At 68.8% G+C, this 56,040-nt stretch carries 50 protein-coding genes (1 of these 50 only partly in view); 29 read left to right on the forward strand and 21 right to left on the reverse strand.

The window, feature by feature from the left end; translation table 11 throughout:
• Positions 1 to 141 precede the first annotated feature (141 nt).
• The 3 genes from EV683_RS07500 to EV683_RS07510 form a co-directional block, all read right to left on the reverse strand.
• A complete protein-coding gene (locus EV683_RS07500) occupies positions 142 to 1,482 on the reverse strand; it encodes a nucleobase:cation symporter-2 family protein (RefSeq protein ID WP_066609850.1) in 1,341 nt (446 codons plus the stop codon).
• Positions 1,483 to 1,819: 337 nt separating this feature from the next.
• The gene (locus EV683_RS07505; RefSeq protein WP_131862371.1) at positions 1,820 to 3,166 is read right to left on the reverse strand and encodes a nucleobase:cation symporter-2 family protein; all 1,347 of its coding nucleotides are present in this window, start codon (positions 3,164 to 3,166) and stop codon (positions 1,820 to 1,822) included.
• Between the two features lie 251 nt (positions 3,167 to 3,417).
• Complete coding sequence (locus EV683_RS07510; RefSeq protein ID WP_131862372.1) at positions 3,418 to 3,657, reverse strand: hypothetical protein; 240 nt, start codon at positions 3,655 to 3,657, stop codon at positions 3,418 to 3,420.
• A gap of 44 nt (positions 3,658 to 3,701) precedes the next feature.
• Between EV683_RS07510 and EV683_RS14705 the strand changes: the two genes are divergently transcribed.
• Together EV683_RS14705 and EV683_RS07515 are read left to right on the forward strand one after the other, a co-directional pair.
• Positions 3,702 to 3,836, forward strand: a complete 135-nt coding sequence (locus EV683_RS14705) for a hypothetical protein (RefSeq protein ID WP_279432278.1) — start codon at positions 3,702 to 3,704, stop codon at positions 3,834 to 3,836.
• Between the two features lie 29 nt (positions 3,837 to 3,865).
• Positions 3,866 to 5,062, forward strand: a complete 1,197-nt coding sequence (locus tag EV683_RS07515; protein ID WP_131862373.1) for an amino acid aminotransferase — start codon at positions 3,866 to 3,868, stop codon at positions 5,060 to 5,062.
• Between the two features lie 105 nt (positions 5,063 to 5,167).
• On the opposite strand, the gene EV683_RS07520 is transcribed toward EV683_RS07515, so the two are convergent.
• Positions 5,168 to 5,674, reverse strand: a complete 507-nt coding sequence (locus tag EV683_RS07520; RefSeq protein ID WP_066609844.1) for a C40 family peptidase — start codon at positions 5,672 to 5,674, stop codon at positions 5,168 to 5,170.
• Positions 5,671 to 7,581 carry an ATP-binding cassette domain-containing protein gene (locus EV683_RS07525; RefSeq protein WP_131862374.1) on the reverse strand — a complete coding sequence of 637 codons (1,911 nt, stop codon included), beginning with the start codon at positions 7,579 to 7,581 and terminating at the stop codon, positions 5,671 to 5,673. The genes EV683_RS07520 and EV683_RS07525 overlap by 4 nt, the downstream gene beginning before the upstream one ends.
• 169 nt (positions 7,582 to 7,750) lie before the next feature.
• On the opposite strand from EV683_RS07525, the gene EV683_RS07530 reads away from it, so the two are divergent.
• The 12 genes from EV683_RS07530 (at position 7,751) to EV683_RS07585 (ending at position 22,931) form a co-directional block, all read left to right on the forward strand.
• A complete protein-coding gene (locus EV683_RS07530) occupies positions 7,751 to 8,104 on the forward strand; it encodes a hypothetical protein (protein WP_066609838.1) in 354 nt (117 codons plus the stop codon).
• A 9-nt stretch (positions 8,105 to 8,113) separates the two neighbouring features.
• Positions 8,114 to 8,575 (forward strand): protein YgfX, encoded by a 462-nt coding sequence (locus EV683_RS07535; protein ID WP_131862375.1) that lies wholly within the window; start codon positions 8,114 to 8,116, stop codon positions 8,573 to 8,575.
• Positions 8,568 to 9,839, forward strand: a complete 1,272-nt coding sequence (gene folC, locus EV683_RS07540; RefSeq protein WP_131862376.1) for a bifunctional tetrahydrofolate synthase/dihydrofolate synthase — start codon at positions 8,568 to 8,570, stop codon at positions 9,837 to 9,839. Before EV683_RS07535 ends, folC begins: the two co-directional genes overlap by 8 nt.
• A 7-nt stretch (positions 9,840 to 9,846) precedes the next feature.
• A complete protein-coding gene (locus EV683_RS07545) occupies positions 9,847 to 10,725 on the forward strand; it encodes an SPOR domain-containing protein (RefSeq protein ID WP_131862377.1) in 879 nt (292 codons plus the stop codon).
• A gap of 7 nt (positions 10,726 to 10,732) precedes the next feature.
• A complete protein-coding gene (locus EV683_RS07550) occupies positions 10,733 to 11,224 on the forward strand; it encodes a CvpA family protein (protein WP_066609832.1) in 492 nt (163 codons plus the stop codon).
• A 76-nt stretch (positions 11,225 to 11,300) separates the two neighbouring features.
• A complete protein-coding gene (purF, locus tag EV683_RS07555; protein WP_066609830.1) occupies positions 11,301 to 12,824 on the forward strand; it encodes an amidophosphoribosyltransferase in 1,524 nt (507 codons plus the stop codon).
• A 68-nt stretch (positions 12,825 to 12,892) separates the two neighbouring features.
• Complete coding sequence (locus EV683_RS07560; RefSeq protein WP_131862378.1) at positions 12,893 to 14,080, forward strand: O-succinylhomoserine sulfhydrylase; 1,188 nt, start codon at positions 12,893 to 12,895, stop codon at positions 14,078 to 14,080.
• A gap of 253 nt (positions 14,081 to 14,333) precedes the next feature.
• Positions 14,334 to 14,975, forward strand: a complete 642-nt coding sequence (locus EV683_RS07565) for a TetR/AcrR family transcriptional regulator (RefSeq protein WP_131862379.1) — start codon at positions 14,334 to 14,336, stop codon at positions 14,973 to 14,975.
• Positions 14,976 to 15,084: 109 nt separating this feature from the next.
• On the forward strand, positions 15,085 to 17,538 hold the full coding sequence (locus EV683_RS07570; RefSeq protein ID WP_131862380.1) for an acyl-CoA dehydrogenase: 2,454 nt from the start codon (positions 15,085 to 15,087) through the stop codon (positions 17,536 to 17,538).
• A 264-nt stretch (positions 17,539 to 17,802) separates the two neighbouring features.
• Positions 17,803 to 19,182, forward strand: coding sequence for an OmpP1/FadL family transporter (locus tag EV683_RS07575; RefSeq protein WP_131862381.1), 1,380 nt, complete (start codon positions 17,803 to 17,805; stop codon positions 19,180 to 19,182).
• A gap of 109 nt (positions 19,183 to 19,291) precedes the next feature.
• On the forward strand, positions 19,292 to 21,667 hold the full coding sequence (locus tag EV683_RS07580; RefSeq protein ID WP_131862382.1) for a 3-hydroxyacyl-CoA dehydrogenase/enoyl-CoA hydratase family protein: 2,376 nt from the start codon (positions 19,292 to 19,294) through the stop codon (positions 21,665 to 21,667).
• A gap of 61 nt (positions 21,668 to 21,728) precedes the next feature.
• The gene (locus EV683_RS07585) at positions 21,729 to 22,931 is read left to right on the forward strand and encodes an acetyl-CoA C-acyltransferase (protein WP_131862383.1); all 1,203 of its coding nucleotides are present in this window, start codon (positions 21,729 to 21,731) and stop codon (positions 22,929 to 22,931) included.
• A gap of 155 nt (positions 22,932 to 23,086) precedes the next feature.
• Here the strand turns inward: EV683_RS07585 and EV683_RS07590 are convergent, their stop codons facing one another.
• Both EV683_RS07590 and EV683_RS07595 read right to left on the reverse strand, forming a co-directional pair.
• On the reverse strand, positions 23,087 to 24,607 hold the full coding sequence (locus EV683_RS07590) for a PilZ domain-containing protein (RefSeq protein ID WP_131862384.1): 1,521 nt from the start codon (positions 24,605 to 24,607) through the stop codon (positions 23,087 to 23,089).
• Positions 24,608 to 24,634: 27 nt separating this feature from the next.
• A complete protein-coding gene (locus tag EV683_RS07595; protein WP_131862385.1) occupies positions 24,635 to 25,567 on the reverse strand; it encodes a LysR family transcriptional regulator ArgP in 933 nt (310 codons plus the stop codon).
• Positions 25,568 to 25,676: 109 nt separating this feature from the next.
• On the opposite strand from EV683_RS07595, the gene EV683_RS07600 reads away from it, so the two are divergent.
• Positions 25,677 to 26,297: a LysE/ArgO family amino acid transporter gene (locus EV683_RS07600; protein WP_131862386.1), complete on the forward strand. Its 621-nt coding sequence runs from the start codon at positions 25,677 to 25,679 to the stop codon at positions 26,295 to 26,297.
• Positions 26,298 to 26,379: 82 nt separating this feature from the next.
• Here EV683_RS07600 and prmB read toward each other — a convergent pair whose 3' ends face one another.
• From prmB to EV683_RS07625, 5 genes are all read right to left on the reverse strand, one after another.
• Positions 26,380 to 27,324, reverse strand: coding sequence for a 50S ribosomal protein L3 N(5)-glutamine methyltransferase (gene prmB / locus EV683_RS07605; RefSeq protein ID WP_131862387.1), 945 nt, complete (start codon positions 27,322 to 27,324; stop codon positions 26,380 to 26,382).
• 72 nt (positions 27,325 to 27,396) lie between these two features.
• A complete protein-coding gene (locus EV683_RS07610; protein WP_131862388.1) occupies positions 27,397 to 28,773 on the reverse strand; it encodes a phosphomannomutase/phosphoglucomutase in 1,377 nt (458 codons plus the stop codon).
• 68 nt (positions 28,774 to 28,841) lie between these two features.
• Positions 28,842 to 29,867: an anthranilate phosphoribosyltransferase gene (gene trpD, locus EV683_RS07615; protein WP_066609805.1), complete on the reverse strand. Its 1,026-nt coding sequence runs from the start codon at positions 29,865 to 29,867 to the stop codon at positions 28,842 to 28,844.
• A 75-nt stretch (positions 29,868 to 29,942) separates the two neighbouring features.
• Positions 29,943 to 30,512, reverse strand: a complete 570-nt coding sequence (locus EV683_RS07620) for an aminodeoxychorismate/anthranilate synthase component II (protein WP_066609803.1) — start codon at positions 30,510 to 30,512, stop codon at positions 29,943 to 29,945.
• A 241-nt stretch (positions 30,513 to 30,753) separates the two neighbouring features.
• The gene (locus EV683_RS07625) at positions 30,754 to 32,094 is read right to left on the reverse strand and encodes a cache domain-containing protein (RefSeq protein ID WP_131862389.1); all 1,341 of its coding nucleotides are present in this window, start codon (positions 32,092 to 32,094) and stop codon (positions 30,754 to 30,756) included.
• A 476-nt stretch (positions 32,095 to 32,570) separates the two neighbouring features.
• Between EV683_RS07625 and EV683_RS07630 the strand changes: the two genes are divergently transcribed.
• From EV683_RS07630 to EV683_RS07675, 10 genes are all read left to right on the forward strand, one after another.
• The gene (locus EV683_RS07630; protein ID WP_066609797.1) at positions 32,571 to 33,341 is read left to right on the forward strand and encodes an ABC transporter substrate-binding protein; all 771 of its coding nucleotides are present in this window, start codon (positions 32,571 to 32,573) and stop codon (positions 33,339 to 33,341) included.
• Positions 33,342 to 33,488: 147 nt separating this feature from the next.
• Positions 33,489 to 34,178, forward strand: coding sequence for an ABC transporter permease (locus EV683_RS07635; protein ID WP_066609795.1), 690 nt, complete (start codon positions 33,489 to 33,491; stop codon positions 34,176 to 34,178).
• Positions 34,175 to 34,888, forward strand: coding sequence for an ABC transporter permease (locus EV683_RS07640; protein ID WP_131862390.1), 714 nt, complete (start codon positions 34,175 to 34,177; stop codon positions 34,886 to 34,888). Before EV683_RS07635 ends, EV683_RS07640 begins: the two co-directional genes overlap by 4 nt.
• Before the next feature lie 18 nt (positions 34,889 to 34,906).
• Positions 34,907 to 35,674: an ABC transporter ATP-binding protein gene (locus EV683_RS07645; protein WP_066609786.1), complete on the forward strand. Its 768-nt coding sequence runs from the start codon at positions 34,907 to 34,909 to the stop codon at positions 35,672 to 35,674.
• Positions 35,675 to 35,708: 34 nt separating this feature from the next.
• Complete coding sequence (locus tag EV683_RS07650; protein WP_131862391.1) at positions 35,709 to 36,680, forward strand: GlxA family transcriptional regulator; 972 nt, start codon at positions 35,709 to 35,711, stop codon at positions 36,678 to 36,680.
• Between the two features lie 114 nt (positions 36,681 to 36,794).
• A complete protein-coding gene (locus EV683_RS07655) occupies positions 36,795 to 38,018 on the forward strand; it encodes an aspartate aminotransferase family protein (protein WP_131862392.1) in 1,224 nt (407 codons plus the stop codon).
• A 104-nt stretch (positions 38,019 to 38,122) separates the two neighbouring features.
• On the forward strand, positions 38,123 to 39,175 hold the full coding sequence (locus EV683_RS07660) for an arginine N-succinyltransferase (RefSeq protein WP_131862393.1): 1,053 nt from the start codon (positions 38,123 to 38,125) through the stop codon (positions 39,173 to 39,175).
• On the forward strand, positions 39,172 to 40,200 hold the full coding sequence (astA, locus tag EV683_RS07665) for an arginine N-succinyltransferase (protein ID WP_131862394.1): 1,029 nt from the start codon (positions 39,172 to 39,174) through the stop codon (positions 40,198 to 40,200). Before EV683_RS07660 ends, astA begins: the two co-directional genes overlap by 4 nt.
• Before the next feature lie 3 nt (positions 40,201 to 40,203).
• Positions 40,204 to 41,670, forward strand: coding sequence for a succinylglutamate-semialdehyde dehydrogenase (gene astD / locus EV683_RS07670; protein WP_131862395.1), 1,467 nt, complete (start codon positions 40,204 to 40,206; stop codon positions 41,668 to 41,670).
• Between the two features lie 151 nt (positions 41,671 to 41,821).
• Positions 41,822 to 42,166: a hypothetical protein gene (locus EV683_RS07675; RefSeq protein ID WP_131862396.1), complete on the forward strand. Its 345-nt coding sequence runs from the start codon at positions 41,822 to 41,824 to the stop codon at positions 42,164 to 42,166.
• A gap of 63 nt (positions 42,167 to 42,229) precedes the next feature.
• Here the strand turns inward: EV683_RS07675 and gcvA are convergent, their stop codons facing one another.
• Positions 42,230 to 43,123: a transcriptional regulator GcvA gene (gcvA, locus tag EV683_RS07680; RefSeq protein ID WP_243694738.1), complete on the reverse strand. Its 894-nt coding sequence runs from the start codon at positions 43,121 to 43,123 to the stop codon at positions 42,230 to 42,232.
• A gap of 128 nt (positions 43,124 to 43,251) precedes the next feature.
• Between gcvA and EV683_RS07685 the strand changes: the two genes are divergently transcribed.
• The 3 genes from EV683_RS07685 to ydiJ all read left to right on the forward strand — a co-directional run bounded on the left by EV683_RS07685 (position 43,252) and on the right by ydiJ (position 48,686).
• The gene (locus tag EV683_RS07685; protein ID WP_131862397.1) at positions 43,252 to 44,286 is read left to right on the forward strand and encodes a DUF1338 domain-containing protein; all 1,035 of its coding nucleotides are present in this window, start codon (positions 43,252 to 43,254) and stop codon (positions 44,284 to 44,286) included.
• A 10-nt stretch (positions 44,287 to 44,296) separates the two neighbouring features.
• Positions 44,297 to 45,577: an aspartate aminotransferase family protein gene (locus tag EV683_RS07690; RefSeq protein ID WP_131862398.1), complete on the forward strand. Its 1,281-nt coding sequence runs from the start codon at positions 44,297 to 44,299 to the stop codon at positions 45,575 to 45,577.
• A gap of 85 nt (positions 45,578 to 45,662) precedes the next feature.
• Positions 45,663 to 48,686, forward strand: a complete 3,024-nt coding sequence (ydiJ, locus tag EV683_RS07695) for a D-2-hydroxyglutarate dehydrogenase YdiJ (protein WP_131862399.1) — start codon at positions 45,663 to 45,665, stop codon at positions 48,684 to 48,686.
• A gap of 78 nt (positions 48,687 to 48,764) precedes the next feature.
• On the opposite strand, the gene trpE is transcribed toward ydiJ, so the two are convergent.
• The 6 genes from trpE to EV683_RS07725 all read right to left on the reverse strand — a co-directional run bounded on the left by trpE (position 48,765) and on the right by EV683_RS07725 (position 53,958).
• Complete coding sequence (gene trpE / locus EV683_RS07700; RefSeq protein ID WP_131862400.1) at positions 48,765 to 50,228, reverse strand: anthranilate synthase component I; 1,464 nt, start codon at positions 50,226 to 50,228, stop codon at positions 48,765 to 48,767.
• 139 nt (positions 50,229 to 50,367) lie between these two features.
• Complete coding sequence (locus EV683_RS07705; protein ID WP_131862401.1) at positions 50,368 to 51,039, reverse strand: phosphoglycolate phosphatase; 672 nt, start codon at positions 51,037 to 51,039, stop codon at positions 50,368 to 50,370.
• Between the two features lie 31 nt (positions 51,040 to 51,070).
• Positions 51,071 to 51,739, reverse strand: coding sequence for an anti-sigma factor (locus tag EV683_RS07710; RefSeq protein WP_131862402.1), 669 nt, complete (start codon positions 51,737 to 51,739; stop codon positions 51,071 to 51,073).
• A complete protein-coding gene (locus EV683_RS07715; RefSeq protein WP_207910420.1) occupies positions 51,736 to 52,287 on the reverse strand; it encodes an RNA polymerase sigma factor in 552 nt (183 codons plus the stop codon). Before EV683_RS07715 ends, EV683_RS07710 begins: the two co-directional genes overlap by 4 nt.
• A 101-nt stretch (positions 52,288 to 52,388) precedes the next feature.
• Positions 52,389 to 52,940: a fasciclin domain-containing protein gene (locus tag EV683_RS07720; protein ID WP_131862404.1), complete on the reverse strand. Its 552-nt coding sequence runs from the start codon at positions 52,938 to 52,940 to the stop codon at positions 52,389 to 52,391.
• 91 nt (positions 52,941 to 53,031) lie between these two features.
• A complete protein-coding gene (locus EV683_RS07725) occupies positions 53,032 to 53,958 on the reverse strand; it encodes a LysR family transcriptional regulator (RefSeq protein ID WP_066609753.1) in 927 nt (308 codons plus the stop codon).
• 98 nt (positions 53,959 to 54,056) lie between these two features.
• Here EV683_RS07725 and EV683_RS07730 point away from each other — a divergent pair, with 98 nt between their 5' ends.
• Positions 54,057 to 54,833, forward strand: a complete 777-nt coding sequence (locus EV683_RS07730; RefSeq protein ID WP_131862405.1) for a ferredoxin--NADP reductase — start codon at positions 54,057 to 54,059, stop codon at positions 54,831 to 54,833.
• Between the two features lie 16 nt (positions 54,834 to 54,849).
• Here EV683_RS07730 and EV683_RS07735 read toward each other — a convergent pair whose 3' ends face one another.
• Both EV683_RS07735 and EV683_RS07740 read right to left on the reverse strand, forming a co-directional pair.
• Entirely contained in the window at positions 54,850 to 55,368 is a 519-nt protein-coding gene (locus EV683_RS07735; protein WP_131862406.1) for an XdhC family protein, read from the reverse strand.
• Positions 55,369 to 55,411: 43 nt separating this feature from the next.
• Positions 55,412 to 56,040, reverse strand: the 3' portion of a protein-coding gene (locus EV683_RS07740; protein WP_131862407.1) for an SDR family NAD(P)-dependent oxidoreductase. The gene runs 151 nt beyond the window's last position; the window shows 629 of its 780 coding nt (coding positions 152–780); its start codon lies off the right edge, out of view; it ends in the stop codon at positions 55,412 to 55,414.

Below are 56,040 nucleotides of genomic sequence, written 5' to 3' on the forward strand. Positions count from 1 at the left end.
TCAAGGTGATGAAGCGCATGGCCTATGGCTACCGGGACAGCGAGTACTTCTTCCTGAAGATCAGGGCCGCTTTCCCCGGGAATCCGTGAAGAACCAAAAAACACCCCGCCTGGGCGGGGTGTCGGTCTGGCATGGCTGGGATCACGCCGTTTCGCGGGCCAGCTGCGGAGCGGCCTCTTCTTCGTGTTCTTCCTCGTCGGCGATTTCGCGGCCCGGCAGCACCAGGTTCAGCACCACGGCGACCAGCGCGCCCATGGTGATGCCCGAATGGAAGACTTCCTGGATGAAGTGCGGCATCTTCGACAGCAGTTCCGGCTTGACGGTCACCGCCAGGCCGCAGCCGACGGCGACGGCGATGATCAGGCTGTTGCGCTTGGTCTGTTCGACGCGGCTCAGCATGCCGATGCCGGCGGAGATGATCATCGAGAACATCATCAGGCCCGCGCCGCCGAGCACCGGTTTCGGGATGGTGACGATCAGCGCGCCGACTTTCGGGAACAGGCCGGCCAGGATCAGCATCACGCCGGTGATCGCGACCACGAAGCGGCTGGCGATGCCGGTCAGCGACACCACGCCGACGTTCTGCGCGAAGGTGGACACCGGCGGCGCCGACACGACCGAGGCGAGCGCCGAGCCGACGCCGTCGCACAGGATGCCGGCGGACAGGCGCTTGCCGGTGATCTTGGTCTCGGTGGCCGCGCCCAGCGCCATGAAGGAGCCGGTGGTCTCGACGATGGTCACCATGAAGGCGATCGACATCGCGACGATGCCGGCGATCGGGAAGGTCATGCCGAAGTGGAACGGCTGCGGCAGCGCGAACACGCTGGCCTTCTCGACCTGCTCGAAGCTGATCATGCCGAGCGCCAGGCAGACGATGTAGCCGATCAGGATGCCGAGCACGACGGCGGACGCCGACACGATGCCCTTGCCGAACTGCACCAGCGCGATCACGGTCACCAGCACGAAGGCGGCGATCGCGAGGTTGCCCGGGTCGTTCGGGTTCGGGCCGAAGCTGTCGGCGGCCCAATTGAGCGCCACCGGCACCAGCGACAGGCCGATCATGGTCACCACGGTGCCGGTCACCGCGTGCGGGAACAGCTTGCGGATCTGCGGCATGAAGAAGCTGCCGACGATCATCACCAGCGAGCCGACCAGCGAGGAGCCGAGGATGGCCGGCACGCCGCCCGACAGGCCGACGCTGATCGCCGCGCCAACGAAGGCGAACGAGGTGCCCATCACGCAGGGCAGGCGGATGCCGATCGGACCGACGCCGCGGCACTGGATGAAGGTGACAATGCCGGAGCCCAACAGCGCCGCGTTGATCAGCGCGACGACCTGGTCGGCCGGCAGCTTGAGCGCGCCGCCGACCACTAGCGGCACGGCGATGATGCCACCCAGCGCAGCCAGAAGGTGCTGGGCGGCCAAAACGATGGAAGTGAGGACAGGCGGTTTGTCTTCGACGCCGTAAAGCAGTTTGCTCATTGCAGTGTTCTCCAGTGTGCCCATGGTTTTGTTGTCGGGCGTTGCCTTTGTCGCGCAAACGCCTCGGGTACCCGGTCGGCCCGTCGGTCTTCTTGTGGACCTTGGCCGCGTCCGGTCTGTCGACAGGATGTTTACCGTGGCTGAAAAGGTACTCCCGCCGTCATCGGGGTGAACATTCGTAGGAATACGCCGCCTGATCCGTAGTTCTACGGATGTCCGCTCGGGTTGCCCCTCGCTTTTCGCGGTGGAATCACGCGTTTTTCTGCAATGTAAAAAACGCCAATGACCGTCATAAAAAAAGCGCCCGCCAGGGCGCTTTTAGGCGGCGGGCGCGGCCTCAGGCGCGCTCCCCGGCGGGCGTGTCGAAGTCCTCGGCGGCGTGCGCGTCGTCGAATGCGGTCGGCCGGCCCGGCAGGATCAGGTTCAGCGCCAGCGCGACCAGCGAGCCGGCGGTGATGCCCGACGCGAAGACCTCCCTGACGAAGGCTGGCAGCCGGGCGAGCAGTTCCGGGCGTACCGTCACCGCCATGCCGCAGCCGATCGCGACGGCGATGATCACGCCGTTGCGCTTGTTGTGCTCGACGCGGCCGAGCATCTGCACGCCGGCGGCGACGATGGTCGCGAACATCATCAGCCCGGCACCGCCGAGCACCGGCAGCGGGATGGTGACGATCAGCGCGCCGAACACCGGAAACAGGCCGGCGAGCACCAGCAGCGCGCCGGTCAGCGCGACCACGTGGCGGCTGGCGACGCCGGTCAGCGACACCACGCCGATGTTCTGCGCGAACGACGAGAACGGCGTGGTCGACATCAGCGCCGCCAGCGCCGAGCCGACGCCGTCGCACAGGATGCCGCGCGCCATCCGCTCGCCGCTCATCGGCGTCCGGGTCGCGGCGCCCAGTGCGAGGAAGTTGCCGGTCGACTCGACGATGGTCACCAGGTAGGCGATGGCCATGCCGACGATGCCCGACACCGGGAAGGCGAGGCCGAAGTGCAGCGGCTGCGGCACCGCGAAGGTTTGCGCCGCGACGACCGGCGCGAAGTCGACCTTGCCCAGCGCCAGACAAACGAGGTAGCCGGCGATCATGCCGATCACGATCGCGGCGGCCGAAAAGATGCCGCGGCCCCACTGCACCAGGCCGATCACCAGCGCCAGCACGCCGAAGGCGACGCCGAGGTTGGCCGGGGCAGCGTAGCCCGGGCTGCCGACCTGGCCGCCGGCGAACCAGTCGACCGCGACCGGGATCAGCGACAGGCCGATCATGGTCACCACGGTGCCGGTGACGACCGGCGGGAACAGCGCGCGGATCTGCGGCATGAAGAAGCTGCCGATAATCATCACCATCGAGCCGGCCAGCGCCGAGCCCATGATGCCGGCGACGCCGTGCTCGAAGCCGACCGCGATCGCCGCGGCGACGAAGGTGAAGCTGGTGCCCATCACGCACGGCAGCTTGATGCCGATCGGGCCGGCGCCGCGGCACTGGACGATGGTGACGACGCCGGACACCAAGAGCGCGGCGTTCACCAGCGCGACGGTCTGGTCGGTCGGCAGCTTGAGTACGCCGCCGACCACCAGCGGCACCGCGATGATGCCGCCGAGCGCCGCCAAGAGGTGCTGGGCGGCCAGAAGCCAAGACAGCGCCGCCGGCGGCCGGTCTTCAACCTGGTAGAGCAGAGGGTCCATGAAAATCCTCGGGGAAGTGAAAGCGTGGCGTGCGGCGCGCGCGTCGTCGGCCGGCGGGTTCCGGATGGGGCGGCGCCGGGCGGGCGCAAGCGTCGGGGCAGGGGAAACGGCGGGGCGGACGAGCGCGCGCTCGGCACTTCGGTATCAGGCGGCCAGCTTAGCCGGCTGGCGCGGCGGCGAAAATTCGTAAGGCTACGGTGCGCTGTCCGTAGCCTTACGGATGGGATGGCGTGGGATTTTCGGCGGCGCGCTCAGATCTTGAGCAGCTTCATCGCGCGCGCGAGCGTGTCGACCGACTCCTGGTGCTTGCCGGCCTTGTGCAGCGCCTCGCCGTCGGCGCGCAGCTTCTTGACCTCGGCCAACTGCTCGGCGCTCAGCGGCGGGTTCTTCGCGAGCGCGGCGTCGATCTTGGCCATGTCGGCGGGGCAGTGGAAGGCGAACGCGCTCAAGGGGGCGGCCAGCAGCGCGAGCAGGGACAGGCGGGATTTCATGGCGGTTTCCTCGAATCGACCGGAGGGAGTCCCGGATATAGACGATGCGCGCGCCGCCGGCAAGCTCGTCGGCGCGCGCCGCGCCGGGAATGCTGGCCATCCCTGAGCACGGCGCGCGCAATGCGCGCTACAATCGGGTTTTGTTCGACGGCGCGCCCTCGTCCGGCGGCGTGCCCTGACCTGTTCCAAAAGACCAAAGAGACCCGAAATGACTCTGTTTGCTTCCGTTGAGCTCGCCCCGCGCGACCCGATCCTCGGCCTGAACGAGGCCTTCAACGCCGACACCCGTGCCACCAAGGTGAACCTGGGCGTGGGCGTGTACTTCACCGACGAAGGCAAAATCCCGCTGCTGCGCGCCGTGAAAGCCGCCGAGCAGGCTCGCCTGGAAGCGGCCGCGCCGCGCGGCTACCTGCCGATCGAGGGCATCGCCGCCTACGACAAGGCCGTGCAGGAGCTGCTGTTCGGCAAGGATTCCGCGCTGCTGGCCGACGGCCGCGTGGTCACCGCCCAGGCCCTGGGCGGCACCGGCGCGCTGAAGATCGGCGCCGACTTCATCAAGCGCCTGGTGCCGGACGCCACCGTCGCCATCAGCGACCCGAGCTGGGAAAACCACCGCGCGCTGTTCGAATCGGCCGGCTTCCCGGTCGTCAACTACCGCTACTACGACGCCGAGACCCACGGCGTGAACTTCGCCGGCATGCTGGCTGCGCTCGCCGCGCTGCCGGCCAAGTCGGTCGTCGTGCTGCACGCCTGCTGCCACAACCCGACCGGCGTCGACCTCACCACCGAGCAGTGGCAGCAGGTGGTCGCCGTGTGCAAAGAGAAGGACCTGATCCCCTTCCTCGACATGGCCTACCAGGGCTTCGCCGACGGCATCGAGGAGGACGGCGCGGCCGTGCGCCTGTTCGCCGACTCGGGCCTGTCCTTCTTCGTGTCCAGCTCGTTCTCGAAGTCGTTCTCGCTGTACGGCGAGCGCGTCGGCGCGATCTCCATCGTCACCCAGAACAAGGACGAGTCGGCCCGCGTGCTGTCGCAGGTCAAGCGCGTGATCCGCACCAACTACTCGAACCCGCCGACCCACGGCGGCACCGTCGTCGCCACCGTGCTGAACAGCCCGGAACTGCGCGCGATGTGGGAAGCGGAACTGGGCGAGATGCGCGATCGTATTAAATTGATGCGCACCCAGCTGGTCGACAAGCTGGCCGCCCTCGGCGCCGGCGACTTCGGCTTCGTGAAGGCGCAGCGCGGCATGTTCTCGTACTCGGGGCTGAGCGCAGCCCAGGTCGACGTGCTGCGCGAACAGCACGGCATCTACGCCGTGTCGACCGGCCGCATCTGCGTCGCCGCGCTGAATAGCCGCAACATCGACGCCGTCGCCAGCGCGGTGGCCGCCGTGCTGAAGTGAGCTCGGCCAACGTCGTCACGCAAAAAGCCGCCCTCGGGCGGCTTTTTCCTTGTCGGCGGGGTGTGCGCGACGCTTCGCTGGCCTCGCTCGGTTACGGCCAGACTTTCAGCCGAACAGCGTGCGCGCGCCCTCGTAGCGCGCGGCGAAGTAGGGGTTGGACAGGTACTCGGCGCGGATGGTGCTGTTGCTGCGCGGCGCGTGCACGAACTTGCCGTCGCCGATGAAAAGCCCCATGTGCGAGAACGGCCGCCCCAGCGTGTTGAAGAACACCAGGTCGCCGACCCGCAGTTCGTCGATGCCGACCGGTCGGCCGAGCCGGGCGATCTGCGCGGCGTTGTGCGGCAGTTTCACGCCGACCGCGTTCTGGTAGATGTAGGCGACCATGCCGCTGCAGTCGAGCCCCGCCTCGGGGTTGGCGCCGCCGAACTTGTAGTCGAGGTCGAGCAGGCCCAGCGTATACATCAGGATCTCGCGGCCGGCGCCGTCGGCGCTGAGGTTCGACAGCGCGACCGGCGCGCGCGGCCGCGGTCGCGCCGTCGGCTTGCGGACCGGGGCCGTGGTGCAGGCGGCCAGCGTCGCCGCCAGCGCGAACAGCGCGGCGCGGCGCTTCATTGCGTCTTGGCCTCGAGTTCCTCCCAGCGCGCGAGCTTGTCGAGCAGGAGCTCGTCGATCTGGTCGATGCGCGCCTGCCAGCCGCGCGCCTCCTGCGGCGTGTCGCGGTAGGCGTTCGGGTCGATCAGCTTCTCGGTCAGCTCGGCCTGTTCGGCCTCCAGCGCGGCGATCTCGTCCGGCAGGCGTTCGAGTTCGCGCTTCTCGTTGAACGACAGCTTGTTCGATTTGGGCTTTTCGCGCGCCGGCTTCTCGACGTTGGCCGAGGGCGCCTCCTTCTTCTTCTCGGCTGGCTTCATCGCCGCCATGCGCGCGCGGGTGTCGACCCAGTCCTGGTAGCCGCCCGGGTATTCGTTGAGCTGCCCGTCGCCCTCGAAGGCGATCACCTGGGTGACGACGTTGTCGAGGAAGGCGCGGTCGTGGCTGACGAGGAACACTGTGCCGCTGTACTGGCCGAGCACGTCCTCCAGCAATTCGAGCGTGTCGATGTCCAGGTCGTTGGTCGGCTCGTCGAGCACCAGCACGTTGGCCGGGCGGGTGAAGAGGCGCGCCAGCAACAGCCGGTTGCGCTCGCCGCCGGACAGGGACTTGACCGGGCTGCGCGCGCGCGCCGGGTCGAACAGGAAGTCCTCCAGGTAGCTCATCACATGCTTCTTCTGCCCGCCGATCTCGACGAAGTCGTTGCCCTGGCTGATCACGTCGGCGACGCTCATCTCCTCGTCGAGCTGTTCGCGGAACTGGTCGAAGTAGGCGATCTCGAGCTTGGTGCCGCGCTTGATGCTGCCGCTGTCCGGCTCGAGCTCGCCGAGGATCAGCTTCAACAGCGTGGTCTTGCCGGCGCCGTTCGGGCCGATCAGGCCGATCTTGTCGCCGCGCAGGATGCGGCTGGTGAAGTCGCGGATCAGCGTGCGGCCCTCGTAGCCCTTGCCGACGTGTTCGAGTTCGGCGACCAGCTTGCCCGAGCGCTCGCCCGGGTCGAGCTGGAAGTTGACCTGGCCGACGCGCTCGCGGCGCGCGGCGCGTTCGCGCCGGATCTGCTCGAGGCGGCGCACGCGGCCCTCGTTGCGGGTGCGGCGCGCCTCGATGCCCTTGCGGATCCACACCTCTTCCTGCGCGTGGAACTTGTCGAACACGCGGTTCTGCTCTTCCTCGACCGCCAACTCCTCGGCCTTGCGCGTCTGGTAGGCGGAGAAGCTGCCCGGATAGCTCCTGAGCACGCCGCGGTCGAGTTCGACGATGCGGGTCGCGACGTTGTCGAGGAAGCGCCGGTCGTGGGTGATCAGCAGCACGCTGCCGGAAAACGCCTTGAGCAGCGATTCGAGCCATTCGATCGCCGCGACGTCGAGGTGGTTGGTCGGCTCGTCCAAGAGCAGGATGTCCGGCTTGGCGGCCAGCGCGCGCGCCAGCGCGACGCGTTTTTTCCAGCCGCCGGACAGCTCGCCGACGCGCACGTCGGCGTCAAGGCCCAGGTGGGTGAGGGTGGCGGCGATCAGCGCGTCGAACTGCCAGCCGTTGGCGGCTTCGAGCGCGTGCTGCAGCCGCTCGATGTCGGCCAGCGCCGCCTCGTGGTCGGCGCCGGGCTCGGCCAACCTTTGCGTCGCCTTGTGGTAGTCGGTGAGCAGCGCCTTCACGTCGCCGAGGCCTTCGGCGACCGCCTCGAACACCGTGTGCTCGAGGTCGAACACCGGTTCCTGCGGCACGTAGGCGATCTTGACGTCGTTGCGCGCGACCACGCGGCCGTCGTCGAGTTTGACCGCGCCGGCGATCGCCTTCAGGAGCGACGACTTGCCCGCGCCGTTGCGGCCGATCAGGCCGACCACCTCGCCCGGCTCGAGCGCGAAATCCACATTGTCCAGCAACGGCACATGGCCGAATGCCAGAGCCGCCTTCTCAACCGTCAACAGCGCCATGCCGAAAATTCCGTCGTACTAATGCAAAGACCCGCATTCTACCATGAGGGGGTGGGGCGCCCGCCGCCTCGCCCGCCGCCGCCGCCGGCTGTTACAATCCGGTGCCCGACGCGGGCGGCCCGGCCGCCCCGTTCCGACCCACCGCGTGACCCTATATAAGGATGCCGCCATGTATTTCGTTGACCGTTCCGTCGCCGTCGTCAAGCCCAAGGAGCCGTTCATGGCCTGGCTGAACGCCGTGCCCGGCAACGACATGGATCTCAGCCTCGAGAGCCTGCGCGCCGACTGCACCGTGATCCTCCTGCCCGAGTTCGCCGAGCCCGAGGAGGCGGTGTCCTACATCGACGAAATCTACGAGCAATTGTTCAAGATGGAACTGGCCAGCTGGTACGAGGACGAAGCGCTGTGGCCGCAGGACCGCTCGCTGAAAACCTTCTGGGAGTGGTTCGACGTCGAGATCCACTCGACCGTCATCGACAGCGTCGACGACGACATCATGAACAGCCCGGCCGGCGAGCTGTAAGACCCCGCCGTGCGCGCGTCGCGCCGCGTCCCGCCCTTCGCCGTCGTGCCGCGGCCGTCGCGGCGCTGGCTCGCGGCGGCGCTGGCGCTGCACGGTTTCTGGCTGTTCGCGGTGCTGGCGGTCTGGCCGCAAGGTTGGCCGAGCCTCTTGCCCTTGCCGGCGAGCCTGTACTGGACCTTGCGCGCCGACGGCTGGCTGCCCGGCGCGCGCCGCGTCGCGCGGCTCGAGGTCGGGCCCCGAGGCGAGCTGACGGTCGTCGTCGCCGGCCGCGCGTTCGCGGCGCGGCTCGCGCCCGACACCGTGGTGTGGCCGTGGCTGATCGCGCTGCGCCTCGACAGCGAGGTCGGACCGCTCGGACTGATGCTGCTGCCCGACTCGGCCGATCCCGAGGCGCTGCGCGCGCTGGCCGTCTACGCGCGCTGGTTCGCCGACCCTCCCGACTCCCTTCCGATTCAGGATACGCATGACTGATACGCTCAAAACGCTGGACGACTGGCTCTCCCACCTCGAGGCGCTGCACGTCTCGGCCATCGACATGGGCCTGGCGCGCGTCGCGCGCGTGCGCGACGCGATGGCGCTCGCGCCGACCTTCCCCGTCATTACCGTCGGCGGCACCAACGGCAAGGGCTCGGTGTGCGCGATGCTGTCGACCATGCTGGTGCGCGCCGGCTACAAGGTCGGTACCTACACCTCGCCGCACATCAGCCGCTACAACGAACGCGTCGCGATCGACCTCGCGCCCGCCAGCGACGAGGCGATCGTCGAGAGTTTCGCCGCGATCGAGGCGGCGCGCGGCGACACCACGCTGACCTATTTCGAATTCGGCACGCTGGCCGCGATGAAGGCCTTCGTCGACGCCGGCGTCGACGTCGCGATCATGGAGGTCGGCCTCGGCGGCCGGCTCGACGCGGTCAATGTGTTCGAGCCGGACGTGGCGGTGGTGGTCAGCGTCGACATCGACCACCAGGCCTACCTCGGCGACACGCGCGAGGCGATCGGCTTCGAGAAGGCCGGCATCTTCCGCGCCGGCAAGCCGGCGATCTGCGCCGACCCGAACCCGCCGCAAAGCCTGATCGAGCACGCGCGCGCCATCGGCGCCGAGCTCAAGTGCATCGGCGCCGACTTCGGCTACACCCGGCTCGAGCAGCAGTGGTCGTTCTGGATCGGCGAGCAGCACCGCCATTCGCTGCCGTTCCCGGCGCTGCGCGGCGCCTACCAGCTTTCCAACGCGTCGGCGGCGCTGGCGGCGCTCGACTGCCTGAAGCTGCGCCTGCCGGTCGGGCAGGGCGCGGTCAAGCAGGGCTTGCTGGAGGTCGACTGGCCGGGCCGCTTCCAGGTGCTGCCGGGCCGCCCGCAGGTGGTGCTCGACGTCGGCCACAACCCGCACGCGGTACGCGCGATGGTCGACAGCCTGCGTCGCCTGCCGTTCGCGCAGAACCGCATCGCGGTGTTCTCGATGCTGTCGGACAAGGACGTCGACGCGGTGCTCGAGCTGGCGAAGGGCGACTTCGACGTCTGGTACGTCGGCGGGCTCGACATGCCGCGCGGCCAGAGCGGCGCGGCGATCGCCGCCAAGTTGGCCGAGCACGGCATCGCCGACGTCAAGGTGTATGACGATGTCGCAAGCGCATGGCGCGCGGCCTTATCGGTCGCCGGCGAGAATGATAGACTGACCGTATTCGGCTCATTCCATACCGTGGCCGCCGTGCTCGAAGCACGCGAGGCCGCCCGCTGAGGACAAGATGGCAGGACTGTCCAGTCACGAAGAACTCATCATGCTGCGCAAGCGCGCGCGGCGCCGTCTGGTCGGCGCGGTCGCGCTGGTGCTGGTGTCGACCGCCGTGCTGTGGAATGTGCTCGGCCACATCCCGAACGCGCCGATGCGGCCCGAGAAGGTCGAGATCGCCGGCCAGTTGGCGTCCGAGCCGGCCGTCGTGCCGCCGCCGGCCGAGGCGCTCGCCAGCGCGCCGGCCGCCGTCGTCCCCGCACCGGCCACCGAGCTCGTCGCCAGCCTGCCGCCGGAACCCGCAGCCGCACCGGCTGCCGTACCGCGGCCGGCGGCGCCGGCGCCCGCCATTGCGTCCAAGCCGGCGCCAGTGCCGGCTGCGCCGCCTGCCGCCGCACCGCCGGCCGATGCGTCGCCCAGAGCGGTCGCGCCGCCGCCGGCCAAGCCGATGCCCCAGGCGGAAGCCAAGCCCGCGCCCAAGCCCGAGGCTGCCGCCAAACCCGCTCCGGCCGTGAAGGCGGAACCCAGGGTCGAACCGACGCCGGCGCCGCGCGCCAAGGACCCTGCCGCCATCCTCGAGGGGCGTGCCGACGTCGCGCCGGCCAAGCCGGCGGCGCCGCGTGCCGAACGTCCCGAGCCCGCCGCTGTCGAACAAGGCAAGGGTGGCAACGGTTTCGCGATCCAGTTGGCCGCGCTGTCCGACCCGGCCAAGGCCGAGGCGCTCCGGAGCCGTCTGGCCGCCGCCGGCGTCGCGGCGCATTTCAGCAAGGTCACCACCAGCAAGGGTGAAGTCACGCGCGTGCGCGTCGGCCCGTTCGCGAGCCGCGCCGAGGCCGACGCGACGCTGAGAAAACTCGCCGGCGCCGGCGTGACCGGCATCGTCGTGCCGCGTTGATATCCGCATGACCGCTTTCGACTATATCGTGATCGCCGTCGTCGCCGGTTCGGTGATCGTCGCGCTGCTGCGCGGGCTGATCGCCGAGGTGCTGTCGCTGACCTCGTGGCTGTTGGCGCTGTGGTGCGCGAAGGAGTTCGCGCCCGAGGTGTCGCGCTTCCTGCCGGTCGACCTCGCCGGCGAGGGCCTGCGCCTCGTCGCCGCCTTCGTGCTGCTATTCTTCGTCGTGTGGCTGGCGACCGCGCTGCTGCGGGTGACGCTGACCGGGTTGATGGACAGCATGGGGCTCGGCGGCGTGAACCGCCTGCTCGGCGGCGTGTTCGGCCTGGCGCGCGGCCTGGTGCTGGTGACGGCGCTGGTGCTGGTCGGCGGCATGTCGGACCTGCCGCAGGCGCCGATGTGGCGGAACGCGCTGCTCGCGCCGCCGTTGCAGGACGCCGCGCTGTCCTTGCGGCCGTGGCTGCCGCCGATGCTGGCACAAAATGTGCGTTATCCCTGATGGGAGAACAGAAGACGGGGTGTTATGGTTCGCTCCGTCTTTTTTGTTATCCAAACTGGTGTAGAGGGCGCAAACCATGTGTGGGATTCTAGGTGTCGTCGGGCGGTCCCCGGTCAACCAATTGCTGTATGACGGGCTGCAACTGCTGCAACACCGTGGCCAGGACGCGGCGGGCATCGTCACCGCGAACGGCAAGAGCTTCCACATGCACAAGGGCGCGGGCCTGGTGCGCGACGTGTTCCGCACCCGCAACATGCGTTCGCTGTCCGGTTGCGCCGGCATCGCGCACGTGCGCTACCCGACAGCCGGCTCGGCCTCCAACCTGGCCGAGGCGCAGCCCTTCTACGTCAACTCGCCGTTCGGCATCGTGCTCGCGCACAACGGCAATCTGACCAACGCCGACGAGCTGAAGGCCGACATGTACCGCCGCGACCTTCGTCATATCAACACCAACTCCGATTCGGAAGTGCTGCTGAACGTGTTCGCGCACGAGATCGCGCAGCGCGTCGACGGCCAGGCGCTGCCGGTCGACGCCGTATTCGGTGCGGTCGAGGCGGTGCACCGTCGCGTGCGCGGCGCCTACGCGGTGGTCGCGATGATCGCCGGTTTCGGCCTGGTCGCGTTCCGCGACCCGAACGGCATCCGTCCGCTGGTGATCGGCACCAACGAGGTCGACGGCAAGCCCGAATACATGTTCGCGTCCGAGTCGGTCGCGCTCGACTGCTCGGGCTTCTCGCTGCTGCGCGACGTCGCGCCCGGCGAGGCGGTCTACGTGACCTTCGACGGCGACTTCCACGCGCGCCAGTGCGCCGAGAGCACGCGCCTTGCGCCGTGCCTGTTCGAGTACGTCTACTTCGCGCGCCCGGATTCGGTGATCGACGGCGCCTCGGTCTACCAGGCGCGCCTGAACATGGGCGAAACGTTGGCCGAGAAGGTGCGCCGCGTGCTGCCCGAGGTCGATATCGACGTCGTGATGCCGATTCCGGACACCAGCCGCGCCAGCGCGCTGCAACTGGCCAACGCGCTCGGCCTGCCGTACCGCGAGGGCTTCATCAAGAACCGCTACATCGGCCGCACCTTCATCATGCCGGGGCAGGGCGTGCGCAAGAAGTCGGTGCGCCAGAAGCTCAACCCGGTCGCCTTCGAATTCAAGGGCCGCAACGTGCTCCTGGTCGACGACTCGATCGTGCGCGGCACCACCAGCCGCGAGATCGTGCAGATGGCGCGCGACGCCGGCGCCAAGAAGGTCTACTTCGCGTCGGCCGCGCCGGCGGTGCGCTTCCCGAACGTGTACGGCATCGACATGCCGACGCGCGAGGAACTGCTGGCTACCGGCCGCAGCGAGGCCGACGTGACGAAAGAAATCGGCGCCGATCTGGTGATCTACCAGGAACTGGACGCGCTGGTGTCGGCGGTCAAGGCCGCCAACCCGAAGCTGGCCGAGTTCGAATCGTCGTGCTTCAACGGCCGTTACGTGACCGGCGACATCGACGAAGCCTACCTCGACGCGCTCGAAGTGGCGCGCAACGCCGCGCGCCAGGAGGCCGGTTCCGGCATGGTCGACCTGAACCTCAACGTTGCCGAGCAAAACCTGATGTGAGCACAATAGGGGCTCCGCTCCTATTAGAAGCGCCGCCGGCGCCAAGCCGGCGGCGACGACACATCGCCATGACTCAGCACACAGACCCTTCGGCCAAGCTTAGGCCCGAAACGCTGGCCATCCGCGCCGGCCGCGAAATTTCCGACTACCGCGAACACAGCCAGGCGCTGTTCCTCACCTCCAGCTTCACCTACGACACCGCCGCCGAGGCGGCGGCGATGTTCATCGGCGAGCAGGACGGCTACATCTATTCGCGCTTCACCAATCCGACCGTCGCGGCCTTCCAGCAGCGTCTGGCGGCGCTCGAGGGCGGCGAGCGCGCGATCGCGACCGCCAGCGGCATGGCGGCGATCCAGGCGACCATGCTGACCTTGCTCAAGGCCGGCGACCACATCGTGTCGTCGCAGAGCCTGTTCGGCTCGACGATCAATCTGTTCAACGGCATCCTCGCCAAGTTCGGCGTCGAGGTCAGCTACGTCGACGCGACCGACCTCGACGCCTGGCGCGCCGCGACCCGCCCGAATACCCGGGTGTTCTTCCTCGAGACGCCGTCCAACCCGCTGACCGAGCTGTCCGATATCGCCGCTGTCGCCGACATCGCGCACGCCGCCGGCGCCTTGCTGGTGGTCGACAACTGCTTCTGCACGCCGGTGCTGCAGCAGCCCTTGAAGCTGGGCGCCGACCTCGTCGTCCATTCGGCGACCAAGTCGCTCGACGGCCACGGCCGCGTGCTCGGCGGCGCGGTGGTCGGTTCCGACAAGCTGATCGAACCGATCTACCTGCACGTGCGCACCGCCGGACCCAGCCTGTCGGCGTTCAACGCGTGGACGCTGCTGTCCGGGCTGGAGACGCTGTTCGTGCGCGTCGAGCGCCAGTGCGAAACCGCGCTAGAGATCGCGCGCTGGCTCGAGGCGCAGCCGCAGGTCGAGCGCGTGTTCTACCCGGGGCTCGAGAGCCATCCGCAGCACGCGCTGGCGCAGCGCCAGCAGAAGGCCGGCGGCACCGTGGTCAGCTTCGTGCTTAAGGGCGGGCGCGACGCGGCGTGGCGCCTGATCGACGGCGTCGAGGTGTTCTCGCGCACGTCCAACCTCGGCGACGTGAAGTCGACCGTCACCCACCCGGCGTCGACCACCCATGCGCGGATCACGCCGGAGGCGCGCGCGAGGGCCGGCATCGTCGAGGGACTGGTGCGCCTCGCGATCGGCCTCGAGCATGTCGAAGACCTGAAGGCCGACCTGGCCGCCCGTTTCGCCTGAACCGCCTGGCGCCAGGTAGTCATGGCGGACGCAAAAACCCTGGAGTAAAAGCTCGGTTTAGCGTTCGCTTCATTCAAACGGCAGTCTAAAATGGGACTGCCGTTTTTTTTGTGCGGTATTTCGCGGTTTCGACCCCGGTCAGAGGTCAAATTCCCTTGACACTCCCGTTGTCAAAACGTAAGTTTAAAACGCTTGTTCGAAGGTCAGTATGGATCAGGCAAATCAAACCGAGCAACCCAAGGCAAACCAGAGCATGGAAGCGAATCGCTCCGATACCTCAACCCGCATCCTCGACGTGGCCGAGCGGCTGTTCGTCGAGCATGGCTTCGAGGCGACCTCGCTGCGCATGATCACCCAGCAGGCCGGCGTCAACCTCGCCGCGGTGAACTACCACTTCGGCTCCAAGGACGCCTTGTTCGAGTCGGTGTTCACCCGTCGGCTCGGTCCGCTTCTGGCCGGCTGCATCGCCGAGCTCGACGCCGAAGAAGCCGGCGGCAGGGCGCTGTCGATCGAGGCGCTGGTGATGACCTTCATTCGTCCGGCGCTCGCGCTGTCGAAGGACCCCAACAAGGGCGGCGCGATGTTCGTGCGGCTGCTGTCGCGCACGCTGGTGGAAAACCACCGCCTGCTGCGCGAAACGTTGTCGCAGCAGTACAGCGAGTTCGTACAGCGCTACAGCCGCGCCTTCGAGCGCGCGCTGCCGGCGCTCGGCGGCGAGGAACTGGCCTGGCGCATGCATTTCGCCTTCAGCCTGATGTTCAACGCCTTCGCCGGCAACGACGTGCTGAAGATCTTCGTGCGCAGCCAGGTCGTGTCCGCGCGCGACCCGGACATGATCGTCAAGCATCTGGTCCCCTTCGTGGTGGCGGGCTTGAACACGCCTTCCAGCAGTTAGGGAACGAAGGAGTCTGCCGGCGAGACACGCGCAAAGCGGCCACCAGCGGACTCCGGCGGGATCCATACCCTTTTCGGCTAACAAAGGGTCAACACGAGGAAAACACACAATGCAATCCGCCATCATCCTTTTAGTCCTGATCGGCGCGCTGGCCTACTTTCGCGCGCCCGTCGTCGTCTGGACGCTGGGCGTCGCCGCCTGGTTGCTGGGCTTGCAGTTCGGCTTCGGCGTCGCCGTGCCGGTCGCGGTCTGGGCAGCGTTCGCCGTCGTCGCCGCGGTGCTGAACCTGCCGCCCTTGCGCCGCGCCGTGTTCACCGGCCCGGTGTTCGGCGTGTTCAGAAAGATCACCCCGCCGATGTCGCAGACCGAGCAGGAGGCGATCAACGCCGGTACCGTCTGGTGGGACCGCGACCTGTTCTCCGGCAAGCCCGACTGGAACAAGCTCCTGTCCTTCCCCGACCCGAAGCTTAGCGCCGAGGAGCAGGCCTTTCTCGACGGCCCGACCGAGGAGCTGTGTAAGCTCATCGACGACTGGAAGATCACCCACGAGGACAAAGACCTGCCGGAAGAGGTGTGGAACTTCATCAAGGACCACGGCTTTCTCGGCATGATCGTCAAGAAGCAGTACGGTGGTCTCGAATTCTCCAACTACGCGCACGCCAAGGTCGTCACCAAGATCGCCACCCGCGGCGGCTCGGCGGCGGTGACGGTGATGGTGCCCAACTCGCTCGGCCCGGGCGAGCTGTTGCAGCACTACGGCACCGAAGAACAGAAAAACTACTACCTGCCGCGTCTGGCGAAGGGGCTGGAGATCCCGTGCTTCGCGCTGACCAGCCCCTACGCCGGTTCCGACGCCGGCGCGATCCCCGACTACGGTTACGTCTGCCGCGGCTCCTATACCGACCCGCGCAGCGGCCAGCGCCACGAGGACGTGCTCGGCATCCGCGTCAGCTGGGAAAAGCGCTGGATCACGCTGGCGCCGGTGGCGACCATCCTCGGCCTCGCGTTCAAGCTCTACGACCCGGAACGCCTTCTGGGCGACAAGGAAGACATCGGCATTACCTGCGCGCTGGTGCCGACCGAGCACGGCGGCGTCGAGATCGGTCGCCGTCATTTTCCGGGCGGCTCGGCCTTCATGAACGGCCCGACCTGGGGCCGCGACGTGTTCATCCCGATGGAGTGGGTGATCGGCGGCCAGGAGTACGTCGGCCAGGGCTGGCGCATGCTGGTCGAGTGTCTGTCGGTCGGCCGCTGCATCTCTCTGCCGGCGATGTCGGTCGCCTCGGGCAAGGTCGCCAGCTTCACCACCGGCGCCTACGCGCGCATCCGCGACCAGTTCGGCCTGCCGATCGGCAAGTTCGAGGGCGTCGACGAGGCGATGGCGCGCATCGGCGGCTTCACCTACCAGATGGAAGCGTCGCAGGACCTCGCGCTGACCGGCCTCGACATGGGCGAAAAGCCGTCGGTGTTGTCGGCGGTGCTCAAGTACCACAACACCGAGCGCATGCGCAAAGCGCTGAACGACGCGATGGACGTGCACGGCGGCCGCGCGGTGGTGCTCGGTCCGCGCAACTACCTGGCACGCGCCTACCAGGCGATCCCGATCGCGATCACCGTCGAGGGCGCCAACATCCTGACCCGTTCGATGATCATCTACGGCCAGGGCGCGATCCGCTGCCATCCGTTCGTGCTGCGCGAGATGAAGGCCGCGATGGCCGGCGACGGCCGCGAGTTCGACGACGCGATCACCGGCCACATCGGCTTCGTCGTCTCCAACTTCGTCCGCTCGCTGTGGATGGGCCTCACCGGCGCGCGCCTCGTCGGCGCGCCGCGTGGCGGCGAGACCGCCCGCTACTACAAACAGCTGACGCGTTTTTCCAGCGCCTTCGCGCTGTTGTCCGACATGGCGATGTTCAGCCTCGGCGGCTCGCTGAAATTCCGCGAGAAGCTGTCGGCGCGCCTGGGCGATATGCTGTCCAACCTCTACATCGCGTCGGCGTGCCTGAAGCGCTTCGAGCGCGAGGGCGCGCAGAAAGAAGACCTCGCCGTACTCCAGTGGTCGGTCGAGTCGGCGCTGTACGACCTGCAGCAGGCGATGGACGGCTTCCTCGCCAACCTGCCGAACCGTCCGCTCGCCTTCCTGTTGCGCCGCGTGATTTTCCCCTGGGGTCTGACGCTCAAGCAGCCGTCCGACCGTACCGGTACCCGCGTCGCCCGTGCGCTGATGGAAGAGGGCGGCACCCGCGAACGGCTGACGCGCGGCATGTTCGTCCCCGACGACGAGCGCGACCCGGTCGGCGTGTTGCAGCCGGCGCTCAAGGCCGTCGTCGCGACCGAGCCGGTCGAGCAGAAGCTGCGCAAACTGACGCGCGACGGCAAGTTCCGGTCGCTGACCAGCCGCGAAAGGTTGGCCGAGGCGCTGGCCGCCGGCCAGATCAGCCAGGCCGAATTCGACGCGGTGGCGCGCGCGCGCAAGCTCAAGCGCGACGTGATCATGGTCGACGACTTCGACAAGTCGCTGACCCACCACGACGACGGTCTGCTGGAAAGGCTGGTGTTCTGACGCGGGCCGCCGTGACCGCAGGCACGGCGTGAGCCGTGCCTGCGCTGTTTCTGCCTTGCTCTTTAAAACGATTACTGCAGAAGTGGGCGAATTACTGCCGATATTTTCAAGGAAATACTTTCGTGTTGTAATTAAACGAATGTTTGGAACAATAGCTTGAAAATGCTGGCAAAGGGCCCGGGCTGTCGCTAGTATCGATTGCAGTCGATGACACAATCGACTTCGCGAACAACATGCAACGAGCAATGCAGAGAGGGATAACACATGAAGTTGAAGCAGCTCAGCCTGTCGGTCATGTTGCTGGGATCGGCCGCCAGCCTGTTCTCCGCCCAAGCCGTCGCGTCCGGTTACCACTTCGGCACCCAGTCGGTCAGCGCGCAAGCCACCGCCAACGCCAGCGCGGCGGAGGCGGCCGACGCCAGCACCATCTTCTACAACGCCGCCGGGATGTCCAAGCTATCCGGCACGCAAGTCTCGGGTGCGCTGAACCTGGTCGCGCCGAGCGTCAAATACCGTAATGCCCAAGGCTTCTACCCCGGCGCGCCGGGCGCGCAGCAGGCCATCCAGGGGCGTGACAGCGGCAAGCTGACCGACGACCTGGTCGCGGTGCCCCATCTTTACCTGACGCACAAGATCGACGAGCGCTTCGCGGTCGGCGTCGGCGTCTACGTGCCCTACGCGTCCGAGACCGAGTACCAGCGCGATTCGGTGCTGCGCTACAACGTCAACCAGACCGGGCTGAAAACGCTAGACGTCAACCCGGCGCTGTCGATCAAGCTGAACGAACAGCACGCCTTCGGCGTCGGCCTGCTGGCGCAGTATGCGAAGGCGACGCTGCGCCAGTTCGCGAACTTCGGCGCCTTCCCGGGAGGCGGCGGCAACGGCGCCAACGACGGCTACGCGGAGGTCGAGGGCGACGACTGGGGCTTCGGCTTCACCGCCGGCTGGCTGTGGGACGTGAGCGACCGCAGCCGCGTCGGCCTGAGCTACCGCTCGAAGGTCAAGCACACGCTGGACGGCACCGCGAAGTGGAGCAAGAGCGCCGCCTACTCCACGACGCCGAACGCGTTGGGCTACAAGGACAACGAAGGCGCCAAGGTCGACGTCGTGACCCCCGAGTCGCTGTCGCTGCACGGCATGCACAGGCTCGATCCGCGGTGGAACCTGTTCGGCGACGTGACCTGGACCCGCCACTCGCGCTTCGACCGCGTCCAAATCGAGTACGAGAACACCAAGGTCGTCAACGGCAGCACGAGCAACAAGACCATCCTGGTGCCCGACTGGAAGGACACCTACAAGGTGTCGCTCGGCGCGTCCTACCAGGTCACCGACCCGCTGCAGTTGCGCTTCGGCGTCGCCTACGACCAGTCGCCGGTGCCGGACGACGCGCACCGCCTGTCGACGCTGCCGGACAACGACCGCATCTGGCTGTCGCTCGGCGGCAAGTACGAGTTGAGCAAGCAAAGCTCGGTCAACCTGGCGTACAGCTATATCCATATCAAGGATGCCAAGGCCAACGTCAACGGCTATTGCGGCGGCGCGAACGCGGCGGCGGTCGCTTGCGTGTCGAGCAAGACCAACGGCTCGGCCGAATACAGGAGCCACGCGCAGATCGTGGGTGTCCAGTACAACCACAGTTTCTGAACCGCATAGGCGGTAAGGCGAGGGCGGGGCGTCGCGTCCCGCCCGACAATAACAAGGCAGGCACGAGGGGCGCTGCCGTCTGATGTCCATAGACACCATCGAGGAAACCATGTCTGAATCCAAGTTCATCGTACGCAAGGTCGCCGTGCTCGGCGCCGGCGTGATGGGGGCGCAGATCGCCGCCCATCTGGTCAACGCCAAGGTGCCGACGATCCTGTTCGATCTGCCGGCCCGCGAGGGCGACAAGAACGGCATCGTCAAGAAAGCGATCGACGGTCTGAAGAAACAGAAGCCGTCGCCGCTGGCGGGCAAGGGCCTCGAGCAGTACATCCAGCCGGCCAACTACGAGGAGCATCTGCATCTTCTGAAGGAGTGCGACCTGGTGATCGAGGCGATCGCCGAGCGCATCGACTGGAAGGCCGACCTCTACCACAAGGTCGCGCCGCACCTGGGCGAGCGCACCATCTTCGCGACCAACACCTCCGGCCTGTCGATCAACACCTTGGCCGAGGCCTGCCCGGAGGGCGTGCGTCCGCGCTTCTGCGGCGTGCACTTCTTCAACCCGCCGCGCTACATGCACCTGGTCGAGATCATCCCGTGCGCGAGCTCGGACGCGGCCATGCTCGACCACCTCGAGCGCTTCCTCGTCTCGACGCTCGGCAAGGGCGTGATCCGCGCCAAGGACACGCCGAACTTCGTCGCCAACCGCATCGGCGTGTTCTCGATGCTGGCGACCATCGCCAACGCCGAGAAATTCGGCATCCGCTTCGACGTGGTCGACGACCTGACCGGCCCGCGCCTCGGCCGCCCGAAGTCGGCGACCTTCCGCACCGCCGACGTCGTCGGCCTCGACACCTTCGCCCACGTGGTGAAAACCATGCAGGACACGCTGCCCGACGACCCGTGGCACGGCCTGTTCAAGTCGCCCGAATGGTTGCAAAAGCTGATCGCCGCCGGCGCCCTGGGCGCCAAGACGAAGGCCGGCATCTACAAGAAGGACGGCAAGCAGATGTTCGTCGTCGACCCGGCCAAGGGCGACTACGTCGGCGCCGGCGAGAAGGGCGACGACGCGGTCAAGGACATCCTGAAAATCGCCGACCCGGCGGAGAAATTCCGCAAACTGCGCGAAAGCGAACATCCGCAGGCGCAGTTCCTGTGGGCATGCTTCCGCGACGTGTTTCATTACATCGGCTACCACCTGGCCGACATCGCCAACTCGGCGCGCGACGTCGACTTCGCGATCCGCTGGGGCTTCGGCTGGAGCGTCGGCCCGTTCGAGACCTGGCAGGCCGCCGGCTGGCAGCAGGTCGCCCGCTGGGTCGACGAGGATGTGAAGGCCGGCAAGGCGCTGGCCTCGGCCAACCTTCCGGCCTGGGTGCTCGAAGCCGACCGCGTCGGCGTGCATTTCGCCGACGGCTCCTTTGACGCCGCCAGCGGCAAGCGCGTCGGCCGCTCGACGCTCGACGTCTACGCGCGCCAGCTCGCGCCGGCCAGGGTGCTCGGCGAGGCGAGCGCGCCCCTGGGCGAGACCGTGTTCGAGAACGACGGCGTGCGCGCCTTCACCACCGGCGACGAGGTGCTGGTGGTGTCGTTCAAGTCCAAGGCGCACGCGATCGGCCCGGACGTGCTCGACGGCCTGAACACCGCGCTGGACATCGCCGAGGCGCGCTTCAAGGGCCTGGTGATCTGGCAGACCGAGGAGCCGTTCTCGGTCGGCGCCGACCTCGCGTCGATGATGCCGGCCTTCATGATGGGCGACTGGGACGCGATCGACGCCACCGTGCGCCGCTTCCAGCAGACGTCGATGCGGCTGCGCTACAGCCAGGTGCCGACCGTCGCCGCGACGCAGGGCTACGCCTTCGGCGGCGGCTGCGAGTTCGCGATGCACTGCGACAAGGTGGTCGCCGCGCTCGAATCCTACGTCGGCCTGGTCGAGGTCGGCGTCGGCCTGTTGCCGGGCGGCGGCGGCTGCAAGGAATTCGCGCTGCGCGCCGCACAAGAGGCGCGCGGCGACATCCTGCCGGCGCTGAAGGACTACTTCATGGCGGTCGCGACCGCCAAGGTCGCCACCAGCGCGGTCGAGGCGCAGGAGATCGGCTACTTCAGGAAGACCGACACGGTGGTGTTCAACGCCTACGAGCTTCTGTACGTCGCCAAACAACAGGCGCTCGCGATGGCCGAGGCCGGCTATCGCCCGCCGCTGAAGGTCAAGGGCTTCCCGGTCGCCGGCCGCGCCGGCGCCGCGTCGATCAAGGGCCAGTTGCTGAACATGTTCGAGGGCCGCTTCATCAGCGAGTACGACTTCACCATCGCCAGCCTGATCGCCGACGTGATGACCGGCGGCGACGTCGAAGCCGGCACCGAGGTCGACGAGCAGTGGATCCTCGACCTGGAGCGCAAGGGCTTCATGCAGCTGCTGAAAAACGGCAAGACGCAGGACCGCATCGCCAACATGCTGACCACCGGCAAGCCGCTGCGCAACTAACACCGAGACGATCAGACGCCCGGCCGGCCCCCGAGCCGACCGGGCCGCAGGAGAACACCACATGACCCAGCAAGTACAGGAAGCTTACATCGTCGCCGCCACCCGCACGCCGGTCGGCAAGGCGCCGCGCGGCATGATGCGCCACGTGCGCCCGGACGACATGCTCGCCCACGTCATCACCGGCGCCCTGGCGCAGGTGCCGGCGCTCGACCCGAAACTGATCGCCGACTGCGTGGTCGGCTGCGCCTTCCCCGAGGCGGAGCAGGGCCTCAACATGGCGCGCATCGGCGTGCTGCTGGCCGGCCTGCCCGATACCGTCGGCGGCGTGACGATCAACCGCTATTGCTCGTCCGGCATCAACGCGGTGCAGATGGCCGCCGACCGCATCCGCCTCGGCGAAGCGGACGTGGTGATCGCGGCCGGTTCCGAGTCGATGTCGCTGGTGCCGATGATGGGCAACAAGGTCGCGCTGAACCCGGAAATCTTCGCCCGCGACGAAAACTACGCCATCGCCTACGGCATGGGCCTGACCGCCGAGAAGGTCGCCCAGCAGTGGGGCGTGTCGCGCGAGGACCAGGACGCCTTCGCGGTCGAATCGCACCGCCGCGCGCTGGCCGCGATCGAGAGCGGCGCGTTCAAGGCGGAGATCAGCCCGCTCGACGTCACCTACCGCGTGCCCAACCTCGCGACCGGCGAGGTCGAGCATGTGCGAAAGACGCTGACCACCGACGAGGGCCCGCGCGCCGACACCTCGCTCGAGGGCCTCGCCAGGCTCAAGCCGGTGTTCGACGCCAAGGGCTCGGTGACCGCCGGCAACAGCTCGCAGATGTCCGACGGCGCCGGCGCGGTGATCCTGGTGTCGGAAAAGATCCTCAAGCAGTTCAACCTGACGCCGCTGGCGCGCTACGTCACCTTCTCGGTCAAGGGCGTGCCGCCGGCGATCATGGGCATCGGTCCGAAGGAGGCGATCCCGGCCGCGCTCGGGCAGGCGGGCCTCGCGCTGTCCGACATCAAGTGGATGGAGCTCAACGAGGCGTTCGCCGCGCAGGCGCTGGCGGTGATCCGCGACCTCGATCTGGACACGAACGTCGTCAACCCGCACGGCGGCGCGATCGCGCTGGGCCACCCGCTGGGCGCGACCGGTGCGATCCGCGCGGCGACGCTGATCCACGGCATGCGGGGCCGCGGCCAGAGCGGCTACGGCATGGTGACGATGTGCATCGGCACCGGCATGGGCGCCGCCGGCATCCTCGAAGTGCTGTAAAACCGGACGATCCGACCGGGACGGGGCGGCCGCACGCGGCAAGCCGGTTCCGGATGCTTGAACCCCGCCGCGCGTCGGCGGGTTTTTTTCGTCCCGGTGCGGCGCCATGAAAAACGCCCGGCGGAGCCGGGCGCGGGGGAGGGTTGGCCGAGGCCTTACAGCCGGGCGAGGGTGTCGAAGTCGCTGTGCGCGCAGTCGCCGAAGGGCGTGAGCGGCGCCTTCAGGCGGATCCGGTAGGACTGGCCCTGCACGGTCAGCACCAGTTCGCGCTGCGGCTCGGCCAGGCCCCGCGGCAGCAGGAACCAGCGCCGGCCGCCGACCGAGTTCGGCTGGGTGATGTAAAGGCCGTGCTGCGGGTCCATGTCCGGCAGCGCCGGGTCGGTCAACGACACCGCGATCGGCGAGTGGCCGAGCAGCTCGACGCCGACGCGCGCATTGCCCGAGCTTTCGCGCGCGATGCGGCGGATCACGCCCAGTTGCGGCGTCCCGCCGCTCTCGCGCACGCACAGCAGCCGACCCAGCGCGAGCGGCTCGATGTCGCGTCCGTAAAAGTTCAGGCCCATGCCGGTCTGGCTGACGTCCTGGATGCGCCAGTCCTCGTGGCTGCCGTCGGTCGCGTGCGCCGGCTGCTGCACCTTGGCGAGAAAGGCGATGCGCTCGAAACCGACGTCGACCTCGGCCTGCTTCAACTGGGGCGAGCGTTCGGACTTGCGCAGCGATACGCCGCCGTCGCGCGCCCAGCGCGTCGCGAGCTTGGCGCACAATTGCTCCCATTCGTGCTCGGACAGGCGCAGCCGCGTCTGCGTCAGCAGCGGCGGCAGGCCCTTGTCGAGGTCGAGCATGATGTCGGCCAGCCGGTTCGCGAACGGCTGGCCCGACCAGTAGCGCACGCCTGGGCCGAGCATGCCGCGCCGCATGGTTTGCGGCGGCGCGGCGGCCTCGAGGTCGAGCAGGAAGACCGGCTCGTCGACGAGGTTGGCCTGCCGCTCGAAGCGGGTGCAGCCGGCCAGACCGCCGAGCAGCCGCTCGACCGCGACGATCTCGACCGGGCGCAGGTTGTCGGTCTGCGCCAGCTTGAGCATCGCGCCGCGCAGCAGGATCTGCTCGCAGCTGGTTTCCTCGCGCTCGCTCTCGTAAAGCCGGATCGGCTGGCGTTCGCAGCCCTGTTCCTCGGCCGACAGGTAGAGCCGGTAGCCCTGCTGCCAGAGCTGGCCGTCGGAGTTCAGGTAATTCAGCGCGTTCCACAGCGTCAGCCGCATCTGGTGGTTGAGCGCGCGCGCGGTCGCCAGCCGGATGTCGGCCGCCAGCGCCGGCTGCGGGTTGCCCTGCTGCAGCTTCAGGCAGATCAGGTAGGCCTTGGAGAGCTGCTGCAGGTAGGCGAGGATGCTCGGCTGGAAGGACTTCACGCCGGCCTTGCCGGCGAGGAAGTCGTCGCACAGCTGGGTGTGGATGACGTGGGTACGCTCGTCGATATAGAGCAGGGTCTTGAGTCTCTCCTTCAGCGAGATCTCGGTGTCGGCGTTGATCTTGGCGATCGACTTGACGATCTCGACCAGCGCGCCGGCGTACTCGGCCTCGGGCAGCGCGTTGACCAGCGTCGTCGCGGACTGCGTGAGGCTCGACTGGGGGCCGTTGCGGCTGACCAGCGAGCTGACCAGTTTCTTGAAATCGAACATGAAGGTGCGTGCCTGTCTTGAAGGTTGTCATCTTATGACAGCGTCGGGACCGGGTAAATCCTCGTTTTCGATAGGGAGGAGCGCGGCGCGGCAGGCGTGCTCGAGCGCGGCGGCCAGCGTGCGCATCAGCCGCGATTCGCCGCGCCAGCGGTGCCAGTAGAGCGCCAGGTCGATGGTGTGACCGGGGGCGAGGTCGAGCAGTTCGCCGGCCGCGAGCGCCGGCTGCGCCATCGACGCCGGCACCATGCTCCAGCCCAGCCCCAGCCGCACCGCCTCGAGGATGCTCTGCGGCGACGGCAGCGTCAGCCTGGGGTAGTCGCCGCGGTAGCCGGCGACGCGCGCCAGGTACTCGGTCTGCATGTCGTCCTTCGCGCTGAACACGATGGCCGGCGCCGCGGCGAAGCGTTCGGCGCGCGGCCCGTCCGGGAAATGGCGGCGCGCGAAGTCGGGCGAGGCCATGCCGTGGTAGCGCATCACGCCCAGCGGCAGGCAGTCGCCGCCCTGTACCGGCCGCGGCCGGGTGCTGACGCAGGCGAGCACGTGGCCCTGGCGCATCAGCTCGAGCGTGTAGTCCTGGTCGTCGAGCACCACGTCGATCAGCACCCGCTCGGCGCGGCATACCGGCGCGATCGCGGCGACGAACCAGGTCGCCAGGCTGTCGTTGTTGACGCCGAGCGCCAGCCGCGTCCAGCCGGCGCCTTGCTGCGGCGTCTCGAGGCTGTCGAACAGCTCGGCCTCGAGCAGGTGGATCTGCCGGTAGTGCTGCAAAAGGCGGCGCCCGAGCGCGGTGGTGCCGACCGGCAGCGTGCGCGTCAGCACCGGTTGGCCGAGCCGCTCCTCGAGCTGGCGGATGCGCTGCGATACCGCCGACTGGGTGATGAACAGCCGTTCGGCGGCCTTGTCGAAGCCGCCGCTGTCGACCACGGCGGCGAGCGCTTCGAGGTGTTTGGGGTCGAGCATGAGCAATATTAGTTTTGCTGATATCTCATCATAACAATGAATTTAACTTAATTCCGGCTTCCGGCTACCTTGTCGGCATCGCTTCTGCCGCCCGCCACAGGATGCCGCCATGGATTTCGCCGTCTACCTTTCCGCCCTCGGGATCACCGCCAGCCAGATCGTCGGCATCGGCCCGCAAAACGCCTTCGTGATCCGCCAGGGCATAGGCCGCAGCCACGTGCTGCCCATCGTCGCGATCTGCATCGCTTGCGACATCCTGCTGATCTCGGCCGGCGTGCTCGGCGTCGGCGGCTGGGTCGCCGGCCATCCGGCGCTGATGCGCTGGGTGGTGTGGGGCGGTGCGGCCTTCATCGCGTGGCTGGGCGTCAAGTCCTTGCGCGCGGCCTTCACGCCCAGGGCGCTCGACGCAGCCGGCGACGTCGAGCGCGGCAAGCGTAACGCGATCCGCACCATCCTCGTCGTGACCTTGCTCAACCCCTACGTCTGGCTCGATACGGTGGTGCTGATCGGCAGCGTGTCGTCGGTGTACGGCGCGGCGGCCAAGCTGTCGTTCATCCTCGGCGCCAGCACCGCGTCCTGCCTGTGGTTCCTCGCGATCGGCGTCGGCGCCGGCCGGCTCGCGCCGTGGTTCGAGTCGCCCCGAAGCTGGCGTGTGCTCGACGGCGTGATCGCGGCGGTGATGTTCTTCACCGCGACGATGCTGGTGACGCAGTTCGGCTTCGGCCGCTGATGGGCGCGTGCTGCCAAACAAACAGCCCGGTTTTCATGCCGGGCTGTTTGTTTGGTCGCGGCGCCGCAAGGGCCGAGCGGGCTTATTCCGCGTCGGCACCGTCCTCGTCTGCGGGCCAGGGTTGGCCGAGGCCCGCCGCGACCAGGTCCTCGCGCGTCAGGAGGAACACGAAGCCGTCGCCGCCGCTGGTCTCGAGCCACACGAAGGGCAGCTGCGGGTAGGCCGCCTCGAGCACCTCGCGGTTGTGGCCGATCTCGACCAGCAGCACGCCCTTCGGGTTGAGGCGCGCGGCGGCTTCCGCGAGGATGGCGCGCGTGTGGTCGAGGCCGTCCTCGCCCGAACCGAGCGCCATTTCCGGCTCGTGGCGGTACTCGTCGGGCAGCTCGTCCATCGCGTCCTCGTCGACGTAGGGCGGGTTGGAGACGATCAGGTCGTAGCTTTCCTCTAGCCCAGCGAACAGGTCGGTGTGGATCAGCTGCACGCGCTCCTCGAGGCCGTAGTCCTGCACGTTGACGCTGGCGACCTCGAGCGCGTCGAGCGACAGGTCGACCGCGTCGACCTCGGCGTCCGGGTAGTGGTGCGCGATCTGGATCGCCAGGCAGCCCGAGCCGGTGCACAGGTCGAGCGCGCGGTGCACCAGTTCCGGGTGTTCGATCCACGGCGCGAGCGGCTCGCCGAGCAGTTCGTAGATGAAGGAGCGCGGCACCAGCACGCGCTCGTCGACGTAGAAGCTGAAGTCGCCCTGCCACGCCTCGTGCGTCAGGTAGGCGACCGGCACCTTCTCGACCGCGCGGCGCTCGACCAGCTCGAGCACGTCCTTCACCTCCTGCGGCAGCAGGCGCGCGTCGAGGAAGGGTTCGAGGCGGTCGATCGGCAGGTTCAGCGTCTTGAGGATCAGGTAGGCGGCCTCGTCGTAGGCGTTGCTGGTGCCGTGGCCGTAGAAGAGGCCGGCCTCGTTGAAGCGCGACACCGCGAAGCGCACGAGGTCGCGCACGGTGAAGAGGGTTTCGGCGGCTTGGCTGTACATGGATGTTTCCTTGAATGACAAAGGTTGGCCGAGCCTTGGGGGCTCGGCCAACCTCGATAGAAAAAACCGCGATCAGAACGGCAGCTTGGCCTTCGTCTCGGCGGCGAGCACGCGGCGGAAGTCGGCCTTGATGCGCTCGAGCGCGTCCTCGGTGTCGGCCTCGAAGCGCAGCACGATCACCGGCGTGGTGTTCGACGCGCGCGCCAGGCCGAAGCCGTCCGGGTACTCGACGCGTAGGCCGTCGAGGGTGATCACCTCGGCGGCGCCGTCGAAGCGCGCGCTCTGTTGCAGGCGGGCGATCAGCGCGTGGTTGTCGCCTTCCTTGGCCATCTTCAGGTTCAGCTCCGGCGTCGAGATCGCGTTCGGCAGCGCGTTCAGCAGCTCGCTCGGGTCGTCGACGCGCGACAGCACCTCCAGAAGGCGCGCGCCGGCGTACAGGCCGTCGTCGAAGCCGTACCAGCGCTCCTTGAAGAACACGTGGCCGCTCATCTCGCCGGCGACCAGCGCGCCGGTTTCCTTGATCGCCGCCTTGATGAAGCTGTGACCGGTGCGCGCCATCACCGGTTCGCCGCCGTTGTCGCGGATCCACGGCGCCAACAGGCGCGTCGATTTCACGTCGTAGATCACCTTGGCGCCCGGGTTGCGCTCGAGCACGTCGGCGGCGAACAGCATCAGCTGGCGGTCCGGCCAGATGATGTTGCCTTCCTTGGTGACCACGCCGAGGCGGTCGCCGTCGCCGTCGAAGGCGAGGCCGAGTTCGGCGTCGGTCTTGGCGAGCGCGTCGATCACGTCGGCGAGGTTCTCGGGCTTGGCCGGGTCCGGGTGGTGGTTCGGGAAGCTGCCGTCGACCTCGCAGAACAGCTCGCGCACGCGGCAGCCGAGGCGGCGGAACAGCAGCGGCGCGAAGGCGCCCGGCACGCCGTTGCCGCAGTCGATCACGATGTTCATCGGGCGTTCGAGCTTGACGTCGCCGACGATGCGCTTCAGGTAGGCCTCGACGATGTCGTGCGTGCGGTAGCCGCCTGCGCCGTCGACGAAATCCTTGTCGCGGATGCGCGCGTAGAGCGCCTGGATCGCGTCGCCGGCGAGCGTGTCGCCGGCCAGCATCATCTTGAAGCCGTTGTACTCGGGCGGGTTGTGGCTGCCGGTCACCATCACGCCGGACAGCGTGCCCAGTTCGTGCGCGGCGAAGTAGAGCATCGGCGTCGCGACGCGGCCGACGTCGATCACGTCGACGCCGGTGGCGCGGATCCCTTCGGCGAGCGCCTCGGCGAGGTCGGGCCCGGACAGCCGGCCGTCGCGGCCGATCACGATCGCCTTGACCGCGCGCGCGCGCGCCTCGCTGCCGATCGCGCGGCCGATCAGCCGTGCGGCGTCGAGCGTCAGCGTCTTGCCGACGATGCCGCGGATGTCGTAGGCCTTGAAGATGTCTTTGGATAGGGTCGCCATGTCGGATGGTGTCCTGGGTTTGAGCTGGATGCGGGGGGGCTCGGCCGACGTCGGCCGAGCGTCGGGGTTCACAGCGCCTGGCCGAATGCGACCAGCTCGGCGAGCTTGGCGCGCGCGGCGCCCGAGTCGATCGCGGCGCGCGCGCGCTCGATGCCCTCGCCGAAGTCGGCGGCGACGTCGGCGGCGTACAGCGCGGCGGCGGCGTTCAAGAGCACGATGTCGCGGTGCGGGCCCTCGTCGCCGTCGAGCACCGCCAGCACCATCGCGCGCGATTCGTCGGCGCCGGCGACGCGGATCGGCTTGAGGTCGTCGGTCAGCGTGAAGCCGTAGCGGGTCGGGTCGAGTTCGTATTCCTCGACGCGACCGTCCTTCAGCTCGGCGACCAGCGTCTTGTCGGCGATGGTGATCTCGTCCAGACCGTCGCGGCCGTGCACCACCAGCACGTGGCGGCTGCCGAGCTGCTTCAACACGCGCGCCTGGATGCCGACGAGGTCGGGGTGGAACACGCCCATCAGCTGGCACTCGGCGTTGGCCGGGTTGGTCAGCGGCCCGAGGATGTTGAAGATGGTGCGCACGCCGAGCTCTTTTCGGATCGGCGCGACGTGGCGCATCGCGCTGTGGTAGTTGGGCGCGAACATGAAGCCGGCGCCGACCGCGTCGATCGTCGCGCCGACCTGTTCCGGCGTCAGGTCGAGCCGCACGCCGAGCGATTCGAGCACGTCGGCGCTGCCGGAGCTCGACGACACCGCGCGGCCGCCGTGCTTGGCGACGCGCGCGCCGGCGGCAGCGGCGACGAACATCGTCGTCGTCGAGATGTTGAAGGTGTGCGCCTTGTCGCCGCCGGTGCCGACGATGTCCAGCAGGTGGCTACGGTCGGCCACCGGCACCGGGGTGGCGAATTCGCGCATGATGGTCGCCGCGGCGGCGATCTCGGATACCGATTCGGTCTTGACGCGCAAGCCGACCAGGATCGCCGCGGTCAGCACCGGCGACACCTCGCCGCTCATGATCTGCCGCATCAGGTCGAGCATTTCGTCGTAGAAGAGTTCGTTCTGATCGATCAGTCGGTTGAGGGCGGCCTGGGGGGTGATCATCGCAATCCTTGTCGGGTTCGGTTTCGGGGGAGGGCAGAGGGGCGACGGCCGGAGCCCGGCCGCCCGGCCGGCGCGTCAGGCGTGTTCCCTCAGGAAGTTCGACAGCATGTCGTGGCCGTGCTGGGTCAGGATCGACTCCGGGTGGAACTGCACGCCCTCGACCGGCAGCGTCTTGTGGCGCACGCCCATGATCTCGCCGTCGTCGGTCCACGCGGTGACCTCGAGGCAGTCGGGCAGGCTCGCGCGCTCGATCACCAGGCTGTGGTAGCGGGTGCAGGTCACCGGGTTGGGCAGGCCGCGGAACACGCCGGCGTCCAGATGGTGCACCGGCGAGGTCTTGCCGTGCATCAGTTGCTGGGCGTGCACCACCTTGCCGCCGAAGGCCTGGCCGATGCTCTGATGGCCGAGGCAGACGCCGAGGATGGGAATCTCGCCGGCGAAACGCTCGATCGCGGCGAGCGACACGCCGGCTTCGTTCGGCGTGCACGGGCCGGGCGAGACGACCAGGTACTGCGGCTTGAGCGCGGCGATCTCGTCGAGGCTGATCTCGTCGTTGCGGAACACCTTCACCTCCTGGCCGAGTTCGGCGAAGTACTGCACCAGGTTGTAGGTGAAGCTGTCGTAGTTGTCGATCATCAGAAGCATTTTGTGACCTAAGGCGCTGAATTTGTCATGTTTGCTTGCGTTGGGGCCAGGTCCGTTACTCACAGCCTTACTCACAATCGCATTTGATGGGCATGCCCGGAGCGGGTTGCTGCACTGCATTTTCATTCCAAACCCGGCCTGCCGCAACATCGTCTTGCCGGTGGGCGATGCGGGCCGCTTTCCATCGTGACAAGCGCGTGCATGACGGACGCGCCGTGCAGAGCGGCCCGCCGGCGCCCGGCTAGCGAGCTTCCGGCGCGGCGGTCCGGGGCGCCGTCGCCGGCAACCGGATGGCGATCGCGGCGCCGTCGCGCGACGCGGTCGACGCGACGCGGCCGCCGAGCGGCTCGGCCCGGTCGCGCAGCGCCTGCAGCAGCGCCTCGTCGCTACGCCCGCCGCGATTCGCGCCGCCGTGTCCGCGTACCGTGAGGCACAGCGTGCCGCCGTCCTCGTGCAGCTCGACGCTCGCGGCCCGCGTGCCTTCGCGAACGGCGACGAGGGCGAGCGCATCGCCGGCGAGGCGGGACAGCGCGAGCGCCTGAGGCGCCTGCGGCGCGAAGCGGCCGAGGCGGTTGTCGACCGTCACGCGGACGCCGTGGGCGGTCTCGGCGTCGCGGGCGGCGCGCGCGATCGCCTCCGCCAGCGTTTCGGCGTCGAGCGCCGCCGGCTGCAGCGTCTGCGCGAGGCGGAGGGTGTCGTCGAGCGCGGCGAGCAGGGCGGAGTGGCTGGCGGCCAGCGCGGCGCCGTCGTCGCGGGCGGCGGCGTGTTCGAGCGCGATCCGGGCCGCCTCCAGACGTTGGCCGAGGCCGTCGCGCAGCGCGGCCGCGATCCGGCTCCGTTCCGCCTCCTGCGCGTCGAGCAGCCGCCGTGCCCGCGCGCCGAGCCGGCTGGCGGTGCGGCGCCGCTCGGCGACGTTGAGCGCGACAGCGCTGGCCAGCACCAGCAGCAGGGCGCAAAGGCCCAGCGCGGCGACGCCGCCCAGCGTCGCGTCGATGCGGGCGCGCGTCTTTGCGCGCGAGGCGCTGATCTCGCGCTCGACGTCGTCGAGGTAGACGCCGGTGCCGATCATCCAGTCCCAGCGCGGCAGATGCACGACGTAGCCGAGCTTGCCGGTCAGCTTGCCGGTCGACGGCTTTTCCCATTCGTAGCGGGCAAAGCCGTCGCCGCGCCGCGCGGTGTGCAGCAGCGCCTGGATTACCTGACGGCCGTGCGGGTCGGTCAGCGCCCACAGATTGTGGCCGACCAGCTCGGGCTTGCGCGGGTGGACCAGGCTATTGCCGCCGGTGTCGTAGGCGAAAAAGTAGCCGTCGTCGCCGTAGTCGAGGCCGGCGAGGAGGGCCTTGGCCTGTTCGCGGGTCGCCGCGTCGTCGCGTCCCGATTCGTACAGCGGCCTGATCGCGGCCAGCGCGAGCTCGACGTAGTGCTTGAGCTCGGCGCGGTGCGCGGCGTAGAGGCGCTCCTCGAGCAGCGCGACCTGCTGCTCGGCCAACTGCCGCGACTGGTGGAGCAGCAGCGCGCCGACGGCGGCCAGCGACAGCAGCGACAACATGACGAGAAGGACGGTTTTCTGCTTGAGCGACATGCGAACTGGCGGCGCAAGGGGTAGGAAAGGCGGCAATGTACACCGAATGCCCGCGTCCGTCTCGTGGGCATGCCGGGAGCGGCCGGCGCGCCGTGGCGGCAGAAACGCCACCGCAGGGCGTCGTGTGTCGCGTTCCGGAATTTCGCAAAAGCGACAGCGGCCTACACATGTGGTCGCGGCCGCGCACGCCGGGAAGGGGCGGTGCGCGCGCGGCGAAAAGTTTCAGGGTCTTGATCGGAAAGGGGATTTTGGCTGTCCTGCGCGCGTTTGTTGCGCTGCAGCAGCTACGGGGCGAGGGTCGGACCCATGATTGTCCGCACGGGCAATTGCTGAAAACATCCACTCGCCAGCCCCTTGCCGTGCCCGTCGATGCGACCGGCGAGCGGCGCGCAGCACGGCCGCACGATAAAGGCCGGCTCGAGACAAGGCGTGCCCGACGCGCCGCCACCGTTACACCCGTCTACGGAGAAGTCCCCATGAAGAAGCTTGTCATCTCGGTTGCCCTCGCCCTCGCCTCCACCGGCGTCATGGCCAAGGAGTGGAACGTCGTCCGCTTCGGCGTCGACGCCAACTACGCGCCGTTCGAATCGAAGGCCGCCGACGGCAAACTGGTCGGTTTCGACATCGACCTGGGCAACGCGATCTGCGAAAAGATCAAGGCCAAGTGCGTGTGGGTCGAGAACGACTTCGACGGCATGATCCCGGCGCTCAAGGCCAAGAAGTTCGACGCCATCCTGTCGTCGCTGTCGGTGACCGACAAGCGCAAGGAGCAGATCGCCTTCTCCGACAAGCTGTTCAATACCCCGGTGCGTCTGGTCGCCAGGAAAGGCTCGTCGCTCCAGCCGACCGTCGAATCGCTCAAGGGCAAACGCATCGGCGTGCAGCAGGGTACGGTGATGGAGAGCTTCGCCAAGGCGCACTGGGGCGGCAAGGGCGTGACCGTCGTGCCGTACCAGAACAACGACCTGGTGCTCGCCGACCTGGTGTCCGGCCGCCTCGACGGCAGCGTGCAGGAGGTCGTGCTGGCCGATACCGCCTTCCTGAAAACCGCGCAGGGCCGCAACTTCGGCTTCGCCGGCGGCAACCTCAACGACGTGAAGATCCTCGGCGTCGGCACCGCGGTCGGCCTCAGGAAGGAGGACAACGACCTGCGCCTCCTGATCAACAAGGCGATCGCCGACATGCACAAGGACGGCACCTACCAGCGCCTCTCGAAGAAATACTTCTCCTTCGACATCTACCACTGAGCCCCCTCGGGCGCCGCCCCTTCATTGGGGCGCGGCGCCCGGCGCCGTCCCGTTCCGTCCCTGCCGGACGGGGCGCGGCCGCGGGCGTGAGCGGTCCCGAAGCCTCGCACGAGAGGACCGCCGCGTCGTCAACAGAAGGAGAAAGCAATGTTCCTGGAAGGCTACGGGCCGCTGATCGCCAGCGGCACCTGGGCGACGGTCAAGCTCGCGCTGCTGTCGCTCGCCGCCTCGGTGCTGATCGGCCTGGTCGGCGCCAGCGCCAAACTGTCGGCCAACCGTGCGCTGCGCGGGCTGGCCACCGGCTATACCACGCTGATCCGCAGCATTCCGGATCTGGTGATCATGCTGCTGTTGTTCTACAGCATCCAGATGCTGCTCAACGAGTTCACCGAGTATCTGCAGCTCGAGCAGATCGACATCGACCCCTTCGTCGCCGGCGTCGTCACGCTGGCCTTCATCTACGGCGCCTACTTCACCGAGACCTTCCGCGGCGCCTTCCAGTCGGTGCCGCGCGGCCAGCTCGAGGCGGCCGTCGCCTACGGCATGGGGCCGTGGAAGGTGTTCCGCCGCGTGCTGTTCCCGCAGATGATGCGCTTCGCGCTGCCGGGCATCGGCAATAACTGGCAGGTGCTGATCAAGGCGACCGCGCTGGTGTCGATCATCGGCCTGTCCGACGTCGTCAAGGCGACGCAGGATGCCGGCAAGGGCTCGATGCAGTTCTTCTATTTCACCGTGGTCGGCGCGCTGATCTATCTGGCGATCACCACCGTGTCCAACGTCGCGCTGATGCGGCTGGAGCGCCGCTATTCGGTGGGCGTCAGAAAGGCCGAACTATGATCGAAATCGTTCAGGAATACTGGCAGGCTTACCTGTGGAACGACGGCGGCCAGCTGTCGGGTTTGGCGATGACGCTGTGGCTGCTGGTGATCTCGGTCGCGATCGGCTTCGTGATGTCGGTGCCGCTCGCCGTCGCGCGCGTGTCGAAAAACCCCTGGGTTCGCGGGCCGGTGTGGTTCTACACCTATGTGTTCCGCGGCACGCCGCTCTACATCCAGCTCTTGCTGTTCTACACCGGCGTCTACAGCCTGTCGGTGGTGCAGTCGAGCGATTTGTTGAATACCTTCTTCCGCGAGGGCTTCAACTGCGCGGCGCTCGCCTTCGCGCTCAACACCTGTGCCTATACCACCGAGATCTTCGCCGGCGCGATCCGTTCGACGCCGCACGGCGAGATCGAGGCGGCGCGCGCCTACGGCATGTCGACCTTCACGATGTACCGCCGCGTGATCATCCCGTCGATGCTGCGCCGCGCGCTGCCTTTCTACGGCAACGAGGTGATCCTGATGCTGCACGCGACCACCGTCGCGTTCACCGCGACCGTGCCCGACATCCTCAAGGTCGCGCGCGACGTCAACTCGGCGACCTACGCGTCGTTCGAGGCCTTCGGCATCGCGGCCGCGCTGTACGCCGTGATCGCCTTCTTCCTCGTCTGGCTGTTCCGCCGCTGCGAAATGCACTGGCTGGCCTTCCTCAAGCCGCAATCGCACTGAGCTTACGGAGTCCTCGAAATGTACAAACTGGTGGTCGACGACCTGCACAAGAAATACGGCGAGCACGAAGTGCTCAAGGGCGTGTCGCTGAAGGCCCGCGCCGGCGACGTGATCAGCATCATCGGCTCGTCCGGCTCGGGCAAGAGCACCTTCCTGCGCTGCATCAACTTCCTCGAGCAGCCGTGCGCCGGCAGCATCACCGTCAACGCCGAGCAGATCCGCACCGTGCGCGACAAGAAGGGCGCGCTGCGCGTCGCCGACGCGCGGCAGCTGCAGGCGATGCGCACCAAGCTGTCGATGGTGTTCCAGCACTTCAACCTGTGGGCGCACATGACGGTGCTCGAGAACATCGTCGAGGCGCCGGTCAACGTGCTGGGCGTGCCGCGCGACGAGGCGGTCGCGCGCGCCAGGAAGTATCTGGCCAAGGTCGGCCTGCCCGAGAGCGTCGAGGGCAAGTACCCGTCGCACCTGTCCGGCGGCATGCAGCAGCGCGTCGCGATCGCGCGGGCGCTGGCGATGGAGCCGGAGGTGATGCTGTTCGACGAACCGACCTCGGCGCTCGACCCCGAGCTGGTCGGCGAGGTGCTCAAGGTGATGCAATCGTTGGCCGAGGAGGGGCGGACGATGGTCGTCGTCACGCACGAGATGGGCTTCGCGCGCCACGTGTCCAACCACGTCGTGTTCCTGCACCAGGGCCGCGTCGAGGAGGAGGGACACCCGGACGTGGTGCTGAACCAGCCCAAGAGCGAGCGCCTCAAGCAGTTCCTGACCGGCAGCCTGAAGTGATGCCGGCGCGATGCAGCCTGCGGCGGGAGGCGTGATGGAAGACCCCGTCCGCGTCGCCCTCGTGCTCGTGCCGCCGCTGTCGGCGCTCGCCGTCGGCAGCGTCGCCGAGCCGTTCGCGCTGGCCAACCGGCTCGCCGGCCGCCGACTCTACGAGGTCGGCTACTACTCGTGGGACGGTCAGCCGGTGGCGCTGGCGCCGGCGCTGGCGTGGCCGGTGCACGGCGCGCTGCGCGACGGCGTCGCCTGCGACGCGCTGCTGGTCGTCACCGAGGCGGTCGGCGGTTTCGCCGACGCGGTGTTCTTCCAGGCCGCCTTGGTGCGCCACGCGCAGCGCGCCGCGCTGGTCGGTGGCGTGCACGCCGGCGCGTGGTGGCTGGCGGCGTCCGGCCTGCTCGACGGCTACCGCGCGACGATACACTGGTCCGAGGGCGCCGCCTTCGCCGAGCGCTTCCGCAAGGTGATCGCCAGTCAGCACGTGTTCGAGATCGACCGCGACCGCTTCAGCTGCGGCGGCGGCCTCGCCGCGGTCGACGGCATGCTCGCGCTGATCGGCCGCCGCCACGGCGCCGAGTTGGCCGAGCGCGTCGCCGAGGCGCTGTGCGTCGAGCGCATCCGGCCGAGCGGCGAGCGCCAGCGCGTGCCGCTGGCGAGCCGGCTCGGCGAGCGCCAGCCCAAGCTGACCGAGGCGGTGATGCTGATGGAGGCGAACCTCGAGGAACCGCTGACCACCGACGAGATCGCCCGCCTGACCGGCCAGTCGCGCCGCCACCTCGAACGCCTGTTCAAGCAATACCTCGACACCGCGCCGTCGCGCTATTACCTGCAGTTGCGTCTGGAGAAGGCGCGCGGCCTGTTGCAGCGGACCAATAAATCGGTCGCGCAGATCGGTCTGTGCTGCGGCTTCTCGTCCGGTCCGCATTTTTCCACCGTCTATCGCGCCCATTTCGGCATCGCGCCGCGCGAGGAGCGGCTGCAGGCCGAAATGAACGGCATCCGCCCGGAGTGAGCTGCGCGATCTGGCAGAAATAGAAAGCACCGTGTCGTTTTTACGGATGAGGCGAAAACTGGCTGCAATAGAATGGTTTTCGTCGCATCCGACCCCCATGCTGAAGGAGAGAATATGTCGTCCGCCGAAGTGAATCGTCAGACTTTCGACGAAGTGATGGTGCCCAATTATTCGCCGGCCGCTTTCATCCCGGTGTCCGGCGAGGGCTCGCGCCTCGTCGACCAGGACGGCAAGGAATACATCGACTTCGCCGCCGGCATCGCGGTGACCAGCCTCGGCCACCGCCACCCGGAGGTCACCCGCGCGCTGCACGAGCAGGTCGACCGCCTGTGGCACCTGTCGAACACCTTCACCAACGAGCCGGCGCTGCGCCTGGCGCGCCGCCTGACCGAGACGACCTTCGCCGAGCGCGTGTTCTTCGCCAACTCGGGCGCCGAGGCCAACGAGGCCGCGCTGAAGCTGGCGCGCCGCTGGGCGCACGACCACTACGGCGAGACCAAGCGCAAGATCGTCTCGTGCAAGCAGTCCTTCCACGGCCGCACGCTGTTCACCGTCAGCGTCGGCGGCCAGCCGAAATACACCGAGGGCTTCGCCCCGCTGCCGGGCGACCTCGAGCACATCGCGTTCAACGACCTGGCCGCCGCCGAAGCGGCGATCGACGATTCGACCTGCGCGGTGATCGTCGAGCCGGTGCAGGGCGAGGGCGGCGTGCTGCCGGCCACCCCGGAATACCTGAAAAAGCTGCGCGAGCTGTGCTCGCGCCACAACGCGCTGCTGATCTTCGACGAAGTGCAGATCGGCGTCGGCCGCGCCGGCACGCTGTTCGCCTACATGGACTACGGCGTCACGCCGGACATCCTGACCAGCGCCAAGGCGCTCGGCAACGGTTTCCCGGTCGGCGCGATGCTGACCACCAAGGACATCGCCGCGTCCTTCGTCGTCGGCACGCACGGCTCGACCTACGGCGGCAACCCGCTGGCGTGCACCGTCGCCGACAAGGTGATCGAGATCGTCAACACCCCCGAGGTGCTCGGCGGCGTCAAGAAGCGCCACGAGCGGATCGTCGAAGGCCTGGCGCGCATCAACGAGACGCACCGCGCCTTCCGCGACGTGCGCGGCAAGGGCCTGCTGATCGGCGCCGAGCTCGCCGCCGACCTGGCCGGCAAGGCTAAGGACTTCGTCAACGTCGCCGCCAAGCACGGCCTGGTGATCCTGGTCGCCGGCCCGAACGTGGTGCGTTTCGCGCCGTCGCTGATCATCAGCGAGGAAGACCTCGCCGAAGGCCTCAAGCGTTTCGAGGCGACCGTCGCCGAGGTGGTCGCCGCCGCCCGCGGCTGACCCGTCCGCGCCGGGCGGCCCGCGCCGCCCGGCCGCCGAACCCGACCCGCTCGCGCGCCCTGCGGCGCGCGGCCGGTCACAGGCCTAGCTCCAGAAAGACCGCCATGCTTTTCGTCAGACCGAGCAAATTGTCCGACCTCGACCAGATCGAGCGCATGGCGCGCTCGACCGGTCCGGTCCTGCACTCGCTGCCGCCCGACCGGCAGCGCCTGCAGGCGCTGGTCAGCCATTCGATCCATTCGCTGCGCGACGAGGTCGAGTTCCCGGGCGAGGAGGGTTACCTCTTCGTGCTCGAGGACTCGGACACCGGCCGCCTGCACGGCACCGCCGGCATCGTCGCGATCGCCGGCTACAGCGAACCGTTCTACGCTTTCCGCAACGACGTGGTCGTCCACGCGTCGCCCGAGCTGAAGGTCAACCGTCGCGTCCACGTGCTGGCGATGTCGCACGAGCTGACCGGGCGCAGCCGGCTGACCGGCTTCTACCTCGACAGCGAGGCGTTCACCTTGGCCGAGCATGTGCCCGACCTGTTGTCGCGCGCGCGCCTCTTGTTCGCCGCGCAGCACCGCTCGCGCTTCTCCGACGCGATCTTCACCGTGCTGCCCGGCGTCGCCGACGAGGCGGGCCGCTCGCCGTTCTGGGAGGGCGTCGGCCGCAAGTTCTTTGGCCGCGACTTCACGCAGATGGAGATCGCCTCCGGCGGCCGCGGCCGCACCTTTATCGCCGAGATGATGCCGGCCGACCCGCTCTACGTGCCGCTGTTGTCCGGCGACGCGCAGCGCGTGATGGGCGAGCCGCACCCGGACGCGCGCGTGCCTTACCGCTGCCACGTCGACGAGGGGCTGGAGCCCGACTGTTTCGTCGACATCTTCGACGCCGGCCCGGTGCTGACCGCCGCGCTCGACCTGTGCCACTCGGTGCGGCACAGCGCGCTGCACGTCGCGCTGCGCGGCAAGACGCCGGCCGGCGCCGGCGAGACCGTGCCGTACATGGTCGGCAACACGTCGGCCGAGGACTTCCGCGCCGTCGTCGTCGAACTGCCGTCGCACCTGTATTCCGAAGTCGTGCTGCCGCAGGCGGCCGCCGACGTGCTCGAGATCGCCGACGGCGACGAGGTGCGCTGCGTCTCGCTTACCGCCGCAAGGAGCCGTCCATGATCGTGATGCGTATGAGCCGGCCCGACGACGTCGCCGCGCTGGTCGAACTGGCGCACAAGGCCGGGCCGGGCATGACCACGCTCAAGCCCGACGCCGACGCCTTCGCCGCGCGGCTGGACCGCGTGCGCCGCAGCGTCGAAGGCACGGCGACCTTGGCCGAGCAGGGTTACCTGTTCGTGATGGAAGAGACCGACAGCGGCCGCGTGGTCGGCGTCTGCGGCCTGGAGGTCGCGGTCGGCCTCGAGCAGCCGTTCTACACCTACCGCATGGACACCTTCGTGCACGCCAGCCGCGAGCTGGGCACCTGGACGAAGATGGACAAGCTTTACATGTCGCACGGGCTGACCGGCTACTCGGAACTGTGCACGCTGTTCCTCGACCCGGAGTTCCGCGCAAACGGCAACGGCGCGCTGTTGTCGAAGTCGCGCTTCATGTTCATCGGCCAGTTCCCCGAGCGCTTCGCCGAACATATCTGCGCCGAGATGCGCGGCCACTTCGACGAGCACGGCGAGTCGCCGTTCTGGAACGCGCTGGGCGCGCATTTTTACCAGATCGACTTCCACGAGGCCGACAACCTGGTCGCGCAGGGCAAGAAGTCCTTCCTCGCCGAATTGATGCCGCGCTACCCGGTTTACGTCGACTTCCTGCCCGACGAGGCGCGCGCCTGCATCGGCAAGACGCACAAGGACACCGAGCCGGCGCGGCGCCTGCTCGAAGCCGAGGGGCTGCGCATGGAAGGCCACGTCGACATCTTCGAGGGCGGCCCGGTGCTCGAGGCGCGGATCGATTCCTTGCGCGTCATGCACGACTCGCGTCTTTACCGCGTCGAGGTCGCCGACGCGGCCGACCCGGCGGCGCTGCGCTGCCTGGTCGCCAACGGCTCGCTCGACGACTTCCGCGTGATCCTGGCCTCGGCCAACCCTGACGGCGACACGCTGTGCCTGAGCCCCGAGACGGCGCGCGCCTTGCGCGTGTCCGGCGGCGACACCGTGCGCGCGATGCCGCTCTACCCGAACCAGAGGTAAACCATGTCCCAGAATCTCTATATCGACGGCGCCTGGCGCGCCGGCCGCGGCGGTCAGTTCGCGTCGCTGAACCCCGCCAACAACGACGTCGTCTGGCAGGCCAACGCCGCCGACGAGGCCGACATCGCGCTGGCGGTCGAGGCCGCGCGCCGCGCCTTCACGCCGTGGCGCCGCACCGCTTTGGCCGAGCGCATCGCCATCGTGCGCCGCTTCGCCGAGCTGCTCGGCCAACATAAGGAAGAGCTGGCGCGCACGATCGGCGTCGAGACCGGCAAGCCCTTGTGGGAGTCGCGCACCGAGGTCGCCGCGATGATCGGCAAGGTCGAGATCTCGATCAAATCGTACGACGAGCGCACCGGCGAGCGCCGCGGCGAGCTGGCCGGCGACACCGCCGTGCTGCGCCACAAGCCGCACGGCGTGATGGCGGTGTACGGCCCGTACAACTTCCCCGGCCACCTGCCGAACGGCCACATCGTCCCGGCCTTGATCGCCGGCAACACCGTGGTGTTCAAGCCGTCCGAGCTGACGCCGCTGGTAGCCGAGCGCACCGTCAAGCTGTGGGAGGAGGCCGGCCTGCCGGCCGGCGTGCTCAACCTGGTGCAGGGCGAGCGCGACACCGGTATCGCGCTGTCGCGCCACCCGGGCCTCGACGGCCTCTTGTTCACCGGCAGCTCGGCCACCGGCATCGCGCTGCACAAGCAGTTCGCCGGCCGTCCGGGCTTCATGCTGGCGCTCGAGATGGGCGGCAACAACCCGCTGGTGGTCGCCGAAACGAAAGACCTGGACGCCGCCGTCCACCACGCGATCCAGTCGGCCTTCCTGTCGGCCGGCCAGCGCTGCACCTGCGCGCGCCGCATGCTGGTGCCGGTGGGCGAGTTCGGCGACCGCTTCGTTAAAAGGTTGGCCGAGGTCGCATCCTCGCTGACCGTCGGCGCCTTCGACGCCGAGCCGCAACCCTTCATGGGCGCGATGGTGTCGAACAAGGCCGCCGAGGGCATGCTCGCCGCGCAGGCGAGGCTGATCGCGCTGGGCGCCGAGCCCATCCTTGAAATGCGCCGCCTCGACGAGGCGACCGCCTACGTCACGCCGGCCATCCTCGACGTCACCGGCGTCGAGAACCTGCCCGACGACGAATACTTCGGGCCGCTGACGCAGATCATCCGCTACCGCGACTTCGACCTGGCGCTCGAAATCGCCAACGATACCGAGTACGGCCTGTCGGCCGCCTTGCTCGCCGACGATCCGGCGCTGTGGACGCGTTTCAGCGCCGAGATCCGCGCCGGCGTGGTCAACTGGAACAAGCCGACCAACGGCGCTTCGAGCGCCGCGCCGTTCGGCGGCGTCGGCAACTCGGGCAACCATCGTCCGGGTGCCTACTACGCGGCCGACTACTGCGCCTACCCGATGGCCTCGGTCGAGGCGGCGACGCTCGCGATGCCGGCGCAGCTGTCGCCCGGCATGAAGTTCTGATCCTGGTGGATTGAGTGCGAAGGGAGTTTCGGCCCGGCTGCCCGCCGGGCCGTTTTTTTGCGCGCGGTCCGGCGCCGGGCAGCGCCTATATTTTGAGGGTGCGAGCCGCCGCGCCCGGGGGCGGCGGCTTTCGGTTTCGAGGAGTGGCAAGATGCGCGCACCAGACCGGGGGATCCTCCACAGGCTCTACCTCTACTACATCCCGTTCCGTCACTTCAGGAACGCCGCCGAGGGCAACTTCCTCGTGCGCGAGCAGAACTACCGCTACAACCGCGAGCAGCGCCAGTTGCTGCCCGGCTATCTGTTCAAATGGGCGGTGCTCGGCGCCGTGCTGCTGGCGAGCGCCGAACTCGCGCACGCCTTCGGTCGTGCCTTCCCGTCGGCGCGCCAGCTGCTTTTGATGTGGGAAATGGCCTCCGGCGTCGGCTTCGCCGTCGCGGTCGCGCTGATGTCGAACATCGCCGCCGGCTGGGCCTACCTGACCTATATGCGCTGAGCCGCGTCCCTTTTTCGTCCCGCAAGCCGTCCGTCCCGGCCGCGACCGCGCGCCGCGGTGCGACTACGCGCCGACCTGCGCGAGCAGCCAGTCGCGGAAGGCGCGCACCGGCGCGAGGTCGCTCTTGGTCGCCGGGTGTACCAGGTAGTAGGCGTGCTGGCTGTGCAGCGGCGCGTCGACCGCGACGGCGAGCCGGCCGTCGGCCAGTTCCTCGTCGACCAGGAAGGTCGGCAGCACCGCGACGCCGAGCCCGGCGATCGCCGCCTGGATCACCATGTAGATCTGCTCGAAGCGCGGTCCCTTCATGCCGTCGACGCCGGCGACGCCCGCCGCGTGCAGCCACTCGCTCCACGCCTGCGGCCGCGTCGTGTGCTGCAACAGCGTGAAGTCGGCCAGCGCGCGCGCGTCGGGCAGCGCGCCGCCCGGCAACAGCGCCGGCGCGCACACCGGCACGATGGTCTCGCCCATCAGCCGGTGGCAGGTCGCGCCCGGCCACAGCGCCGGGCCGAAGTGGATCGCCGCGTCGACCGCCTCCTTGTCGAAGTCGAACGGCCGCACCTGGGTGACGAGTTCGAGCTCGACTTCCGGGTGGCGGCGCGCGAAGTCGCCCAGGCGCGGGATCAGCCAGCGCGAGCCGAAGGTCGGCAGCACCGCCAGCCTGAGCACGCCGCCCTGGCCGCCGTGCGCCATCAGCTGCAGCGTCGCCGCCTCGGCGCGGTCGAGCACGTCGCGGATCGCCGCCGCGTAGCCCTCGCCGGCGCTGGTCAAGACCAGCCGCTGCTTGACGCGCTCGAACAGCGGCCGGCCGATGAAGTCCTCGAGCGCGCGGATCTGGCGGCTGACCGCGCTTTGCGTCAGCGCCAGTTCCTCGGCCGCGCGGGTGAAGCTCAGGTGCCTGACGGCGGCGTCGAAGCATTGCAGCGCCATCAGCGAGGGCAGGGTGCGTCGCATGATCATGACTTTTCGGAATGAAGTCAGCAGAATACATCGCTTGAGAGCGTGCGCCAAACGGATAAGATTTTCCCGTCAGCAGGGCGCTGCGGCGGGATGGTCCCGCCGCCGAAAGAGAGAGAGGACATTCCGATATGGCACACTTCGAGAACACGCAACTGTGGAAACTGCTGGAAGCGGTCGCCGGCCGCGACCAGACCGCCGCGCTCTTCGCGATGATCCGCGTCGACGCGGCGCTGTTGGCCGAGCCCTCAGCCGACGTGTCGCGCAAGGTGCTCGCGCAGGCGATGAACATGCTGCTGTTCGCGAAGAACCTCGACGCGGTGCCCGAGGGCCGCGTCTACGTCGAATCCAAGCTCGCCGACGGCGGCCAGGTGGTGTTCGACCACGGCGCGCTGCGCACCGTCGCCGGCACCGACACCGGCGCCTTGCCGGCCGGCGAACTGGCGTTCAAGCGCATCCTCGAGCCGCTGGGCTTCGAGGTCGCCGGTGTCTACCCGCTGCCGAAGCTGAAGATGACCGGCCGCGCCTACTGTCACGTCGACGCGCCCGAGACCATCGCGCAGTTCTTCGTGTCCGAGTTGCACACCACCGAGTTCTCGCCGGCCTTCCAGGCCGCGGCGAAGGAGGTCGTGTCCACGTCGCGCGACCCGCTGAACGACGCCGACAAGGCGCTGCTGGCCAAGTTGGCCGACGCGCACGCGCTGCCGTTCGCCGACGCGGTCGCGCTGTTGCCGAAGCTGGTCGGCTGCTTCGCCGTGCAGCACGACACGCCGAGCCTCGCCGCCTACGAAACCTTGCTGGCCGAGTCGGCCGAAATGGCGTGGATCGCGACCGAGGGCAACGCCTTCAACCACGCGACCGACCACGTCGACGACGTGTTCGCGCTCTCGGACGAGCTGCGCCGTCGCGGCCTGCCGATCAAGGACAAGGTCGAGGTGTCGGCCAACGGCAGCGTGCGCCAGACCGCGTTCAAAGCCAGCCAGGTGACGCGCGAGTTCATCGCCGCCGACGGCTCGCGCGTGACGAAGATCGTGCCGGGCTCGTTCTACGAATTCATCACCCGCGACGCGGTGATCGACCCGGCGACCGGCGTCAAGAAGCTCGACCTGCGTTTCGACAGTTCGAACGCGCAGGGCATCTTCAAGATGACCGCCGCCGCGTGCTGAGGAGCCGGACATGACGACGAACGCGGCCTTGCACGCGCAATACGGCGAAGCGGTCGCCCGCGGCATCAAGGTGCTGCACCCGGTCTACCTTGCGCGCGCCGAGAACGCCGAGGTGTGGGACACGGACGGCCGCCGCTACATCGACTTCGTCGGCGGCATCGGCGTGCTCAACACCGGCCACCGGCACCCGAAGGTGATGCGCGCGGTCGCCGAACAGCTCGAGCGCTACACGCACAGCTGCTTCAACGCGCTGCCGCACGCGCCCTACCTTAAGGTCGCCGAGCAGCTGAACCGCCGCTGTCCCATAGCCGGTGAGGCGCGCACCATGCTGACCAACAGCGGCGCCGAGGCGATGGAGAACGCGCTGAAACTGGCGCGCGCCCACACCGGCCGCATCGGCGTGATCGCCTTCGACGGCGGTTTTCACGGCCGCACGCTGGCGACGCTGGCGCTGACCGCCAAGGTCGCGCCGTACAAGAAGGGCCTCGGCCCCTTGCCCGGCCCGGTGTTCCACGCGCCGTACGCCAGCCGCGACAACGGCGTCGCCGCCGACGTGGCGTTGGCGGCGATCGAGCGGCTGTTCCGCGTCGAGGTCGACCCGGCCGACGTCGCGGCGCTGGTGATCGAGCCGGTGCAGGGCGAGGGCGGCTTCCTCGCCGCCGACGCCGATTTCCTCAAAGGCTTGCGCGCGCTGTGCGATGCGCACGGCATCGTGCTGGTCGCCGACGAGATCCAGAGCGGCTTCGGCCGCGCCGGCCGCCTGTTCGCGATCGAGCACAGCGGCGTGGCGCCGGACATCGTCGTGATGGGCAAGAGCCTCGCCGGCGGCTTTCCGCTGGCGGCGCTGACCGGCCGCGCCGAGGTGATGGACGCGCTCGCGCCCGGCGGGCTCGGCGGCACCTACGCCGGCAACCCGGTCGCCTGCGCGGCGGCGCTGGCGGTGTTCGACGCGATGGACGCCGAACAGCTTCCGGCGCGCGCCGCCGAGCTCGGCGCGCTGATCGAGCGCCACGTCGAGCGGCTGAAGGCCGGCCCCTGCGGCCGCGCGATCGGCCGCCTCAACGGCGTCGGCGGCATGCGCGCCTTCGAGATCGTCGACGACGACGGCCGCCCGTCGAGCGCAAGGCTGCAGGCCTTGCTCGCCGCCGCGCGCGAACGCGGGCTGTTGCTGATGGCCGCCGGCGAGCACGGCAACATCGTGCGCCTGCTGCCGCCCTTGACCATCCCGTTCGAGCAGTTGGCCGAGGGCTTCGCCGTCGTCGAGGCGGCGCTGACCGAGGTGCTCGCCTGATGCTGATCCACCCGAGGTTCCCCAGCCTCGTTTCGCCGTCCGCGCGCCGCGCGGGCGGCTTTTTTGCCTGTTTCAAGGGTGACGCATGATTCCCCGCCTGACCGCCCCCGCTCCCGCCGACGCGCTCTACCTCGACTTCCTCGCCGAACTGCGGCTGCGCGGCTTCACCGGCGAAACGAGCGCCGCCGGCGCCGACCGCACGGTGCTTGCCACCGACAACTCGATCTACCAGCTGCTGCCGCAGGCGGTGGTGTTTCCGCGCCACGCCGACGACCTGGCGCTGGTCGCCAAGCTCGCCGCCGAGCCGCGCTTTCGCGGCCTCAAGCTCGCGCCGCGCGGCGGCGGCACCGGCACCAACGGCCAGTCGCTGACCGACGGCCTGGTGGTCGACGTGTCGCGCCATATGAACCGCATCCTGGAAATCAACGTCGCGGAGCGCTGGGTGCGCGTCGAGGCCGGCGTGGTCAAGGACCAGCTCAACGCGGCGCTCAAGCCTTACGGCTTGTTCTTCGCGCCCGAGCTGTCGACGTCGAACCGCGCGACGCTGGGCGGCATGATCAACACCGACGCGAGCGGCCAGGGCTCCTGCTTGTACGGCAAGACGCGCGACCACGTGCTGGAACTCGACACGGTGTTCCTCGGCGGCGTGCGCTGGCATTCCAGGCCCTTGGCCGAGGCCGAGCTCGAAGTCGTCCAGCGCCGCGACGACGTGGTCGGCGCCGCGCACCGGCTGCTGGCCGCGATCGCGCGCGACCACGCCGCGCTGATCGCGGAAAAATTCCCCAGGCTCAACCGCTGCCTGACCGGCTACGACCTCGCGCACATCCGCGACGAGGCCGGCCGCTTCAACCTGAACAACATCCTCTGTGGCGCCGAGGGCACGCTCGGCTTCATCGCCGAAGCCAAACTCAACGTGCTGCCGATCCCGCGCGCCAGCGCCCTCGTCAACGTGCGCTACGTCAGCTTCGACGCCGCGCTGCGCGACGCGCAAAGGCTGATGGCGCTCAGGGCCGCGTCGATCGAGACGGTCGACTCCAAGGTGCTGAATCTGGCGCGCCAGGACATCGTCTGGCACGGCGTGCGCGAATTCTTCCCCGACGACGCGACGCCGGCGCAGGGCATCAACCTGGTCGAATTCCTCGCCGACAGCGACGAAGAACTGGAGCGAACCTTGGCCGAGGTGGTCGGCCGGCTCGATGCCGAAGGCTCGGCCAACGGCCGGCTCGGCCACACCGTCGCGCGCGGCGCGGCGGTCGGCCGCGTGTGGGGGATGAGGAAGAAATCGGTCGGCCTGCTCGGCAACCAGAAGGGCGGCGCGCGGCCGATTCCCTTCGTCGAGGACACCGCGGTGCCGCCCGAGAACCTCGCCGATTACATCGCCGAATTCCGCGCGCTGCTCGACGGCCACGGCGTGTCCTACGGCATGTTCGGCCACGTCGACGCCGGCGTGCTGCACGTGCGCCCGGCGATCGATATGAAGAACCCGGCCGAGGAAGGGCTGGTGCGCCAGATCACCGACGGCGTGGTCGCGCTGACGAAGAAATACCACGGCCTGTTGTGGGGCGAGCACGGCAAGGGCGTGCGCTCGGAATACGCGCCGGAGTTCTTCGGCCCGCTGTACCCGGCGCTGCAGGAAATCAAGGCGGTGTTCGACCCGCACAATCAGCTGAATCCCGGCAAGATCGCCGCGCCGGTCGGGCAGCACCTCTACAAGATCGACGAGGTGCCGACGCGCGGCCAGCACGACCGGGTGATCCCGATCGCGAGCCGTGCGAAGTTCGACGAGGCGCTGCACTGCAACGGCAACGGCGCCTGCTACAACTACGACCCCGACGACGCGATGTGCCCGTCGTACAAGGGCACGCGCGAGCGCCGCCATTCGCCCAAGGGCCGCGCGTCGCTGTTGCGCGAGTGGCTGCGCCAGCTGTCGCTCTCCGGCGTCGACGTGGTCGCCGAGAGCGAGCGGCTCAAGGCGCGCGGCGCCTTCGCCGGCTTCTTCGCGCGCTGGCGCAACACCCGCGCCGGCGAGGCCGACTTCTCGCACGAGGTGATGGAGGCGATGCAAGGGTGCCTGGCGTGCAAGTCCTGCGTCGGCCAGTGCCCGATCAAGGTCGACGTGCCGGAATTCCGCGCCAAGTTCCTCGAGCTCTACTACGGGCGCTATCTGAGGCCGCTGAAGGACCACTTCGTCGGTTCGCTCGAATCGCTGCTGCCGCTGATCGCGCGCGCGCCGTGGCTGTACAACGCGGCGGTGACGAGCGGCGCCGGTCAGGCGCTGCTGAAGAAGCTGAACCTCGTCGACAGCCCGGCGCTGTCGGGCGTGAACCTGCAGAAGGAACTCGCGCGGCGCGGCTTTCAGCTTGCGACGCCGGAGGCGATCGGCACGTTGGCCGAGGCCGACAGGGCGCGCGCGGTGGTGGTCGTGCAGGACGCGTTCACCAGCTACTTCGAGACGCGGCTGGTGCTCGACGTGTTCGAGTTGCTGCGCGCCCTGGGCTTTGTGCCGCTGTTGGCGCCGTTCATGCCGAACGGCAAGCCCCTGCACGTGCACGGCTTCCTCGGCCGCTTCCGCCGGGTCGCCTCGGCCAACGTGGCCATGCTGAAAACTTTTGAAGCCGCCGGCCTGCCGCTGGTCGGCGTCGACCCGTCGATGACGCTGACCTACCGCGCCGAGTACGCCAAGACGCTCGGCGCCGACGCGGTGCCGACCGTGCGCCTGATCCAGGAATGGTTGGCCGAGCGTCTCGACGCCCTGCCGAAACGGGCCGACATCGCGGCGCAGCGCTTCGCCTTGCTGCCGCACTGCACCGAGAAGACCAACGCGCCGGCGGCGGTCGCCGACTGGCAGAAGCTGTTCGCGGCGCTCGGGCTGGAGCTGGGGGTGAAACCCGCCGGCTGTTGCGGCATGGCCGGCACCTACGGCCACGAGGCCGACAAGCGCGACATGTCCGAGAAAATTTACGGCCTCAGCTGGGCCGGCATCGTCGCTTCGCGCGGCGAGACCGAGCTGCTCGCGACCGGCTATTCGTGCCGCTGCCAGACCGAACGGATCGACGGCGTCGCGCTGCGCCACCCGGCGCAGGCGCTCCTGGCGGCGCTCAAGGCTTGAGCCGTCACGAAACGCGACGCCCAAAACACAACGCCCCGCATCGAGCGGGGCGTTTTTTCGTGCAAGCTTGGCCGAGACTCAGGCGTCGAGACCCGCCTGCACCAGCTCGGCGGCGCGGATCACCGCGCGCGCCTTGTTCTGCGTTTCCTGCCATTCCGACTCGGGCACCGAGTCGGCGACGATGCCGGCGCCCGACTGCACGTAGAGCGTGTCGTTCTTGATCACCGCGGTGCGGATCGCGATCGCCAGGTCCATGTCGCCCGAGAAGCCGAGGTAGCCGACCGCGCCGCCGTAGACGCCGCGCTTGGTCGGTTCGAACTCGTCGATGATCTCCATCGCGCGCACCTTGGGCGCGCCCGACAGCGTGCCGGCCGGGAAGGCGGCCTTCAGGATCGCGATGTTCGAGACGTCCGGGCCGACGCGGCCCTCGACGCTCGACACGATGTGCATCACGTGCGAGTAGCGCTCGATCACCATATTGTCGGTGACCTTGACGCTGCCGGTGTCGGCGACGCGGCCGACGTCGTTGCGGCCGAGGTCCATCAGCATCACGTGCTCGGCGATTTCCTTCGGGTCGGCCAACAGTTCCTCTGCCAGCGCCTGGTCTTCCTCGCGCGTCTTGCCGCGCACGCGCGTGCCGGCGATCGGGCGCACGGTGACGGTGTCGTTCTCGCGGCGCACCAGGATCTCGGGCGAGGCGCCGACGACGTGGAAGTCGTCGAAGTGGTAGAAGAACATGTACGGCGACGGGTTCAGGCTGCGAAGCGCGCGGTAGAGCGCCAGCGGCGACTCGGAAAACGGCATGCTCATGCGCTGCGCGAGCACCACCTGCATGATGTCGCCGTCGACGATGTAGTTCTTGGCCGCGACGACCGCGTCCTTGAACTCGGCCTCGCCGTATTCGGATTTCGCCTCGGTCCTGGCGCCCGGCAGCGACAAGGGCAGCGGCACCGGCTGGCGCAGTTGCTGGCGCAGCTGCTTGAGGCGCGCCTCGGCCTTGGCGAGGGCGTTCGGCACCGCCGGGTCGGCGTAGACGACCAGATACAGCTTGCCCGACAGGTTGTCGACCACCGCCAGCTCCTCGGACAGCATCAGGAGCATGTCCGGCGTGCCGACCGGGTCGGGTTTTTCGACGCCGGCCAGACGGGGCTCGATGTGGCGCACGGTGTCGTAGCCGAAGTAGCCGACCAGGCCGCCGGTGAAGCGCGGCAGGCTGTCGACCGGCGGGGTGCGAAAGCGCGCCTGGAAGGCTTCGATGAAGGCGAGCGGGTCGCCCTCGTGCTGCTCGATGACCTTGTCGCCGTATTCGACCTGCACCTTCCTGCCGTTGACGCGCACGCGCGTGGTCGCCGGCAGGCCGATGAAGGAGTAGCGGCCGAAGCGTTCGCCGCCGACCACCGATTCGAGCAGGTAGGAATAGGGCTGGTTCGCCAGTTTCAGGTAGACCGACAGCGGCGTGTCGAGGTCGGCGAACAGTTCGAGCGTGACCGGAATCCGGTTGTAGCCCTGGGCCGCGAGGTGTTCAAACGTCTGCGGGGTCATGGGGTCTCCCAATAAAGCCAGTGATTGCGTGAAAGGGGCGGTTGGCGTGGCTCAGCGTTGCCATCGCCAGCTGGCGAGATTGGGAAGGAAATGCATGTCGAGATCGCGATCGGTCAGGGTTGAACTGTTTTGCATGAGGCTATGCGCGATCATTTTTCAACAAATCGTACAGTTCGACAAGGTTGCCGATCGTCGCGTCGGCGTCGCCGTCGGCCAGGTCGCCGTAGCCGTAGGACACCGCGACCACCGGGCAGCCGGCGGCGCGCGCGGCGAGCACGTCGTTGATCGAGTCGCCGACCATCGCCAGTTTGGCGGGCGCGACGCCGAGCACCTCGGCGGTGTGCGTCAGCGGCAGCGCCGACGGTTTTTTCTCCGGCAGCGAGTCGCCGCCGAGGATCAGGCTGAAGTAGCCGGCGAGGCCGAGTTGTTCGAGCAGCGGCATGGCGAAGGCGGCCGGCTTGTTGGTGACCACCGCCAAGGGCAGGCGGCGCGCGCGCAGCAGTTCGAGCGCCTCGACCACGCCGGCGTAGGGGCGGGTCAGGTCGGCGAGGTGCTCGCGGTAGTGGCGGGCGAAGAAGGCAAGGCCGGCTTCCCATCGCGCAGGTTCGGCGACGCCGTCGCGCTCGTCGGTCAGCGTGCGGTGCACCAGTTTCGCGAGGCCGTCGCCGACGTGGCCGGCGACGCGGGCGTCGGTGAGGCGCGGCAGGCCGAAATGCTCGCGCATCGCGTTGGCGGCGGCGGCCAGGTCGGGCAGGGAGTCGACCAGGGTACCGTCCAGGTCGAAGGCGAGGGCTTCAATCGATGAGAACATGGCGTCGGGCGGCCCGGACCTAGCCCGGGCGTCAAATATGATCGAGCGCGCCAGTATATACGATAGGGCCGGTCGGCTGGCCGTGCGGCGCGCCGCCTTCCGGTTCGACGCTGACGGCCAGACCGGTCGCGCCGGCCAGCTCGGCCTCGCGCCCGGCCAGCGGCTGGTCGGCGTCGCCGATCACGCCGAGCGAGCGTGGCGCGCCGCTTTTGGGCAGAGCCCACAGCTCGAGCACCCGGCCGCCCGGCGTGGCGGCGTCGCGGCGCAGGCGGCCGGCGTAGAGCTTGCCGGTCTGCGCGCTGTGGCTGACCACCAGCATCGGCGTGCCGCCGGCGTTCTCGAGCACCACCAGCGGCGTCGGCACGACCTCGGGCGCCAGCAGCGGGCTGGCCAGCAGCATCAGCATCAGCGCGCAGGCGAAGCCGCCGGCGGCGAAGCCCCAGCGGCCGAGCAGGGTCGCGGTCTTGTCGCGCCAGCCCAGCCTCTCCTCGACACCGCGCCAGACGCGGGCGGGCGGCGCTTCGGCCCCCTGCGCGGCGTCGAGCGGATGGAGCGTGCGCTCGAGCACGGCGACCTCGGCGGCGAGGCTGGGGTGGGCCGGCAGCAGCGCGTCGAAGCGGCGCCGGGCGCGGCCGCGCAGCGTGCCGGCGACGTAGCGCGCCGCGAGCGCGCGGCGGCGTTGGGGTGTCAGGTAGTTCATGCTTCCCCCACGCAGTCCTTGAGGTGATCGAGGGCCCGGCGCAGCCAGCTCTTGACCGTGCCCAGCGGCGTGGCGAGCGCGCGGGCGATGTCCTGGTGGCTCAGGCCGTGGAAATAGGCGAGCACCACGCTCTGGCGCTGGCCGGCCGACAGGCGGGAGAGACAGTCCTGCAGCCGGCCGGCCTCCTCGCGCGAGGCCAGCGACGGCAGCGGCTCGAGCGCCTCCCGTCCGGCGAGCCCGGCCAGGCTCGCGTCGCCGTCCGCGACGAGCGGCGGTTCGGCGCGCCAGCGGTCGATCACCCGGTTGCGCACCATGCGCGACAGCCACACCGGCACCGGCGCGCGCTCCGGCCGGTAGCTTGCCGCATGCTGCCAGGCGCTGACGAACACCTCCTGCACGATGTCCTCGGCGACCGCGCGGTTGCGCGTCTGCCGCAACGCCAGCGCGAAGAGGCGCGGGGCGGTGGCGTCGAAGAGCGCGCGGAAGGCGCGACGGTCGCCCAGCGCGACGCGCGCCATCAGCGCGGCCAGTTCGGAATCGTCAGCCATCATCATCCTTGCCCGAAGCATTAATTGAACGTCATAGAGATGATGGCAGTTTTTATGTGAAATTCAAAATGGCGGGCGTTGCCGCCCGCCTTCCGCTCCATTCAGCCCGGCAGCAGGACCTTGTCGATGACGTTGATCACGCCGTTCTTCTGCATCACGTCGTAGGTGCTGATGCTGGCGACGCCGCCCTTCTCGTCCTTGACGACGATGTTGCGCGGGCCGTTCATCGTGAACAGCAGCCGACCGCCATTGGCGGTCTTGAGCACGGCGCTTCCGCCGCCGGCCTTGATCGCGCGCGACAGCGCCGTCATGTCGTAGCGCCCCGGCACCACGTGGTAGGTAAGGATGCCGGCCAGCATTTTCTTGTTCTCGGGCTTGAGCAGCGTGTCGACGGTGCCGGCTGGCAGCGCGGCGAAGGCGGCGTTGGTCGGCGCGAATACGGTGAACGGCCCCTTGCCCTTGAGCGTGTCGACAAGGCCGGCGGCCTTGACGGCGGCGACCAGCGTGGTGTGGTCGGCCGAGTTGACCGCGTTGTCGACAATGTCGCGGCTTGGATACATCGCCTGGCCGCCCACCATCACGGCGGATTCCGCTAGCGCGAGGCCGCTGGCGACGAGGAAGGTGGCGGCGACAAGACGGGTCGATGTTTTCATGACGATCTCCGGTGCACTGAATGAAGGAAGCAGCGAGGCTGCACCGGGCTATACGCGGCGGCGGCGCGAACGGATGCACGCCGCGCGAAAATCAGGCGAGGAAGGGCAGGTTGATCTCGTCGCTGCGCGTCGCCGTGCCGGTCAGCTCCCGGCACAGGTCCAGCAGCGCGCGCACGCCGGCGCTCGGATACTTCTGGCGGTGGGTCAGGAAGTGGAAGTGGCGCCTCAGGTCGACGCCGGGCATCTCGAGCGGCACGAGGCTGCCGCGCCGGAAGGCGTCCTTGAGCGCCAGCCGCGATACACAGCCGATGCCGAGGCCCGATTCGACCGCGCGCTTGATCGCCTCGGTGTGCTCGAGCTCGAGCCGGATGTCGAGGCCGCTCAGCCAGTGGCGCATCGCGTGGTCGAAGGTCTCCCGGGTGCCCGAACCCGGCTCGCGCAGGATCCACGCCTCGCGCGCGACGTCGGCCGGCTCCAGCGCGCCGCGGTGCGCGAGCGGGTGGCTGGGCGCGGCGAATACCACCAGCTCGTCGGCGATCCACGGCTGCACGTCGAGGTCGGGGTGCTGGCAGTCGCCCTCGATCAGGCCGAGGTCGAGTTCGAAGTTGGCGACCTGGCGCACGACGGTCGCGGTGTTGTGCACCTCGAGCCGCACGCGGCACTCCGGGTGGATTTGCAGGAAGCGGCCGATAATCAGGGTGGCGAGGTAGTTGCCTATCGTCAGCGACGCGCCGACGTTCAGCGGCCCGAAGCCGTGGCGGCCGGCCAGCAGCGCTTCGAGCTCGCGCGCGCGGTCCAGCAGCTCGCCGGCCTTGGGCAACAGCAGCTCGCCCTGCGCGTTGAGCCTGAGGCGCTTGCCGATGCGGTCGAACAGCCGGGTGTCGAACTGGCGTTCCAGCTCGAGGATGGCGGTGCTGGTCGCGGACTGCGACAGCGCGAGCGCCTCGGCGGCGCGGCTGACGCTCTCGCCGCGGGCGACCGCGACGAAGACCTCGAGTTGGCGCAGCGTGAATTTCATATCCGTTTTCCCGATCGATCGTCCCTGATTGACCCGATTATCGGATATTTGCCGCCGCGCCGGTATGCAGTCCCACCCCACGAGCATGGAAAAGCGAGATGGCCGACGACACCGCACGCTACACCCTGGAAACGATCACCGACTGGCGCGCCTGGACGCCCAAGCTGTTTTCCTTCCGCACCACGCGGCCGGCCGGCTTTTGCTTCAAGGCCGGGCAGTTCGTGCGGCTCGGCGTGACGAAGGCCGACGGCGGCGAAGTCTGGCGCCCCTACTCGATGGTGTCGGCGCCGCAGCACGACTACCTCGAGTTCTACTCCATCGTGGTGCCCGGCGGCGAGTTCACCACCGCGCTGGCGCGGCTGGGCGTCGGCGACGCGGTGCGCGTCAACCGGCTCGCGCTCGGTTTCCTGACGCTGGACCGTTTCGCCGACGGCCGCGAGCTGTGGCTGCTGTCGACCGGCACCGGGCTCGCGCCCTTCGTGTCGATGCTGTACGAGGCCGATACCTGGCGGCGCTTCGAGAAACTGGTCGTCGTGCACTGCGTGCGCGAGGCGGCCGAGCTCGCCTACCGCGACCTGATCCCGACGCTGGCGGCCGAGGCCGGCGTGCCGGAGCTGGCCGACCGGCTCGTCTACGTGCCGGTGGTCACCCGCGAGGCGGTGCCGGGTGTGCTCGGCCAACGCGTGACCACGCTGATCGCGAACGGCGAACTCGAGCGCCGCGTCGGCCTCGCCTTCGACCTCGAACGCTCGCGCGTGATGATCTGCGGCAATCCCGGCATGGTGGACGACACCCGCGCGGTGCTCGGCGCGCGCGGTTTCGCGCTGTCGCGCCGCGCCGCGCCGGGCCAGCTGGCGGTCGAGCAGTACTGGTAGCGGAACCGGCGTGCCGTCAGCTCTGCCCGGCGACGCAGCGCGGAGCGTCGGCCGCGTCGTCGTGCCGGCGGCGCTGCTGGATCAGTTCGGCGAGGATGGACACCGCGATCTCGGCCGGCGTGCGGCTGCCGATGGCCAGGCCGATCGGCGCGCAGAGGCGATCGAGGCGCGTCGCGTCGACGCCGCGTGCGGCCAGACGCGCGCGGCGCGCGGCGGCGTTGGCGCGCGAGCCGATCGCGCCGACGTAGAAGGCCCCGGTTTCGAGCGCCGCGGCCAGCGCCGCGTCGTCGAGCTCGGGTACGTGGGTCAGCGCGAGCACCGCGGTGCGCGCGTCCGGGCGCGCGTTGTGCACGGCCTCGTCGGGCGCGCCGGCCAGCCAGTCGCTGCCGGCCAGCGGCCAGGCGGCGCGCCGGTCCTCGCGCGGCTCGTTCAGCAGTACGGCGAAGTCGAGCGCCGGCGCGATGCGCGCGAGGTGTTCGGATACCTGGCCGGCGCCGACGAGGATCAGGCGCCAGGCGGGATCGGATGCGGGCATGGGAAGCGCTCCGGCAAAGAGTGGAAAACGGGCGGCGGCGGGCTCAGGCCTTGCGTTCGCGCAGGTCGACCACCGCCTCGGCGCCGAAGTCGGCCGAGGCGAGGAAGGCGACGATGGCGCGCGCGGCGTTCTCGGGCGGGGTCAGCGCGCCGTCGGCCTTGAGCGCGGTAAAGCGTGCGCGGTTCGGGAAGTCGGCCGGATCGGCGGCGCGGATGGTCGCCTGCATGCCGGTGTCGATCACGCCGGGGTAGAGCGACACCAGGCGCGCGCCATGCGGTCGCGCGGCCTGCTCGAGCGCGACGGTGCGCGTGAACTGGTCGAGCGCCGCCTTGCTGCTGCCGTACACGCTCCAGCCCGGGTAAGGCTTGACCGCCGCGCCCGACGAGACGTTCAGCACGCGGCGCGTCACGCCTCGGCCAACGTTGGCCGAGGCCTGCGGCTCGGTTTCGCGCAGGAAGGCGTCGGTCAGCGCGACCGGCGCCAGCAGGTTGACCGCGTAGGCGGCGACCATGTCGTCGACGGCGTAGTGGCCGGCCGGCGCGATCGGCGTGACGACGCCGGCGTTGTTGACCAGCGTCAGCGCGGTCGGCGCGTGCGCGGCGAGGAGGGCGAGCGCGTCGCGGCAGAGCCCGGCGAGGCTCGCGGTGTCGGCGAGGTCCGCCTCGACGAAGG

The sequence above is a fragment of the Crenobacter luteus genome, assembly GCF_004345725.1.
Lineage (GTDB): Bacteria > Pseudomonadota > Gammaproteobacteria > Burkholderiales > Chromobacteriaceae > Crenobacter > Crenobacter luteus.

Excerpts from the sequence above, each read along its gene's own strand:
- trpD (WP_066609805.1), bottom strand. The coding sequence starts at position 29,867 with ATGATCACCCCCCAGGCCGCCCTCAACCGACTGATCGATCAGAACGAA.
- ydiJ (WP_131862399.1), top strand. The coding sequence starts at position 45,663 with ATGATTCCCCGCCTGACCGCCCCCGCTCCCGCCGACGCGCTCTACCTC.
- EV683_RS07585 (WP_131862383.1), top strand. The coding sequence starts at position 21,729 with ATGACCCAGCAAGTACAGGAAGCTTACATCGTCGCCGCCACCCGCACG.
- EV683_RS07595 (WP_131862385.1), bottom strand. The coding sequence starts at position 25,567 with ATGCTCGACCCCAAACACCTCGAAGCGCTCGCCGCCGTGGTCGACAGC.
- astA (WP_131862394.1), top strand. The coding sequence starts at position 39,172 with ATGATCGTGATGCGTATGAGCCGGCCCGACGACGTCGCCGCGCTGGTC.
- EV683_RS07525 (WP_131862374.1), bottom strand. The coding sequence starts at position 7,581 with ATGGCGCTGTTGACGGTTGAGAAGGCGGCTCTGGCATTCGGCCATGTG.
- EV683_RS07630 (WP_066609797.1), top strand. The coding sequence starts at position 32,571 with ATGAAGAAGCTTGTCATCTCGGTTGCCCTCGCCCTCGCCTCCACCGGC.
- EV683_RS07640 (WP_131862390.1), top strand. The coding sequence starts at position 34,175 with ATGATCGAAATCGTTCAGGAATACTGGCAGGCTTACCTGTGGAACGAC.
- EV683_RS07685 (WP_131862397.1), top strand. The coding sequence starts at position 43,252 with ATGGCACACTTCGAGAACACGCAACTGTGGAAACTGCTGGAAGCGGTC.
- purF (WP_066609830.1), top strand. The coding sequence starts at position 11,301 with ATGTGTGGGATTCTAGGTGTCGTCGGGCGGTCCCCGGTCAACCAATTG.
- EV683_RS07620 (WP_066609803.1), bottom strand. The coding sequence starts at position 30,512 with ATGCTTCTGATGATCGACAACTACGACAGCTTCACCTACAACCTGGTG.
- EV683_RS07690 (WP_131862398.1), top strand. The coding sequence starts at position 44,297 with ATGACGACGAACGCGGCCTTGCACGCGCAATACGGCGAAGCGGTCGCC.
- EV683_RS07645 (WP_066609786.1), top strand. The coding sequence starts at position 34,907 with ATGTACAAACTGGTGGTCGACGACCTGCACAAGAAATACGGCGAGCAC.
- EV683_RS07580 (WP_131862382.1), top strand. The coding sequence starts at position 19,292 with ATGTCTGAATCCAAGTTCATCGTACGCAAGGTCGCCGTGCTCGGCGCC.
- EV683_RS07730 (WP_131862405.1), top strand. The coding sequence starts at position 54,057 with ATGGCCGACGACACCGCACGCTACACCCTGGAAACGATCACCGACTGG.
- EV683_RS07625 (WP_131862389.1), bottom strand. The coding sequence starts at position 32,094 with ATGTCGCTCAAGCAGAAAACCGTCCTTCTCGTCATGTTGTCGCTGCTG.
- EV683_RS07660 (WP_131862393.1), top strand. The coding sequence starts at position 38,123 with ATGCTTTTCGTCAGACCGAGCAAATTGTCCGACCTCGACCAGATCGAG.
- prmB (WP_131862387.1), bottom strand. The coding sequence starts at position 27,324 with ATGTACAGCCAAGCCGCCGAAACCCTCTTCACCGTGCGCGACCTCGTG.
- EV683_RS07705 (WP_131862401.1), bottom strand. The coding sequence starts at position 51,039 with ATGTTCTCATCGATTGAAGCCCTCGCCTTCGACCTGGACGGTACCCTG.
- EV683_RS07530 (WP_066609838.1), top strand. The coding sequence starts at position 7,751 with ATGTATTTCGTTGACCGTTCCGTCGCCGTCGTCAAGCCCAAGGAGCCG.
- gcvA (WP_243694738.1), bottom strand. The coding sequence starts at position 43,123 with ATGATCATGCGACGCACCCTGCCCTCGCTGATGGCGCTGCAATGCTTC.
- EV683_RS07550 (WP_066609832.1), top strand. The coding sequence starts at position 10,733 with ATGACCGCTTTCGACTATATCGTGATCGCCGTCGTCGCCGGTTCGGTG.
- EV683_RS07505 (WP_131862371.1), bottom strand. The coding sequence starts at position 3,166 with ATGGACCCTCTGCTCTACCAGGTTGAAGACCGGCCGCCGGCGGCGCTG.
- EV683_RS07510 (WP_131862372.1), bottom strand. The coding sequence starts at position 3,657 with ATGAAATCCCGCCTGTCCCTGCTCGCGCTGCTGGCCGCCCCCTTGAGC.
- EV683_RS07545 (WP_131862377.1), top strand. The coding sequence starts at position 9,847 with ATGGCAGGACTGTCCAGTCACGAAGAACTCATCATGCTGCGCAAGCGC.
- EV683_RS07600 (WP_131862386.1), top strand. The coding sequence starts at position 25,677 with ATGGATTTCGCCGTCTACCTTTCCGCCCTCGGGATCACCGCCAGCCAG.
- EV683_RS07515 (WP_131862373.1), top strand. The coding sequence starts at position 3,866 with ATGACTCTGTTTGCTTCCGTTGAGCTCGCCCCGCGCGACCCGATCCTC.
- EV683_RS07720 (WP_131862404.1), bottom strand. The coding sequence starts at position 52,940 with ATGAAAACATCGACCCGTCTTGTCGCCGCCACCTTCCTCGTCGCCAGC.
- astD (WP_131862395.1), top strand. The coding sequence starts at position 40,204 with ATGTCCCAGAATCTCTATATCGACGGCGCCTGGCGCGCCGGCCGCGGC.
- EV683_RS07590 (WP_131862384.1), bottom strand. The coding sequence starts at position 24,607 with ATGTTCGATTTCAAGAAACTGGTCAGCTCGCTGGTCAGCCGCAACGGC.
- EV683_RS07650 (WP_131862391.1), top strand. The coding sequence starts at position 35,709 with ATGGAAGACCCCGTCCGCGTCGCCCTCGTGCTCGTGCCGCCGCTGTCG.
- EV683_RS07635 (WP_066609795.1), top strand. The coding sequence starts at position 33,489 with ATGTTCCTGGAAGGCTACGGGCCGCTGATCGCCAGCGGCACCTGGGCG.
- EV683_RS07565 (WP_131862379.1), top strand. The coding sequence starts at position 14,334 with ATGGAAGCGAATCGCTCCGATACCTCAACCCGCATCCTCGACGTGGCC.
- EV683_RS07500 (WP_066609850.1), bottom strand. The coding sequence starts at position 1,482 with ATGAGCAAACTGCTTTACGGCGTCGAAGACAAACCGCCTGTCCTCACT.
- EV683_RS07560 (WP_131862378.1), top strand. The coding sequence starts at position 12,893 with ATGACTCAGCACACAGACCCTTCGGCCAAGCTTAGGCCCGAAACGCTG.
- EV683_RS07610 (WP_131862388.1), bottom strand. The coding sequence starts at position 28,773 with ATGGCGACCCTATCCAAAGACATCTTCAAGGCCTACGACATCCGCGGC.
- EV683_RS07570 (WP_131862380.1), top strand. The coding sequence starts at position 15,085 with ATGCAATCCGCCATCATCCTTTTAGTCCTGATCGGCGCGCTGGCCTAC.
- EV683_RS07725 (WP_066609753.1), bottom strand. The coding sequence starts at position 53,958 with ATGAAATTCACGCTGCGCCAACTCGAGGTCTTCGTCGCGGTCGCCCGC.
- folC (WP_131862376.1), top strand. The coding sequence starts at position 8,568 with ATGACTGATACGCTCAAAACGCTGGACGACTGGCTCTCCCACCTCGAG.
- EV683_RS07715 (WP_207910420.1), bottom strand. The coding sequence starts at position 52,287 with ATGGCTGACGATTCCGAACTGGCCGCGCTGATGGCGCGCGTCGCGCTG.
- trpE (WP_131862400.1), bottom strand. The coding sequence starts at position 50,228 with ATGACCCCGCAGACGTTTGAACACCTCGCGGCCCAGGGCTACAACCGG.
- EV683_RS07655 (WP_131862392.1), top strand. The coding sequence starts at position 36,795 with ATGTCGTCCGCCGAAGTGAATCGTCAGACTTTCGACGAAGTGATGGTG.
- EV683_RS07520 (WP_066609844.1), bottom strand. The coding sequence starts at position 5,674 with ATGAAGCGCCGCGCCGCGCTGTTCGCGCTGGCGGCGACGCTGGCCGCC.
- EV683_RS14705 (WP_279432278.1), top strand. The coding sequence starts at position 3,702 with ATGCGCGCGCCGCCGGCAAGCTCGTCGGCGCGCGCCGCGCCGGGAATG.
- EV683_RS07575 (WP_131862381.1), top strand. The coding sequence starts at position 17,803 with ATGAAGTTGAAGCAGCTCAGCCTGTCGGTCATGTTGCTGGGATCGGCC.
- EV683_RS07675 (WP_131862396.1), top strand. The coding sequence starts at position 41,822 with ATGCGCGCACCAGACCGGGGGATCCTCCACAGGCTCTACCTCTACTAC.
- EV683_RS07710 (WP_131862402.1), bottom strand. The coding sequence starts at position 51,739 with ATGAACTACCTGACACCCCAACGCCGCCGCGCGCTCGCGGCGCGCTAC.
- EV683_RS07735 (WP_131862406.1), bottom strand. The coding sequence starts at position 55,368 with ATGCCCGCATCCGATCCCGCCTGGCGCCTGATCCTCGTCGGCGCCGGC.